Source organism: Bordetella tumulicola (assembly GCF_965138755.1).
GTDB lineage: Bacteria > Pseudomonadota > Gammaproteobacteria > Burkholderiales > Burkholderiaceae_B > Bordetella_A > Bordetella_A tumulicola.
Genome location: NZ_CBCSFP010000014.1, coordinates 78,633 through 133,449, shown reverse-complemented (window position 1 = coordinate 133,449; position 54,817 = coordinate 78,633). Strand labels below are relative to the sequence as shown.

Sequence of the window (54,817 nt, the reverse complement as noted above, 5' to 3'; positions counted from 1 at the left end):
AGCCGAAATCACGTAGATCACGAACAACGGCAACAACGGTAGCCAGTTCCAGGACAGGAACGTCAATCCCTTGTCGGCAAACCAGCCTCGCGTCTGCACCAGCACGATCTCGGACATATTCAGACTGCCCGAGACGAGCAGGACCGTGACCAGCACGAAACCGATCGCCAACTCGTACGACAGCATTTGGGCCGATGCACGCAAGGCACCCAGGAAGGCGTACTTGGAGTTTGAGGCCCAACCCGCCACGATCACGCCATAGACGCCGACGGAGGTGATCGCCATAACGTAGAGCAGGCCCGCGTTGACATTGGCAAGCACCACATCCGGGCCAAAAGGTATTACGGCCCAGGCAGCCAGTGCCGGCATCAGCGTGACGACGGGCGCCACCACGAACAGGATCTTGTTGGCCTGCGTGGGCACCACGACTTCTTTGGTGAGCAACTTGAAGACGTCGGCAAAAGGTTGCAGCAGCCCCCTGAAACCGACGCGGGTCGGTCCCAGACGCGCGTGCATCGCCCCAATCATCTTGCGTTCCCAGTACGTGAGGTAAGCCACGCACAAAATAATGGGGACTGCGATGATGACGATTTTGATGATGGTCCAGACAACCAACCAGACCGTCGGACCCAGCAAAGCCTGCCCGTGGCTTTCAAGAACATTGAGCCATTCCATGTCAGGCACGCTCCACACTGATTTCACCGAATGCGCCGCCCAGGGCAGCGGTTTGTTCGAAGGCCGCCGAAATGCGGACCGAGCGATCGGCCACCGCGTCATCCTGCACGGTTTCGAGTTCGACCGAACCGGTCGCGCCCGCCACCCGGACCTTGACGCCCGCGGCCAAATTCAGCCCGGCCAGCGTCGCACCATTCATCCGTGCCGTGGGTGCCTGTGACGCCGGCGTGTCTTGCAGGGGCCACGAGCGACGCACGATGGCATCAGTACGATAAATGGGCACGTCAGTGACGCGCTCCAGCGTCGTACCGGCTTGGCCCAAGCCACGTGAGGCCTTGATTTCGTTGGACAAACGGCTTTCGATCCCGCCGGCCAGCGCGGTATCGCGCACGGATTCGGAGGTCTCGTCGTCGAACCCTTGCAGTTGGAGGACATTGCCCAGCACGCGCAAGACTTTCCAGGCGGGACGGGTCTGACCCAACGGGGTAACCGTGCCCTTGAAGCTCTGCGGTAAACCTTGCGCATTGACAAAGGTGCCGGAGGTTTCAGTGAACGGCGACACCGGCAACATCACGTCGGCCCAATCTTGAGCCGCCGAGGCATACGGCGTCAGCGCAACGGCGAACTCGGCGCCACGCAGTGCCGCCACGGCCTGCGGACCGTTGTCGGCGTCCAGCGACGGCTCGGCGTGCAGCACGATGTAGGCCTTGAGCGGCTCGGCCAGCATGGCAGCAGCGGTTTTGCCACCCTGCCCCGGCACGGCGCCAGCCAGATAGCCGCCTACCGTATTGCCACCAGCCGTGAGGAAACCAAAACGCGCACCGGTCAGATCGGCCACACCGCGCGCATTCGCGGCCAGCAAGGAAGCTTGCGGCGAGGCGACGGCCATGTTGCCCATCAGCACGGCGGCGTTGCTGCCCGACGCCAGGCTGGCGGCGATAAGCTTGGCGTTTTCGTCCGGCGTCACATTCGCGAACTCGGCCGGAACGGCTTGCTCTTTGGCCTGGGCCAGCGCCACGGCGACTTGGGCCAGAGCCAACGGCAAGCCGGACGGCGCGACCGTCATGCGCGCGGTCACGGGCATCAACGGATCGTCGGCAGCGCTGTCGACCAGCAGAATCTGCGTGCCGCGCTTGGCCGCCTGACGCAGGCGTTGTGCCATCAGCGGGTGATCTTTACGCAGGAACGAACCCACCACCAGCACGCGATCCAGCGTGTCGAGGTCTGCCACCGGCATGCCCAACCACGGTGCGCCGGACAATGCGGCGTCAAAGCCCGCATCCGTTTGACGCAGACGGAAATCGATATTCTCGGAACCCAGGGCACGCGCCAGGCGGCCCAGCAGCGCAAATTCTTCGGTGGTGGCGTACTCGGCAGCCAAGGCGCCGATCTGGCCCGCGCCGTGGCTCTCGCGTACACGGGACAAGCCCTGCGCCACGGCCTGCAACGCGTCGGCCCAGGAGACCTCTTGCCATTGGCCGTCGGCACCCTTGACCATCGGTGCGGTCAAACGATCCTGGCTGTTGAGGCCCTCGTAGGAAAAGCGATCGCGATCGCTAATCCAGCATTCGTTGATCGCTTCGTCTTCGAAGGGCACGACGCGCATGGCGCGTTCGCCCTTGACCTGCACGACGAGATTGGCGCCCAGGCTGTCATGCGGGCTGACCGTGCGACGACGCGCCAATTCCCAAGTCCGGGCGGTATAGCGGAACGGCTTGGAGGTCAACGCCCCGACGGGACAGAGATCGATCATGTTGCCCGACAGTTCGGACTCGACCGAGCGACCCACAAAGGTCGTGATCTCGGAGTGCTCGCCACGACCGAGCATGCCGAGCTCCATGACGCCGGCGATTTCCTGGCCGAAACGCACGCAACGCGTGCAGTGAATGCACCGCGCCATTTCTTCGGCCGACACCAGCGGGCCGAGATCCTTGTGAAAGACCACACGCTTTTCTTCGCGATAGCGCGAGGCCGAGCCACCATAGCCCACGGCCAGATCTTGCAGCTGACATTCGCCGCCCTGATCGCAAATCGGGCAATCAAGCGGGTGATTGATCAGCAGGAATTCCATGACCGACTGCTGGGCGGCCTTGGCTTTTTCCGAGCAAGTATGCACCACCATGCCATTGGTCGCCGGAGTGGCGCAGGCGGGCAGCGCTTTGGGCGCTTTTTCCACTTCAACCAGGCACATGCGGCAATTAGCCGCGATGGACAGTTTCTTGTGGTAGCAGAAATGGGGCACATACAAGCCAATCTTTTGGGCAGCGTGCATCACCATGCTGCCCTCGGGGACTTCGACCTGATTGCCGTCGACGGTTAATTCAACCATTGCTGTTCCTGAAACCTACAGATAGTGCGGGACCACACACGACTTGTGCTCGATGTGGTGCGCGAATTCGTCGCGATAATGCTTAATAAAACCGCGGACCGGCATAGCAGCGGCATCACCCAGGGCACAAATCGTGCGACCCATGATGTTGCCGGCCACGTTGTCGAGCAGATCGAGGTCCTCCTGGCGACCCTGGCCGTGCTCGATACGGTGGACCATGCGATACAGCCAGCCCGTGCCTTCCCGGCACGGCGTGCACTGGCCGCAGCTTTCTTCGAAGTAGAAATACGACAACCGCAGCAGCGACTTGACCATGCAGCGAGTTTCGTCCATGACGATCACCGCCCCGGATCCCAACATCGATCCCGCCTTGGCGATCGAATCGTAATCCATGGTTGTGTCCATCATGATGTCGGCAGGCAGCACCGGAGCGCTGGAACCCCCCGGGATGACGGCCTTGAGTTTTTTGCCACCGCGCATGCCGCCCGCCAGCTCCAGGAGCTTGGAGAACGGCGTACCCATCGGAATCTCGTAGTTGCCCGGACGCTCAACGTCGCCCGAGATGGAGAACAGTTTGGTGCCGCCGTTATTGGGCTTGCCAACCTCGAGGTACGCCTGGCCGCCGTTGCGGATGATCCAGGGCACCGCCGCAAAAGTCTCGGTGTTGTTGATCGTGGTGGGCTTGCCGTACAAGCCAAAGCTGGCCGGGAACGGCGGTTTGAAGCGCGGCTGGCCCTTTTTGCCTTCGAGGGACTCGAGCAACGCGGTTTCTTCACCGCAGATGTAAGCGCCGTAGCCGTGGAAGGCGTGCAACTGGAAGCTGAAATCGGAGCCCAGGAGCTTGTCGCCCAGGAAACCGGCGGCACGTGCTTCTTCGAGGGCCTCTTCGAAGCGTTGGTACACCTCGAAAATTTCGCCGTGGATATAGTTGTACCCCACGCTGATACCCATGGCATAGGCCGCGATCGCCATGCCCTCGATCACGATATGCGGGTTAAAGCGCAGAATATCGCGATCTTTAAAGGTGCCCGGCTCGCCCTCGTCGGAGTTGCAGACCAGGTACTTTTGGCCTGGGAACGCGCGCGGCATGAAGCTCCACTTCAGGCCGGTCGGAAAGCCCGCACCGCCACGGCCACGCAGGCCCGAGGTCTTGACTTCGGCAATGACGTCTTCGGGCTTCATGCCCGTAGACAGGATCTTGCGCAGGGCCTCGTAGCCACCACGCTTGACATAGTCTTGCAGATGCCAGTTGTCGCCGTCGACGTCAGCCATGATTTGCGGCGCGATGTGCCGACCATGCAGACACATGGAGTTCGACAAATCATTCACAGGGTTGGGATCCAACCCCTGGGCCAGATGTTGGTATAGGTCGGGCGCGTTCATGCCGGTTCTCCTTGTGCCCCTTGCGCTTTCAGGCCCTGAAGCAGCGCGTCCAGCTTTTCTTCGGTCATGCGCACACACATATGCTTGTTGTTGACCAACAGCACGGGCGAGTCGCCGCAAGCCCCCATGCATTCGCCTTCGACCAGGGTGAACTGACCGTCGGGCGTGGTTTCGCGGTAATCGATCCGTAGCTTACGCTTGAGGAAATCGCCCGCTTTTTCACCGTCGCGCAAGGCACAGGGCAAGTTGGTGCACACCGAAATCTTGTGCTTGCCTACGGGGCGAGTGTCGAACATGTTGTAGAACGTGGCGACCTCTTGTACTGCGATGGGAGGCACGCCGATGTAATTGGCCACATCTTCGAGCACCTCGGGAGGCAGCCAGCCTTTTTCTTCTTGCGCAATAGCAAGTGAAGCCATGATGGCCGACTGGCGCTGGTCGGCCGGGAACTTGGCGAGTTCCCGATCGATTTTCTGATAGGCCTGTGCGGAAAGCAGCATAGTTTGAATCCGGGTTATGCGGGGCGTTCGGGCTGAGGGTTCAGCGGTCGATTTCGCCGAAAACGATATCCTGCGTGCCGATGATGGTGACGGCGTCGGCAATCATGTGGCCGCGCGCCATTTCATCGAGCGATTGCAAATGAGCAAATCCTGGCGCCCGAATCTTCAGGCGATAAGGCTTGTTGGCGCCATCGGACATAAGGTAAATGCCAAATTCGCCCTTGGGGTGTTCTATCGCGGCGTAGGCTTCGCCAGGCGGGACGTGAAAACCTTCGGTAAAGAGCTTGAAGTGATGGATCAGCTCTTCCATGTTGGTTTTCATGTTGGTACGGCTAGGCGGCGCAACCTTGTGGTTCTCGACCATGACGGGACCGGGATTGTTGCGCAGCCACTCGACGCACTGGCGAATGATGCGATTGCTCTCGCGCATCTCGGCCACGCGCACCAGATAGCGGTCGTAGCAGTCGCCGTTGACACCCACCGGCACATCGAACTCGACCAGGTCATAGACCTCGTAGGGCTGCATCTTGCGCAAATCCCACTCCACGCCCGAGCCTCGCAGCATCGGACCCGTAAAGCCCAGTGCCTTGGCGCGATCGGGATCCACGACGCCGATGCCCACCAGACGCTGCTTCCAGATGCGATTGTCGGTCAGCAGGGTTTCGTATTCGTCGACGCAGCCCGGGAAACGGTTGGTGAAGTCCTCGATGAAATCGAGCAGCGAGCCGGAACGCGCGTCGTTCATGACGCGCATGTCTTTTTCGCCACGGTATTTGCTGCTCTCGCCGTATTGCGGCATCACGTCCGGCAGGTCGCGATACACGCCACCGGGCCGGTAGTATGCCGCGTGCATGCGGGCACCCGAGACCGCCTCGTAGCAGTCCATCAGGTCTTCGCGCTCGCGAAAGGCATACAAAAACACGGCCATGGCACCCACGTCGAGCGCATGCGAGCCCAGCGACATCAGGTGATTGAGCAGGCGCGTGATCTCGTCGAACATGACGCGGATGTACTGCGCGCGCAGCGGCGGTTCGACCCCCAGGAGCTTTTCGATGGCCATGACGTAGGCGTGCTCGTTGCACATCATGGACACGTAGTCCAGGCGATCCATGTAGGGCAGCGCCTGGATATAGGTCTTGTGTTCGGCCAGTTTTTCGGTGGCGCGATGCAGCAGGCCGATGTGCGGGTCGGCACGCTGGATGACCTCGCCATCGAGCTCGAGCACCAGACGCAGCACACCGTGCGCAGCCGGGTGCTGAGGGCCGAAGTTCAGGGTGTAGTTTTTGATTTCTGCCATGATTTAACGCCCCACGCCGTAGGAGTCTTCGCGTACGACACGCGGGTTGATTTCACGCGGCACGATGGTCACCGGCTGGTAAACCACGCGTCGTTGCTCGGGGTCGTAACGCATTTCGACATTGCCCGACAAGGGGAAGTCTTTGCGGAAAGGATGGCCGATAAAACCATAGTCCGTGAGGATGCGGCGCAAGTCGGGATGGCCTTCGAAGACGATGCCATACAGGTCGAACGCCTCGCGTTCGAACCAATTGACGCCCGGCCAGCACTCGAGCAGCGAAGGCACGATGGGAAATTCGTTGTCGGACGCGAACATACGCACACGCAGACGCCAGTTGTGAGCGATCGAAAGCAGGTGCACCACCACGGCAAAGCGCAAAGGCTGCGCGCCGCTGGCGCTTGCTTCGGCCTGACGGCTGCCATTACCCCAGGTCAGGTAATCGACACCGCACAGGTCGATACAGGATTCGAAGCTCAGACCGGCATCGGTACGCAGCTTGTTGCAGACCGTGATCCATTGATCGGCCGGTACTTCAAGCGTGAGCTCGCCGTATGCTTCGGTGAGCGCGATATCTGCGCCCAACGCGGCCTGCAGGTTGTGTTTCAGGGTTTCGAGCCTGGTCATCGTCATGGTCACTTAGGTAAACCGATAGGCTGACGGGCACCGCCGACGCAACGCATCGCGCGGCGGCGTGCGTCAACGGGCAATAGTATTGGTAAGGCGGATCTTGTTCTGCATTTGCAGCAGCCCATAGACCAACGCCTCGGCCGTGGGCGGACAGCCCGGCACATAAACATCGACCGGCACAATACGATCGCAACCGCGCACCACCGAGTAGGAGTAGTGGTAGTACCCCCCTCCGTTCGCACACGACCCCATGGAAACCACCCAACGCGGTTCGGGCATCTGGTCGTAGACCTTGCGCAGTGCGGGCGCCATTTTATTACATAGCGTGCCGGCCACAATCATCAGGTCGGATTGACGGGGACTGGGGCGGAAGATGATGCCGAATTGGTCCAGATCGTAGCGCGCCGCGCCGGCGTGCATCATTTCCACCGCACAACAGGCCAGACCAAAGGTCATGGGCCACATCGAGCCCGTTTTTGCCCAGTTGAGGAACTTGTCGGCACTGGTGGTGATAAAGCCTTGCTTGAGGATGCCGTCTATAGCCATATTCGTCTCTGATAGCGTGCAAAAAGACTTGGGTTATTCCCAGTCTAGCGCGCCCTTTTTCCATTCGTAAATGAAGCCAACTGTCAGAACCGCCAGGAACACCATGACGGTCCAAAAGCCGACGAGGCCAACCGTGCCCTGAGCGATGGCCCACGGAAACAGGAAAGCGATTTCGAGGTCAAACAGGATGAAGAGAATGGCTACCAGGTAGTAACGCACGTCGAACTTCATACGTGAATCACCGAAGGCCTCGAAACCACACTCATATGCTGAAAGCTTCTCGGCATAAGGACGCCGAGGCCCCAAGAGCGAACCCGCCGTCAGCAGTGCAAACCCGATCAGGGTCGCAACCACGATAAACATCAGGACAGGGAAATACTGTTGCAAATTCATTTTGGCGTCCGTCAAATGCGCAAACCTTCAGATTGTAGCATTCGCAAAGTGACTATCTGCTGAACCCACTCCACCAAAAACAGGAAACCAGGGACAAATTTCAGAACCCGCACGCCCATGAAAAAAGCCACCCCGAAGGGTGGCTTTCTGTAAGCCGGCCGAAGCCGGCTTACACGCTGAAAATCGAAGCGAGGCTTGCACCCCGCAGCCGATTAGAAGCGGTGACGGATACCGACACCAACAGCGGTGCTCTTAACGCCGTCCAGGAACGCGTAGTCCTGAGCGTACGAACCGTAAGCGTACAGGTTGGTGCGCTTGGACAGGTCGTAGGTGTAACCCAGGCTCCAGACGTTCATCGTTTCGTCGCCGCCGGTCAACTTGTCGTTGCTGGGGTCAACCATTTGCCATGAACCGAAGAGCTTCGAGGCGCCACCGATGGGGGCGCTCAGGCCGACCATGTAGGAGTTAGCCTTGAAGCCGTCGCGGAAGTGGTTCGAGGTCAAGCCATTTTCGCCAATGTCGTAATCAACACCGTTGATACCCTGACCACCAAACCAGCCATCAGTGGTACGAGCGTAGGCCAAGGACAACTTCAGAACTTCGAAGTCGTACGCACCGGCGATGCCATATTGACGCGGGGTGGCGTCAACTTCTTCTTGGAATTGGTTGTTGCTGGCGTTCAATTGATCGAACGTCAGGGCAACATTCAGAGGACCATTGTTGTAACGCAGACCGGTGGTGATACCACGGACATTGTCAGCGGTGCGGAAGCCGACACGGTCAGCATCAGCATTGTCATCCACGCTGAACGAGTAGCCAACGCCGAATTGGAAGCCGCTGAAGGACGGGGTTTGGTACATGACCATGTTGTCCCAGCGAACGGTGTTAGCCGCGCTGATGCCCATACCGATGTTGGCTTGGCCGAAACCAGCGCCAAACGGATCGATCGAACCGAAGTACTTCGACGTGATGTTGGTTTGACGACCGAAGTCCAGACGGCCCCAGCTGTCGCTTTGCAGACCGATGGTGGCTTGACGACCAAACAGGCGATCACCTTGGCTGGAAGTGCCGTTGGCGGAGCTGAAGCCACTTTCCAGTTGGAACACAGCTTGCAGGCCATCACCCAGGTCTTCAGTACCACGCAGACCCCAACGCGAGCCGTTTTGCACGCCATTGATCATGCCGATGCGGCTTGCGCTGAAACCGTCGCCCTTCACCTTGTTGTAGCCGATACCGGTATCGATGATGCCGTACAGCGTCACCGAGGTTTCTGCCTGGGCTACGCCGGCGAAGCCAGCGAGCAGGGCGGCAGCGAGCAGAGTCTTTTTCATTTAAGAAATCTCCGTTGATTTGAGTGACAAGGGCAGATGGTTATACAAAACCTGTGCCCCCCTAACTCCGCGAAGGGAAGTTGACGCTATTGCATCAAAAATCCCACCTACTGGCTATGGTTACCCCCAGAAAAGTGAAGGATCGGCGTCGAGGCTGTTGGTATCTCACAACAGTTCATCGATCCAGACGGAATTGACTACGCGTTTACCCTATATCACTAAAAGGGGGCCAATATTCGCGCTACTGTCCGCCAATCTCCCCTGCTTTGTCACCACTGGCGTGAGTGTTTTTTGGTAACGTCGATAAATAATCGATACAGCTCTGCATAGACTCGATACATTGCCCACCCAGGGCACCACCGCCTTTCCAAGCGATATCGCCATGACCTCTCTGCCTGACGCAACGCCTGCCCCGCAACCCCGCATCAGCGTGGTCGACTTTCACCGCCTGCTGGCGGAGCAGCACCCCTTTGCGGAAATATTGGGAATAGAAATCACCGACATCGGTTACGGGACTGCGCGCGCGGTGTTGCCGCCACGCGATAGCCACCAGCGCCTCGGCGGTATCGTGGCGGGCCCCATGTTGATGGGACTGGCGGACCTGGTGCTCTATGCGGCCATCGTGGGTGCGACGGGCCAGGCCAATGCGGTCACGGCCAGCCTGACGATCAACTTTTTACGCAAGAGCCCGGCGGGCACCATCGTGGCCGACGCCCGTTTTCTGAAGATCGGCCGTCTCTCGGCAGGCGAAGTCATCCTGCACGGCGAGCATTCGCCCGAGCCCGTGGCACATATTGTCAGCACCTGGTCGGTGCCGGCCTCCTGACCCGCCATTCACGGCGACCCGCCGCCTAGGCGCGTCGCACGCCCATGCGCTGATGCTCCAGGATCGCGACACACAGCGACAACCAGACCAGACTCAACGCAAAACCGGCCACCACATCACTCAGGTAGTGCACCTGTAGCAGTACGCGGCTGACACCAATCGCGGCGATCAACGCCGCGGTGCCAGCCAGGCAGGCCCCTCGCCACGGGGCCCGCAACATCCGCAAGACCAGATAACAGGCGAAACCATACACGGCGAACGAGGCCGAGGCGTGCCCGCTGGCGAAACTCCAGCCCGTTTCACTCACGTAGCCATGCACATGCTCGGGCCGGACACGCTGAAACGCCTGTTTTACGATCTGGCTCAATATGCCGGCGCCCCCCGTCGCAATGGCACATGCCAGCGCAAGCCTCCACTCGCGCCGCCACAATAGCCAAACAGTCATCCCAACGGCAACGACTGTCAGCCAGTCACGGTCACCCAGGCGGGTAAACCATGACAGCACCCATAATAGAGAGGATGGCATTGACAAGCCGAGCGCCGCAGCCAGGCGCGTATCAATAACCACCACGCCACGATCCAGACTGACCGCCAGCGCCAACAACAGGAAAACCGCGCCCGCCGCAGCCGCCATGCCCAGGCAACGTCGAACCCGAGCCCGGGCGGGTTGTGCCTCGTAATAACGCCCCAGCCACACTGCACCCCCACCTGCCGCAGCGGACATCGCCAGCCATACGAATAGTGGATAAGTCGCCACCCAGTGCGCGAAAACTTCCATTGGGACGGTCGCTCAGCGCAACGGCGGGCGGCGATGCCAATCCAGCGTCTGCACGCTGGCACGGCGAAACGCCTGGACATCGGCCAGGTAATCCCAGCGCTGGACAGAACAGTGGTGCTGGGCATCACCGGCCGAGTGCTCAATCACATTGATCGAGTTTGATATCCCTCCTCGCACCCGGTGCGACACGGCCGTCCCGGCCTGGACGGCCCAGGCCTGGCGGGCGGCGGCCTGCGCCTCCCCCTGAACCGGCAACACATAGGGCAAATGGATGTGTCCGCCCAGGACAAGATCGACCCCGGCGTCGATCCACGCCGGCACGGCCTGTTCGCGCCCTATCAGTAAATTGCGCTGATCGCTGTCGACGAGCGCCCGTACCGGATGGTGCAGCAACACCAGCCGCAACGCGTCGGGGTCGGCCTTGCGCAGGCGCTGCGCCACCCGCGAGATCTGCGCGGCATCTACCTGACCGTTCTTGTGCCGGCCCGGTCGGGTTGAATTCACGCCGATCGCCAGCAGGCCGGGTATCTCGACCACGGGTTCGAGCACGGCGCCCATCGCCCGACGATAGGCGCCATAGGGGTTCACGAGCCGCGCCAACACGTTAAACAACGGAATGTCGTGGTTGCCCGGCACCGCCAGCACAGGCCGCTGCAGCGACTGGACAAATCGGCGGGCCGCTGCAAACTGACTACGCCGCGCGCGCTGAGTGATGTCGCCCCCCAGCAGAACCAGATCGGGCTGCAATTCACCCACCAAACTCAACACTGCTTGTACGACTGGCTCCCGCTCTGTACCAAAATGCGTATCGGAAAGATGGACAATTCTGGTCATACGCGTTCCGAGCGGTGAGATGCAGGCGGCACCAGCAACTGCAGCGGTTGCTCAGACACCCGAAACTCCAACGGCGTGTCGAGCCATTGAATCTCGCCGTCGAGAGCGACCTTGATACGTCGCCGGCTGCGCTTGACGTGCACGGTCAGATGCTCGAAATCAAAGCTGAAGACATGATCCGCATCGCCCAGGCGACTCAACCAGCCGCGCAACAGCAGCCCGTACATCGCCCAAGTCCCGATAGGTCTCGCCCCCATGGCAACCAGCCGCCCCTGCTCTAGTGCAGACGCCTGGACGATGCCGATTTGCTCCAATTGCAACGCGTTGTTGCCCACCACGATCGTCGGCGTACGTAAGATACGGGACTGCCCCTCATGCTCTAGCTGCACCGTCAACTGCCGATGCGCACGCCCCATCGTCACCAACGCGGACCACAGCGCCACATACCGGCTACGACCGTAACGCGACTTGTACGCCTCGCGGTCCTCAAGCAACTGCGGATACAGTCCAAGACTGGCATTAATCAGAAATAATCGGTCATTGACCAGCCCCACCTGCACGGGCTGCGGTTGCGCCGCCAGCAGGCACTGAGTGGACAGCTCGGTATCCTGGGCGATGCCGTAGGTACGGCCAAAATAGTTAAAGGTGCCCTGCGGCAAAATGCCAAACGGCAGGCCGCTGCCCAATACGACCTGCGCCACGGCACTCAGTGTGCCGTCGCCTCCCGCCGCTACCACAATGCCGCCCTGCTGGCGCGCTTGGTCGACGGCGGCCTGGGCCGTCGCGGGCAGTTTTTGCCCATCATCGACCGGCATCACTGTGTAGCGGCGCCCGGCCTGATCGAGCACGCGCTGAATCGTCGCCTGCACCTCGCCTGCATCACCACGCCCGGAACCGGTGTTCAGAACAATGAAAAATGGCTCTTGGTCAGTCAGTGATAGAGGCGTCATGCTGCAAATTGTAGGGGCGTCATGCTGCAAAGATAGCGTGTCACACTACCGGCAAGCAAGCGGCAAAAGACTAAACTAGCGCCTCACCCGACTTCTTTGCCTCATCGTGCAGACCCCCGACGCACCGTTCAGCTTCAAAAAAATCGCCGTTCCCGCATTTGGCCCCTCAGTGCTATACGGTGTCAGCAACGGTGCGATTCTTCCAGTGGTGGCCCTGAGCGCACGCAACCTGGATGCCTCGGTCGCCACATCCGGACTCATCGTGGCGTTGATCGGCATCGGCTCACTGGTCAGCAACATTCCTGCCGCGCTGATGACCTCGCGCTTTGGCGAACGACAAGCCATGGTCGCTGCGGCCATCCTGAGCATTTTGGCGCTATTGCTCTGCATTACAGCCAGTCACGCCTGGATGCTGGCGATCGGCGTCTTTTTCATCGGCATGGCGTCTTCGGTGTTCATGCTGGCCCGGCAGTCCTACATGATCGATGCCGTGCCCGTCTATATGCGAGCGCGCGCGTTATCCACCTTGGCAGGCACCATGCGGATCGGCGCGTTCGCCGGCCCTTTTTTAGGAGCAGGCCTGATTCATTTCATGGGACTACAGGGTGCGTATTGGGTAGCGGCCATTGCCATGCTTGGGGCGGGGCTGATTGCCTATCGGGCTCCCGATATGGCTCCCCCCGATCGACGTCCCGGGCAACCGACCCACGCCAAACCCCGCATCCTGGACATTGCACGCTCACACAGCCGGACACTGCTGACCCTGGGCCTGGGTATCTTGCTAGTCAGTGCGGTACGTGCCTCCCGACAAGTGGTCATCCCTCTCTGGGCAGACCATCTGGGGATCAATCCCAGCACCACGTCCCTGATCTACGGCCTGATCGCCGCCATCGACATGTCCGTGTTTTATCCCGCCGGCACGCTGATGGATCGGCGCGGACGCCTTTGGGTCGCAGTACCTTCGACGCTTTTGATGGGTATTGCCCTGATCGGCACGTCGCTCACGACCGGCATTCTCAGTTTTATCCTGGTATCCATGTTGTTGGGCCTGGGCAATGGCATTGGCTCGGGTATCGTCATGACACTGGGCGCAGATGCCGCCCCCACCAAAGGACGTACCGAGTTTCTCGGGATTTGGCGGCTAGTCGCGGATATGGGCTCCAGCGTGGGGCCCGTCGTGCTATCGGCGATAACGGCACTGGCGTCCCTGGCCGTCGGCGTCGGCGTCATGGGGATATTCGGGCTGAGTGCGGCGGCGGTCTTCTGGCGCTGGTTGCCTCGCGACAATCCGTCGGCAAAGGCCCAATAAGTCCGCTGTCCAAAAACCAACACGCCGGTGCTGGGCTTTCATGCCCAACACCGGCGTGCGTAGAACGTCCTGAAAATTCTATTTCTGAGTATGGTGGGCGTGATCCGCCTCATGCATGGCCAGGCGCAATAGCAAGAGCACACAAGCCAACATACCGATTCCGGCTATTACCCAGCCATGGGGCTCGCCAATAAGAGGCACCGCCAACAAAGGCGCGGCCAATCCCGCCAGAGGAGCCAGGATGAGGATCATCCAGAAAATCGCTCCGCCTTGACGGACGTGAGGGGGTGCTGCCCGCACGCTGCTCTGGGCAGTCGCGCGTTGATAGGCCTTTGCCCGCTGCGTTTTGGCGCGATGGGTCTGAACAGTGCGAACCGCCCTGCTTCGATCACGTGCAAAATCCGCATATACCACTGCCATAAGCCCCTCCTAGCTTTTACTTCCGTGAAGGCGAATCACCTGCACGGATACTGGCCCGATGCTTCAGCAGGCTGGACTATGCTGTCCCGGTCTCGCTGAAACATCAGTGTGTTGTGTCACGAACTGCTGTTACCCATAGAGATACTCCTATCTCGCACGAATCGCAATAGGAATTTGCATAGAAAATACTAAAAATTGCAATGCGACCGATTGACGCACATCTTTTGTCCCTTATTTGACCGTTCCTTTGCCTTTTTAGTAGGAGGTTCGCGGCAAAAACACGGCCTGTCAGCAGAAACTTTTAGAAAACAATATTGAGGCGCTCGCTCGTGCACAGGCACGTATCCGGGGACATACTTTCATCCGGAGCAGAAATACTTAGAGGAGTAGTTAAATGTCGACACAAGATAGCCCAGAACACACGCCATTGAAACGGGTGATGGGCCCCAAGCTGCTTTTATTGTTCATCATCGGAGACATTCTGGGTACAGGGGTTTACGCGCTGACCGGGCAAGTTGCCGCGGAAGTCGGTGGCGCGGCATGGGCGCCCTTTCTGGTGGCGTTCCTGGTGGCATTGCTGACGGCCTTCTCTTATCTGGAACTTGTGACGAAATACCCCCGGGCCGCTGGGGCCGCACTCTATGTCCATAAAGCCTTCGGCGTCCATTTTCTGACGTTTATCATTTGCTTTACGGTCATGTGCTCGGGGCTGACCTCCGCCGCGACGGCCTCACGCGCCTTTTCTGCCAACTTATTTGTGGCACTCGGCATTGAGGGCGATCCCATGATGATCACCCTCGGCGCACTCGGGTTCATGCTGCTGGTGATGGTGGTGAACTTCCGCGGGGCCTCGGAAAGCGTCAAGGCGAACGTGGTACTGACCCTGGTCGAGTTGAGTGGCCTGCTGCTAGTGATTATTTTGGGGTTTTATGGCATCAGCAACGGGCAAGCGGATTTTTCTCGCGTCGTAGCCTTTGAAACGCCAGAGAACAAAAGCGTATTCCTGGCCATTACATCGGCCACCGCTTTGGCGTTCTTTGCCATGGTGGGCTTTGAGGACTCGGTGAACATGGCCGAAGAAACCCATGCCCCCCATCGTATTTTTCCCAAGGTCATGCTGACGGGCCTGGGAATCACTGCCGTGATTTATGTGCTGGTCTCCATTTGCGCGGTCGCCCTGATTCCGGTCGGGGAGCTGGCAGCCAGCTCTACGCCTTTGGTATTGGTCGTTCAGCGTGCTGCGCCGAACTTGCCGATGGATACCATCATGCCAATCATCTCGATGTTTGCCGTCGCGAACTCGGCGCTGATCAACATGATGATGGCCAGCCGACTGCTCTACGGCATGTCGCGCCAGGGCGTATTGCCGAAGTTTCTCGCCAAGGTCCATCCGCGCACCCAAACGCCCTGGTCGGCCATTCTGTTCACTACCTTTCTCGCACTTGGACTGATCGTGCTGGTATCGACCAGCAACTCCAAGGCCATCAGCGCCCTCGGCGGCACCACCGCATTGCTGCTGCTGGCCGTCTTTGCCTTCGTCAACATCGCCGTCCTGGTGCTGCGCCGCGACCGTGTCGAACACGAGCATTTCCGGACGTACACACCAGTGGCGTGCCTGGGCGCGATCGCATGCATATTCCTCGTGACGCCGATGACCGGCCGTGATCCGATTCAATATCAGGTCGCCGGATGGCTACTGGTGTTGGGCGTGGTCATGTGGGGCATCACGGTGCTGGTGAATCGCAATGAACCGCATCGTCTGGATCCGGAACGCCTGGACGCGGAGCTCCTGAAAGAGGAGTAACAAAGGAGCCGGGTGGTATGAACAGCCCCTGAAAGTTGGAGATTGATCCAATTTTTGGGGGGATTTGTCGTGACGACGTACGCCGAGCCGTTAAAGCGGGAGACGGCCTGGCGGCATGAAACACGGAAGCCTAGGGACGCGCCGCTAAAACCCGCACATCGCGGCCAGCGTCTCCCAGTTCAGGCGGATTTCGGGCAAGGTATATCCCAGGAACCCTAGCGCCAGCACCGCCACCAGGGCGATACCCCCCAGGATGCGCCAGACGATACGGCGCGTCTCCATCTCAGGCCGCCGCTTGCGGCATCGGCCGCGGTTCCAGCGACTGTTCGCGCACAGGCAGGCACAGCAACGCCGCGATGATGGCCAGGGCGATCCCTATCCACCACATCATGTCGTAGTTGCCGGTGGTCGCGTACACGTAGCCACCCAGCCAGACGCCGATAAAGCTGCCCACTTGGTGCCCCAGAAAAGCAATACCCGACAACGTGGCGGCATAGCGCAACCCGTAAATCTGCCCAATCAATCCCTGAGTCAGCGGGACGGTGCCCAACCAGAACAATCCCATCCAGGCGGCAAAGGCATAGAGCACCCACGGCGATAGCGGCAGGATCAGCAACAACATCATGCCAAATGCGCGCAGTCCATATACCCCCGCGAGCAGCATTTTTTTGCTATGCCGCCCCCCGAGTTTGCCGGAATAGTACGACCCCACCACATTAAATAAGCCGATCAGCGCAATGGCGATGGCGCCGTGCCCGCCCGTCAGACCCGAATCGATGACATAGGCGGGTAAATGCAGCGTGATAAACGCCGTATGAAACCCGCACACAAAATAGCTGGCCGCCAGAAAATGAAACGACGGATGCCGCAACGCCTGTTGTATGGCGGACAACATCGACTGCCCACCGGCGTGCGTCGCGGGCTTGCCACGCAAGAAATAAGCCAGCGGCATACCGGCCGCCACAAATAGAGACATCGCCCACAGCGCACCCGTCCAGTCCAACCCGGTGATCAGGAGCTGCCCCGTAGGCACAACCAAAAACTGCCCCATGGAGCCGCCCGCACTGGCAATTCCCATCGCCGTACTGCGAAACTCAGGCGGCACCGAGCGCGCGACGATGGGCAAAATGACCGGGAAAGTCGTACCCGCCTGTCCTAGTCCGACCAACACACCGGCCGTCATATAGAGGCTGAACTCATCCGTCGCCAGGCGCGTACCGATCATGCCCGCGGCGTAGAGCAAGGCCCCCAGCGCCACCGTACGGCCAGAGCCGAACCGATCGGCCAGCATGCCCATGAAAATACAGGACACCCCCCATACCAGGTTTTGCAACGCAAAGGCCATCGAAAATACGTCGCGCCCCCAACCCTGGGCTAGCCCCATAGGCTGCATGAACAGGCCAAACGTCGCACGCACGCCCATGGCAAGCAAGACGACCAGCGTACCTATCCACAGCGTACGAGACAAAGGAGAGAGCGAATTGGACATCGAATCGGCCCGGGCCAGGAGTTAGGTTTCACGGGTGTCGCCCAGCCACGCAGGCGCCCCGTCAGACATGCATAAACGGTGATAGGCGCAATCATATACAACGCGCACCGCGAAGTGGCGTTAGCCCCTGATTCGGGCTCGGGTATCCCCATCGCGCGAGTTCATCACGGCGCATTGAACGGGGGAAGTCAAGACCTGCCAGCGCAAACGCTGAACGTATTTGTCAGGCGCACTGGGGACGCACCTGGGACGGACTAAGGCTGTACTTATTCGGGTGATAGAATTCCGCTCTTGCAAAGTGCTGGCCCTGCCGACGATACGCTTTGTTATCAGGGGCTTGCACGTTCCCCCTGCCTCGCCGTAGTTAAATGGATATAACAGACCCCTCCTAAGGGTCAGTTGGTGGTTCGATTCCACCCGGCGAGGCCATCACAAGAAATTCACGATTTCCGCCCCCGATTGGGCTCAAACTGTGTTTCTTGCGCGCTGTTGCAATCTTACGCTTGCCCCACAGTTAAAAAAACTGTTTAAATTCGGCACGTAAGCCTATAATTCGTCTGACTTTTCCCGACTCCGCTCCAGTCGATTTCCTGACCAATCCGGTCGCGTACCCTTTTTTGCTTGGCTAGTCTTATGGTGTCTTTTTGGAAACGCGCCGTTGCAATCACCTTGGTGCCCATGGCTGTGGCACTGATCGGCTTGCTGCCTGGCACTTCGTACGCGGCGAAAGCCGATCCGTGCAAGACCAACGCCAAATCCTCGGCGTGCAAGGCAGTCAAATCCAAGACCGCCGGCAAGACATCCACCGCAAAAGCGTCGACCAAAACCTCCAGCAGCGCCAAGTCGACCTCAAAAAAGACCAGCGCCACAAAGCAGACCGCCAGGACATCCACGAAGTCGGCTGCCAAGAAAAGCACCCAAAAGACCTCGAAATCGCGTAGCGCGTCGCGCAAAAAGAGCAAAATCATCTCTCGTCAGCGCACGGCGCCCGCCGCTGTGGCCAGCGCGGCGGCCCTGCCGGCCGCTGAAGCCTCGATCCGCGACGAGATCCGGGCACTGCGCTCCAGCACCGCCTACGCCCAGGACCTGGAAACGTCTACCGTCCTGTTTGCCAAGAACGAAGACGTGGTACGCCCGATCGCCTCGATATCCAAGCTGATGACCGCATTGGTCGTCGTAGACGCCAATCAGCCCATGGATCAAATGCTGGAAATCACCGAAGACGACGTGGACAAGCTCAAGCACACCACCTCTCGCCTGCGCGTGGGCACCCAGCTGACCCGCGGCGATATGCTGCACTTGGCGCTGATGTCATCCGAAAATCGGGCGGCCCACGCCCTCGGGCGCAACTACCCGGGCGGTATCCTGGCGTTTGTCCGTGCCATGAACGAAAAAGCCCGCGGCCTGGGTATGACCAGCACATACTTCATCGAGCCCACCGGACTGTCCAGCCAGAATGTATCGTCGCCACGCGATCTGGCTCGCCTTCTGCGGGCCGCCGCACAGCGCCCACTGATCCATCGCTATTCCACCGATGACGAATACGAAGTCGACGTGGCCAACCGCACGCAGGTTTTCCGCAACACCAACCTTCTCGTGCGCAAACCCGATTGGGATATCAAAGTCTCGAAAACCGGTTTCATCAACGAAGCCGGTGAATGCCTGGTCATGATGACCCGCATCAATGGTCGCGACGTGGCGATTGTGCTGCTGGACTCCCAGGGCAAATACTCCCGCATCGGCGATGCCGTACGGCTGCGACGCATCCTGCAAAATGACGTCGCCATGATTGAGCGAATGGCCCAGCTGTAATCACGCAACAGCGCGCTGCAACGGCGCGCCATCGTTCAGCGCCCCCGGCAAGCCCGCCAATACGGCCCGTGCATCCAATGACCGAATCGGCACGTCGAGATCCGCCGGAATACGGCCGTCGACTTGCAACAACTCATAGCGCAGGCAGCACACACGTAAAAACGACGTGAAATTCGCCGCCTCGCCGCGATATTCGATCAGTTCATCGTACAGTCGCTCGATTAGTTGCGTCACACGCATGTCGTCACGTGCGGCGATTTCCTCTAGCACCGACCAAAACAGGCGTTCGAGCCGAACGCTCGTGGCGACGCCATGCAGCCGCAACGAGCGGCTTTCGGGCGCATAGGAATCAGGATGGGCACGGATAAATATTTCGCACATGACGGGGCTCCGGATAAGCTAGCCTCACTGTACGATTGCAGTGAGCACACGGCAAGCGCGCCCGGTCGCGCGGACAACGCGACGCAGGCGCATCAATGCGTAATTTTGGTGCCCAACACCGCCAAAAACTGTGCCAGCCACGCTGGATGGGCCGGCCAGGCGGGGGCCGTCACCAGATTGCCATCCGTATGCGCCTGATCGATAGCGATTTCCGCGTACGTCCCGCCAGCCAGACGGACCTCCGGTGCGCAGGCCGGATACGCCGAGCAAGTACGCCCTTTTAAAATGCCCGCCGCCGCCAACAACTGTGCACCATGGCAAACTGCGGCAATGGGTTTGCCCGCATGATCGAACTGCTGAATGATCTCAAGGACACGCTCGTTCAAACGTAAATACTCCGGAGCGCGTCCACCGGGAATCACCAGTCCATCATAAGACGCCACATCGACCTGCTCGAAGTCGTGATTCAGCGCAAAATTATGGCCCCGTTTTTCGCTATAGGTTTGCGCACCCTCAAAATCGTGAATCGCCGTCGCAACGCTGTCGCCAGATTTTTTGCCCGGGCACACGGCGTGCACCGTATGCCCTACCGCCAGCAGCGTTTGAAACGGCACCATGGTTTCATAGTCTTCCGCGTAATCACCCACCAGCATCAGCAGTTTTTTGCCCATTGTCGTCTCCGGATATCCTTGGTTGTCATTCCACATCCCAGCCCCGACGCGCGCTACGAATCGACACTTTCCAGGCTGATACAGAACATTGTGCGACAGGAGACTTCGTCGCAGGTAGTAATGGAATACCGCCAGACGAGGGAATGCTGCCACATGGCAAAACACGCAGACCAGCGAGCCTTAATCCAGATCACGGGCCACAACCGCACAGACTTCGGGCAATAGGCGACGCAGACCACAGCAACGGCCGACGCAGCCGAACAGCGAGCAGACCTATTCCAACGCCACCGACACAGGCTTGGCGCCCAACAAAGTCACCAGCACATTGGGATCAATCCCAATCAAGTACCCGCGCCGCCCACCGTTGATATACACGACCGGATACGTCAAAACCTGCTCCTCGACCCAGACGGGCATGCGCTTACGTGTACCAAACGGCGATGTCCCACCCACCTGATACCCGGAATGGCGCTGTGCGACCTCGGGATGGCAGGGCGCGACCTTTTTCAGCCCCGCCTGGCGAGCGAGGTTCTTCGTCGACACCTCGCGATCGCCATGCATCACCACCACCAATGGCCGCGCCGCCTCATCCTCCATGATCAACGTCTTGACCACCGCATGAGGATCCAGCGCCAACTGACGCGCAGCCTCGCCCGCGCCACCATGGTCGACATAATCGTAAGTATGCTCGGTGTAGGCCACCTTATGCTGTTTCAGCCATTGCGTGGCAGGCGTTTCGGAAACATGACGAGTTTTAGCCATAGCACCAGACCAACCGCGACGCGGTAATCAGACAAATTCGTAGTGTAGAACGGCCCTGCTGTAAAACGCCCCCAATAAGGCGCCCGCACGCCCGCCCTATTCCCTCAAGCGCGAGGATGATGCGTCGCATGCAACGCCTTGAGTCGCTCACGCGCGACATGCGTATAAATTTGCGTCGTCGAAATATCGGCGTGCCCCAGCAGCATCTGCACCACCCGCAAATCCGCGCCGTGATTCAGCAGATGCGTTGCAAACGCATGCCGCAACACATGCGGCGACAACGGCGCCCGCACCCCCGCAATCAGCGCATATTTCTTGATCAACTGCCAGAATGCCTGCCGGGACATAGGCTGTGCCCGCGCTGTCAAAAACAACGCATCACTCACCCGAGCCCCCGTCAATTCCGGGCGTGCAGATTGCATATATCGCTCAATCCAGTGAGCCGCCTCCGCCCCCAAAGGCACCAGGCGATCCTTGCCCCCCTTGCCCATCACCACCCGCACCACGCCCTCATTCAAACTCACTTCCAGTACCTTGACGCCCACCAACTCAGACACCCGCAATCCCGTCGCATACAGGGTCTCCAGCATCGCCCGATCACGCACCCCACGCGTCGTATTCAAATCCGGCGCCGCCAGCAACGCCTCCACTTGCGCCTCGGACAACGTCTTCGGCAATCGCGGCGGTTGCTTCGCCGCGCGGAGCGTCAAACAAGGATCCCGCTGCGCCCGATGCTCACGCAGCGCCCAGGCATAAAACCGCCGCAAAGTCGCCAACCGCCGATTCGCCGTCGTCGCCCGGCTCTCCTCATGCCGCGCCGCAAACCAGGCCTCAATGTCCCCCGCCGCCACCTCTCGCAACTGCCCCGCCATCGCCGCCCCACCATGCTCCGCGGGATTCTCCAGCCACTGCGCAAACGCCGTCAGATCACGTCGATACGCAGCCAACGTATTCTTCGCCAGCCCATCTTCCAGCCATACGGCGTCGATGAATGCGTCGATATCTGCTTGGGACGTTAAGGGTAGTTTGCTCATTGACGTTGATCTCTATTGAGACGTCCCTGTCGTCTGCTGAGTGGCGGTGCCGGCCAAATCGCTTCGGCTCGGGCGCGCCAGGAGGCGCCCTCGGCCTCGCTGCGCGAGGCTGCCCGTGGCTCAAACTGGCCAGCGGGGGCTATGAACGGGAAGCACGGGCTGCATCGTACTTGACCTCGGTGCGTTGCTCGTTTTCTCGCTTCGCGCTGCTTGCTGTGTATAGGCGGTTGTTGAGTCACTGTTCTTTACCGGATCATCGCTTTCGGCGGTAGAGGAGGGAGATTTTGGCGAAGGCGATTTGTAGTTCGCGGGTGCCGCCCTGGAAGACGACGGGGCGGCCGCGTTGGGTGAAAACGACGAGGCGTTTGGAAAAGAGCAGAGGGATGAACTTGGCGAAGTGGATGTCTTGCCAGGCGACTTCGCGTCGTGTGATCCAGGTTTGACGCAGGCCGGTTTCGTCGATGGTGGTGACGGATTTTTGCATGTGCCAGGAGACGAGCAGCAATCCGAGAAAGCACAGGATGACGATGAAGGCGAGGACGTTGCTGACGTGGTCGGGTGGCAGGCGGATGGCGGAGAGGAGGATTTGTACGCCAATGATGGCGAGGATGATCCAGGCGAGGATGCGTACCCAATCGGGCCAGGCTTGGCCTGAGAGCGGGAGAGGGCCGATTTCGCGCAGGAGGGCTTCGCGTTCGTCGAGGGAGGGGGGATCGAGCAGGGCCATGAGGGGTCAGGCGGCGCGTTTGGCGGCGACGGCGTTGCCGGCCCGACTGCCGCTTTTGCGACTGAGGTTGGCGGACATCCATTGGCCGATGTCGACGACGGCGTCGAAGTCTGTGCCGGTGTCGATGTCGAGGCCGCGCAGCATGTAGAGAACGTCTTCGGTGGCGACGTTGCCAGTGGCGCCTTTGGCGTAGGGGCAGCCACCGAGGCCCGCGACGGAGGTGTGGAAGATACTGATGCCGGCCTCTAGGGAGGCAAGGATGTTGGCCAGGGCTTGTCCGTAGGTATCATGGAAGTGGCCGGCGATGCGGGCGGGGTCGACGACCTGGGTGACGGCGTTCATGACGGCGCGCACGCGTTGCGGGGTGCCGACGCCGATGGTGTCGGCGACATCGATTTCGTCGCAGCCGAGTGCGAGGTAGCGACGGGCGACGTCGACGACGGCGTCGACGGGGACTTCGCCTTGGTAGGGGCAGCCGAGAGCGCAACTGATGCTGCCGCGGATGCGGATGCCTGCGGCGCGGGCGGCTTGGGCGACAGGTTCAAAGCGGGCGATGGATTCGGCGATGGAGCAGTTGATGTTTTTTTGGGAAAAGGCTTCGCTGGCGGCGCCAAAGATGACGATCTCGTCGGCTTTGGCGGCGATGGCGCCCTCGAGGCCTTTCATGTTGGGGGTCAGTACGGAGTAGATGACGCCGGGTTTGCGTTGGATGCGTGACATGACGTCGGCGGCGTCGGCCATTTGTGGCACCCATTTGGGTGAGACGAATGAGGTGGCTTCGATATTGGGAAAGCCGGCGGCAGTCAGGCGATCGATGAGTTCGACTTTGATGTCGGTGCTGATCTGCTCTTTTTCGTTTTGCAGGCCATCGCGAGGAGAAACTTCGACGATTTTGGCGCGAGAGGGCAGTGTCATGATGGTTCCTGTGAGAGGCGGGCGCACGGGGGTGACGCCATGCCTGCGATCAATGCTTGTAGTTAATCATAATCGTACTTGGTTACGCATTGCGGCGACGTGTTTGATTCCTGAGGGATACGAGTCGTGGCCCGTCAGGATTTCAGGCGCTGAAAACGTCCGCCATCGAGTCGGGTGATGTGGCCGGCCAGTTCGAGATCAAGCAGTTGGGCGGTCAAGGTGGGGATGTCCAGCCCGGTGCGTGCCTGGAGGAGGTCCGGGTGCACGGGGTCGTAGCCGAGAGCTTGCAATAGCGGGGTATCGGGCGGGCTCAGGCGCGTTTCGCCTGGCGCGGTGCTGGATTTTGCGGCGTTTGCGGTGGCTGGCTTGGACGCCGCCCGCGAGGTGACTGGGTGTATTTCGCCGAGTTCGTCGGTGATGTCCTGGGCGGTTTCGACGAGCTTGGCGCCCTGGCGGATGAGGGCGTGGCAACCGCGCGAGAGGGGGGAGTGAATGGAGCCCGGGATGGCGAAGACTTCGCGGCCGTTTTCGCCGGCGAGCCGGGCGGTGATGAGTGAGCCGCTTTGGCGGGCGGCTTCGACGACGAGTACGCCACGCGCTAAACCGGCAACGAGGCGGTTGCGGCGGGGGAAATGAAAGGGCTTGGCACCTGTGCCCAGCGGCAGTTCGGAGACAAGGGCGCCGTGTTCGGCGATGCGGTGAGCCAGCTCACGATGGCTGGCGGGGTAGACGCGGTCGATGCCCGTGCCCATGATGGCGACGGTGCCGGCGCCGTCGGGACCGGCGAGCAGGGCGCCTTCGTGGGCTGCGGCGTCGATGCCATGGGCGAGGCCGCTGATGACGCACCAGCCGTGGCTGGCCAGATATTGAGAAAAGGCCTTGGCGTTTTCACACCCGCCGGGCGTGGCGCTCCGTGAGCCGACCATAGCCAGTGCGGGATGTCCTAACCGCGCAGCGTCACCGTTGATATAGAGCAGCAAAGGCGGATCGGCGATAGTAAGCAAGCTTTGAGGATAGTCAGCGTCGGCCAGAGTCACGATGTGCCTGCCCGGTTCTGAGACCCATTCCAGGGTGCGGTCGATTTGGGTCTGAATCTCTGCAGAGGCGCCGGTTGCCAGCTGGATAGCCAACTGTTGCGGTACATAGCGTGCCAGGGCCGCAGCGCTCAAGGCATAGATTTGTTCGGGTAGCCCAACCGCCGACAGCAGCGGGTAGTGTGTAGAGGGAGTGAGGCCGGGCTCTAGCGACAAGCGCAGCCAGGCGGAGAGTTCAGCGGCGGAATGGGTGAGCGGCATGGCTAGTAAATAAGGCCGCCAACGGGCGGTAGTGCGTTAGTGTCGCATGGCCCAGACCGGACATTGCTGCACGGAGAGACGAAAATGGCTCGCTATACCCATTTCGTCCCCCGTTACGCGTTACGCATCCGTTACGGCACAGCGTGGGGATCAGCAAGACGGGCGACCTGCTTCAGGTATGCCGTCCAGGCAAAGCCATTGAGGCCGGCGCTCAGGCCAGTGAAGCATCTGCGGTGGCGGGAAGCCCGGGTCTTCAAGGCAGCCTACGGACAGGGAAATCGCATCCTTGAGCGCCTCGGCAGTCATGAAGACGACTGACCCGCAATCAGCGCAAAAATGCTGTTCCAGCCATCCTCCGGATGGCCCGATTCTGCGCCAGGATTTCGTCTCTCCCGTTTGGCTGGAGACCGCTGCCTGCGGGTAAATCGCGCGGTACGAGAAAGCTGTTCCGGTGCAACGCTGGCATTCGATGCAAGAGCAAGCATAGACTCGCCGGGGCTCACCGGTACAGACGAGTTTTACTTTTCGGCAGGAGCACGTAGCCGTGCGTATTGAACTATGCATTCGTCTTCTCCACGATGCGTCCTGCGCCGAGGACGTAAACTTTTTGTTTCATTAAGTCCCTCCACGGCCGGTAGCCGCTTGAAATTTTCTATTTGGGCGCGCGGTACGAAGATATAAGATCACCCGGAGTTACGGAAGTACATACCTCGGGGTAAGCGTCCAAAACTGTCAGGGGGCCGATATATGAGAAGCAAGGAGCCAGATGATTGCGGGTTTGCTACGGCACTGCAGGCGATCGGCGGAAAATGGAAAACATCGCTGCTGTGGACCCTGCATCTGCGTGAGCATCGCTTTGCCGAATTACGCCGTTTGTTGCCTGGCATCAGCGAGAAAGTTCTCGCTCAGCAGTTGCGGCAGATGGAGGCCGACGGCTTGGTCCATCGACATGATTATGACGAAGTGCCCCCACGGGTCGAATACTCGATCACACCCCTCGGGCTAAGCCTGAACGATGCCGTAACGGCAATGTCGGCATGGGGAAAACAGCACGAAAGCCGGAAAGCGAGCCAGGAGGCTCCGGTTTAACCAGTTTGCCGAGACTCAGCGTGCTGCCTCAATATGCGGTGTATGTCCGCTGTGGCGCGTTATAGCACTATTAGTCGAAAACTATTAGAAATCAAATGTCTAATGAATTATTATTAATGAGTTGCTGACTAATCAGCCCAATTATCCTTGTTTGCCATGGCTTTACTTCCTATTCTTCATTACCCCGATCCGCGCTTGCACAAAAAGGCCAAGCCGGTTGCGGTGGTGGACGACCGCATCCGGAAGTTAGTGCGGGATATGGCCGATACCATGTATGACGCGCCAGGCGTCGGGTTGGCGGCAACGCAGGTCGATGTGCACGAGCGTGTCGTCGTTATAGACGTCTCAGAGGAAGGCAACGCGCTGCGCGTGCTGATCAACCCCGAAATTACCTGGAAAAGCGACGAGCGCCAGACCTACGAAGAAGGCTGTTTGTCGGTGCCCGGCATTTACGACGAAGTCGAGCGTGCCGCGCGCATTCGCTATCGGGCGCTGGATATCGACGGCAATTCCTACGAGGCCGAAGCCGAAGGGCTCTTGGCGGTGTGCGTGCAGCACGAGCTGGATCACTTGGACGGCAAGGTGTTCGTAGAATATTTGTCCAATCTGAAGCAAACTCGTATCAAGACCAAGCTGAAAAAAGCCGAGCGCGAAGCGCTGCGTGCTTGATCTTCCTCTCTGATTCTTGCCTGGTGCGTGCTCGCGTGCCTCACTGACCCTATGCGCCTGGTTTTTGCTGGTACTCCGGAATTTGCTCGCGTCGCACTGGACGCTTTGTTGGCCGCCGGGCACGAGATCCCGTTGGTGATGACGCAACCTGACCGGCCGGCTGGCCGCGGGTTGAAGTTGACGCCCAGCCCAGTCAAACAGGCGGCCCTGTCCGCCGGCATTCCCGTGGCCCAGCCGCGCAGTCTGCGCCTGGATGGTCGATATCCCGATGAGGCCGCGCAGGCGCGCGCGCAACTGGAGCAGGCGGCTCCCGAGGTCATGGTGGTCGCTGCCTACGGCCTGATTTTGCCGGCTTGGACGCTGGCGTTGCCCACGCGCGGGTGTCTGAATATCCACGCCAGCCTTTTGCCGCGCTGGCGCGGTGCGGCGCCGATTCAGCGGGCCATCGAGGCCGGTGATACGGAGACGGGTGTCACCATCATGCAGATGGATGAGGGATTGGACACGGGCGATATGTTGCTTGAGCGCCGTGTGCCGATCGGCGATGCCGATAGTGCCGCGCAGTTGCATGATGCGTTGGCCATTGCGGGCAGCGAGGCCATTGTGCAGTCGCTGCAAGCATTACAGGCGGGTGGTCTGACCGCGCAGCCGCAGCCCGCCGAGGGCGTGACATACGCCGCCAAGCTGGACAAGGCCGAGGCCGCCCTGGATTGCACCCAGCCGGCCGTCTTGTTGGCCCGACGCGTGCGCGCATTTAATCCCGTGCCGGGGGCGACATTGCGTTTGCCGGGGTTGGACGGGCCGGTGAAAGTGTGGCGCGCGCAGGCGTTGGAGATGTCTACAGAACAGGCGCCAGGCACGCTTTTGGGTGTCACCGCCGAGGGGATCGATATCGCGACCGGTGCGGGTGTGCTGCGCTTGCTGGAGCTACAAAAAGCCGGCGGCAAACGTCAGCCCGTGGATGTGTTTGTGCGTGGCTGGCAGCCTGCGGCGTGAGCGAACTGCCGTTCAATACAGCGTCTTGTGTATCCGTTGCGGCAACTCTCGATCATAAGTCGTCCCGTCAAAGGTCCCCGCACTAAGATCGGCCAGGATGCGGCCCGCCGTCGGCAGATCCGCGCGATCAACCTGGCTGGCGGGATCCCAGAGCGCGGATCGTAAAATGGCCCGAGAGCATTGAAAGAATACGGTCTCGACGTGTACGACCAGCACCGACCGGGGGGGCTTGTCGTTCATCGGGAAACGCGCCAACAGGTTCGGGTCCGTACTGAGACTGGCACGGCCATTGACCCTGAGGGTCTCGCCCACACCCGGCACCAGAAACAACAAGCCCACGCGAGGGTCGGCGAGTATGTTGCGCAGACTGTCGATGCGGTTGTTGCCTCGTCGATCGGGGATCAGCAGGGTTTTGTCGTCGGCCACCGTGACAAAACCGCCAGGATCACCGCGCGGTGACGCATCCAGTCCATCGGGGCCAACGGTGGCCAGGATGACAAAGGACGACGCTTCGATAAAGGCGCGGTAGTGCGGATGTACGTAATCCACTTCTTTGATGATCGACGCATCGCTGGGTTGGCCATACAAGGCCTGCAGAGCGTCCGGATCGGTAATGCGGTAGGCGTCGTTAAGGTCCATGGTCAGTCTTGAGTCAGTGTGGTGGGCAGGTCAGCGACGGTCAGGATGAGATGGTCGGGTTTGTGCTCGCGCAGGGCATCGGCATGGTTATATCCCCAGGCGACGGTGGCGACATGTACGCCGGCCTTGCGGGCCGCATCAATGTCGCGCATTTCGTCGCCGATCAATATACAGCGCTGCGGCGCGACCGAGTGTCGTGCCAACAGGCGCTTGAGCTTGGCGGATTTGCCAAACATGTCGGTGCCGCATTCAAAATCATCAAACCATTGTTCGGCCTGCGGTCCCAGCACCCGTTGTACGTTGGCTTTCGAATTGGAGCTCAGGACGGTCATGCGCAGGTTTTTGCCCCGCAACTGTGTCAGGGCCCGGGCGATGCCGTCGAATAGCTGCACATTGGGGGCACCGTCGTGCATCATCCGGCGCACGTGTGTCATGATGGCGGGAAGCTTCCAGAGAGGTACGCCCAGAAATTTCAGGATCTCGGGGGCGTTGCGGTAACGCAGTTCGGCCCGCTCGGCGGCACTGGTTTTACGAAATCCGTACTTATCGGCGACTTCGTTCAGAACGGATTCAAACCAGGGATAGGTATTGGCCAGGGTACCGTCGAAATCAAAAGCCAGGAGATCGTATTTCAAGCCGTGCCACCCGTTGGATGCACCGGATCGGCACGGCGGATCCAGTGGATCACCGGTGCCAGGGCCTCGATGGGGGGCGCAGCCTGAACCACATGTTGCGGATCCGTCCAGGGGTAGGGCAGTGCCGTCAGCCAGGCAAAGACTGAGGGGGCCGCATCGGCCGGCAGGGTCAACATGGTTTCAATGGTGATGGTCAGGCGGTTGGCCAAATGAGGCTCGGCCTGGAACGCCCAATCGTACCGACCGCAGCCCACGCGCACGTGTCCCGTGGCTTTCTCCGTCATGCCTACAAACCAATCGCAGGCGTATTCATCCAGGGCGACGTCGTCGCCAGGATGCGCCAGGTAAAACGTAAATACGTTCTCGTAAGTCTGCCCAAACGTACGCACCAGGGCCTCGGTAATCGCTTCTACGCCATGCGCTTCGGGTGGGAACGCGATCGCCTGGGTGCGCAGCGTCATCTTCAGCGTCGCGTCGGTGGTGAACGCCCGTGCCATATACAGGGGGCGGTTCTCGTCCTTGGCGTGGAGGTAGTTTCGCATCAAGGATGCGGTGCTGACGGGATGAGCGGATGAGGTCGGCATGGCGAGTACGCAGTGAGCAGATGAGTTCGATATCAATGCTCGCCCGGGCTTATCCATTTGGACACGGTGGGCGGCGTGTAGGCAGCATAGCGATCCAGCAAAGCGGCCGGCTCGTTTTCGACGATGAGCATGGCGCGGTGTTCGGCGCGGATGAATGATGCTTGCGTCGCGTGGTCTAGAAAACCCGCCAGTTGGTCGTAGTAACCGGCAATGTTGAGCAAGCCGCAGGGCTTTTGATGCATGCCCAGTTGCGCCCACGTCCAGGTTTCGAAGATTTCTTCGAGGGTGCCGGCACCGCCTGGCAGGGCGATGAAGCCGTCTGAACGTTCGGCCATGAGCGTCTTGCGCTCGTGCATGGATGACACCACGTGCAGTTCGGTCAATGCGTGGTGGCCGATTTCTTTGAGCATCAGGTGTTCGGGGATGATACCGACGACGCGCCCGCCCGCCGAAAGTACGGCATCGGCGATGGCACCCATGATGCCCACGCTGGCGCCACCGTAGACCAGCCCGATATCGCGGTTGACCAGCTCACGCGCTAATTCGCGCGCCCCCTCAATGTAATCGGGGCTGTTGCCGGTGTTGGAGCCGCAGTAAACGCAAAGATTTTTGATAGTCATAATCACCAAAAAGCGGGCACCCCTGATGAGGGGCATCAGGGGAATAGTTTACGCAAGTTGGCGATTTACGCTTGGCGGGCCCTCGGTGGGTGTCGGACCTTAGATAAGATCGCCGTGCAAGTCGTATTCGTCGGCATCCGTCACGCGCACGCGCACCATGTCGCCGACGCGGATTTTTCGGTCGGCGCTGACATAGACGTTGCCGTCGATTTCGGGGGCATCGGCGCTGGATCGCCCAATCGCGCCGTCCTCGGCGAGTTCGTCGATCAGCACGTCAATCTCGCGCCCGATACGGGTTTGCAGTCGCGCGGCCGAGATGGCCTGCTGATGTGCCATGAAGCGATCCCAGCGGTCTTGTTTTATCTCGTCAGCAACGGGATTGGGCAATGCGTTGGCAGGCGCGCCGTCAACAGGGGAATATTGGAAACAGCCGACGCGATCGAGCTGGGCTTCGCTCATCCAGTCGAGCAAATATTGGAAGTCTTCTTCGGTTTCGCCCGGGAAACCCACGATGAACGTGGAGCGCAGCGTCAGGTCGGGACATTCCTCGCGCCAGCGCTTGATCCGAGCCAGCGTCTTGTCTTCGAACGCAGGGCGCTTCATGGCCTTGAGTACACGCGGACTGGCGTGCTGGAACGGGATATCCAGGTACGGCAGAACCTTGCCTTGCGTCATGAGCGGGATGATTTCGTCGACGTGTGGATAAGGATAGACATAGTGCAAGCGCGTCCAGATACCCAGGTCGGACAACGCCGTACAGAGCTCGGTCATGCGGGTTTTGACGGGGCGGCCGTTCCAGAATCCACTGCGGTATTTGATATCCACGCCGTAGGCACTGGTGTCTTGAGAGATGACCAGCAGTTCTTTTACGCCGGCTTTGACCAGGCGCTCGGCCTCGTTCAGCACATCGCCCACGGGGCGGCTGACCAGATCGCCGCGCATAGAGGGGATGATGCAGAAGCTGCAGCGGTGATTACAGCCCTCGGAAATCTTGAGGTAGGCGTAGTGGCGCGGCGTGAGCTTGATCCCTTGGGGCGGGACCAGATCGAGGTAAGGGTTGTGGTTGGTGTTGGGAGGCGCGGCCTGATGGACGGCGCGCACGACCTCTTCGTATTGCTGCGGGCCGGTCACGGCCAGGACGCTGGGATGCACGTCACGGATGACGGATTCCTCGACGCCCATACAGCCCGTGACAATCACTTTGCCGTTTTCGGCGATGGCTTCGCCGATGGCCTCCAATGACTCGGCCTTGGCACTGTCGATGAACCCACAGGTGTTGACGACGACGACATCTGCATCCTGGTATTCGGGCGTGACTTGGTAGCCCTCGGTACGTAGTTGAGTCAGGATGCGTTCCGAATCGACCAGGGCTTTCGGACAGCCCAGGCTGACAAAACCCACACGCGGGACGTGGTCTTTAGTGTCGGGTGAATTCAAAGGGGTATTCATGCGGGATTCCGTGTGGGGCGCGGGCCGGGGAAGAGGTGGGAGCGCCCAAAGGGGTAAAGCCAATCGCTAATTTTACCGTGTCGCCCGTTTTTTGCGCCCTGTAACGCTGCCGGGTGGTGTAACGCCGTCGTAGCGGGGCGCTGCTTATGTTGCCGTGCGGGGCCGTATAGGCAAGGATTTGCCGCGGAGCACCTCTTCTTTTCGTCCGAAAAACATCTCAATGTTGTCATCATTGGGGGTTTGTCGTTGCGTCAAGCATTCAATCGGCTTGTGCTGCAGGAGTCAGTCTGTGCAGCGCATTTCTTATGGATAGGAGAGCGGCAAAATGCAAGGAATGAATTTGAGTCAGTTGGTCATGGAGAAGGTTTCCCAGATCAAGGGGCAAGTCAGCAACGACGGTATCCAGTTTCCGGGCAGTACTTCCATAGGGCGCGGGTTTCCCGATGGGTCGTGGTGCCCCGGTCATCGCAACCGGCCACTTCGCATGGTCGCTTACGACGACATGGTGCCTGCCGACTGACTGCTGGCTGGCCTACACGGCGCGCATCCTTGGGTGCGCTGTTTTTCGGTCTGGCCGGGGAGCACTACGGAAATGATTTCTCAGGCACCGCTCGATATTCAGATAGAGAATGTGCTGGCCTTGATTCACAAGGCAGGCCTTGAGATAGGAGCAATACAGAATGCTCAGGCGCTATCGAATTACTACCGCAAGGCATTAGAGGGATTACAAGGCAGAAAAAGCAAAGGCGCGTTTCAGAGGGCAAACATGGTGTTTGGCCATGACGATGCGATGGCGTTCAGTCGCCTGCTGTCCGATGATGCCTTGACGTCACTGGATGATAAAGGTCAGGCCGATGTCATCTGTCGGGAACAAGATCCTCTCGCGCAACAGAAGGCCGCTCTCCTGAGAGCGGCGGTGGCGTGCTTGGGCGCTCTGTCGCCAGAGCACAAGAGCCTCTTCGATTTTCTGATCACCGATATATTTCTGATGCCATCCAGGCAGGCCAGTGGTGGCAGTACGTCCTGCGCCATTGGTGTGATCTGGGCGAATCCCAAGCTTACCTATCGGATACCGGATGTGGTGGAGTTTCTGGTGCACGAGCTCACGCATCACGCGATGTTCATTGATGAGCACCGACACGGTCACTATGACTACAGCGTCATATTGCGCCCCGAGACTTGGGCCCAATCCGCTCTCTTGAGAGCGCCCCGTCCCCTGGATAAAGTGATTCACAGCATCGTCGTCGCTGTCGAGATCGTGATGTTTCGTGAAAAGTACCTGGGGCATCCGGCGACGCCCCTCGTCCATCCTCCGACATCGCGCATTCTGCCGCAGATTGCGGCCTCGCTCGCCGCTGCCAGCCAGGTCATTGATGCGCTGGAGAGAAACGGTGAAACCCCGATCTCGCCGCGAGTGAACGCGTTGCTGCGCGGCGCTCGTGACGTCGTGGAGTCAGACAGCTTCGCCGAGTATCGAGCCGCTCCAAAGGATTGTCGATGAGAGGCCTATCCGTTCGTTTCTTACCGTGGGTGTTTGCGAGTCCCGCGGCCGTTGTTACGTTGGCGTTGGTGATCGTGCATCAATCCATCATCGCGTCATCGGCGTATTTTCTGACACAAACGATCAGCAGCTACCAGGCGGGACGAGAGATCGCGGGCTATCTTGTTTTGTATTTTCTGTCGATGACGATCCCGTTTATTCCGGGGTGTTTGTCGTTTGTGACGACGCGCCAATGGATCAATGCCGTGCATCGAAAGTTCGCGTTGGCCATGACGTCGACGGTTTACGGCAATATCGACGAATACCGGTCGGCAGAGCGCAAATCGGCCTTTGAGTCCGCGATCTCAAGAAATTCATTCGACGTGATTGCGTCTTACGTCATGTTGTCTCATGACTTTGTCAGTCTGGCGCTCAATAGCGTACTGAGTCTGGTTGTGATCGGCTTTATCTTGCCAACCGAGATCGTATGGGGTTATGGGGTCAGCCTGATGCTCAGCGCGGCAATGGTGTGGGCGTTGTCCAAAGCGGTGAAAAAGCTGTCTGTCGAGACGGAAACACAATATTCCCATTACGGAAATACCCTGGGAAAGGCCTGGGACAATGCGGTGCTCGGAAACGCCTATAACTATCGTTTGTGGCTGGAGGAGTTCGGTGGCAATGGGGGCGCCTATTATTCGTCGTCCCTGAGGCTGACGGCATACAAGCAGTTTGGCAACATTGCGATAGCCATGGCGTCGCTGATTCCGACGGCATATTTGGTGTATCGCCTGCTCGTTCAGGCACAGATCGAGGCCGCGATCATTGCGGCGATCATCGTCAATCTGACGCGGATATTTCATATTCTGAATTCGATGAGTGCGTTGGTGTACGAGCTCGTTGAATGGGCCTCGGCCTCTGCCCGGCTGCAGTATCTTTCCGCCTTTGTAAAGCCTGCGGTGGCAGGCGCGTTGCCGCAAACACCATCGGGCAAAGTGACCGTCAACGGAGACCCGGTCACTGACTATCAAGCGTTGCAGGATGTGCTGCAGCATCGCCGTGCCGGCAGGATGACGATACGGGGTGAGAACGGCTCGGGCAAATCCACGCTTTTGTTGTCGATCAAGCAGGCTTTTCCCGATCAGGCGCATCTACTGCCGGCTGGCAACCCTCAACTTTGTTGGCGTAGCGGGCAGGGCAATGTGTCAACGGGGCAGCGCGCTTGTGCAATCATTGACGAAATCCTGCAACAAGGCACGAATATTCGGTATCTGTTGCTGGATGAGTGGGACGCGAACCTGGATCGGGACAATCGGACACGGATTGATGGGGTGCTGGATGGGCTGAGCAAAGAAAAGGTCGTGATTGAGGTCAGACATTAAGGCGTGGGGGGCCCGTCAGCGGCTACCATAGCGCAATTGCATTGTTGTTGATGATTCCATGGTTTCCCGTCCTGCCCCTATAGATAGTCCCGAGTCGCAGCCAGCCCGGCCGGCTTTGTCGGCCGTGATGTTGGCCGCCGCCGGCGCGGTACGCGCCGTGATGGAGGGGCGTTCGCTGACTGACGCCCTGGCCGCCGTGCCCCCTGCGCTGCGGCCGGCCACGCAGGCGGTATCGTTTCACGCCATGCGTCAGTTGGGGTGGGCCAGCGCAATAGGAAGCGGGCTGGTACAGCGGTCGCCCGGCACTGAATTCGATGCGTTGTTGAACGTGGCGCTGTCGCTCCTGAAGGCGCCATTGCCGGACAGCGCGTCCGAGGCAGCGCCCGTGGCGTTGCCCGGCATGCCGGTATATGCCCCGCATACGGTGGTTAATCAGGCGGTCACGGCGGCGGCGGGCCAGCGTAGTTTGATGACATACAAGGGGCTGTTGAACGCGTGTTTGCGTCGCTTTTTACGTGAACGCGATGCGATCGAGGCCGCGGTCGCCGACTTGGCCGAGGCACGCTGGAATCACCCCCGTTGGTGGGTGAGTCAGTTGCGCGAGGCGTATCCGAACGATTGGCAGGATATTTTGCGATCGGCGAATATTCCGGCGCCGCTGACGTTGCGCGTGAATGCGCGGCGCGCGAGCCGGGATCAGGTGCGCGACGCTTTGCAAGCAGTGGGCATCGCCGCCGAGCCGGTCGGTGAGGTGGGTCTGGTCCTGGCAGAGGCCCGGCCTGTCACACAGTTACCCGGGTTTGCCGAGGGTTGGTGGTCGGTACAAGACGCCGCCGCGCAACAAGCGGCGGCCCTGCTCGCGGTGCGCGACGGTGAGCGGGTGCTCGATGCGTGTGCGGCACCGGGCGGTAAAACGGCGCATCTGCTGGAAATGGCAGACGTTGAGTTGCTGGCACTGGACTCGGATAACAAGCGCCTGGCGCGCGTCGGCCAGAATCTGGATCGCTTGGGGTTGAATTCGGCGCGCGTGGCGCTCAAAGCAGCGGATGCGACGGATCTCGACGCCTGGTGGGATGGCAGGCCCTTTGATGCGGTGTTGGCCGATGTGCCGTGTACGGCCTCGGGCATTGTCCGCCGCCATCCGGACATCCGCTGGCTGCGTCGGGCGCCAGACGTGGCGCGTACGGCCGCGCTGCAGGCCCGTATCGCCGATGCACTGTGGCGTACCGTCGCACCCGGCGGGCGCTTACTGTACGTTACATGTTCGGTGTTTCCTGCCGAGGGCGCGCAGCAGGCGCAGTCTTTTGCCCAGCGTCACGCCGATGCCCAGCGCCTGGAGGCACCGGGTCAAATGCTGCCTGTTGCGGTCAATGCAACACTGCAGGCCCAGCACGACGGCTTTTTCTATGCGTTGTTTGCCAAGAGGTTCTGAATCGCCAAGAATAGTCAAGGATGCGATCAGGTTACGAATGTCGATGATTTCTCGCTTATTTTGTGCGTTCTTGCTGTTATTCCTGTTGGTGCCTCTGGGCATCGGGCAGGCATACGCCGGTGATCCCCACGTCACGCGTATTGATCCCGTCATTCGCGACGGGAAACTCGAAATCGATGCGGAAATTGATGTCCAGCTGAATGATCAGTTGCGTGATGCCGCCGAGCGTGGATTGCCGCTGTATTTCACGGCTGACCTGGTGATCAGTCGTGCTCGCTGGTGGTGGTTTGACGAAACGGTGGTCGACACCAGCCGCACTTGGCGTGTGATCTATAACGCTTTGACGCGTCAATGGCGGGTCGGAACAGATGCGTTGAATCTGCCGGTGTCGTCGCTGGACGAGGCCATGGATATGGTCCGTCATATCCGGAATTGGCCCTTGATCGCCGTTTCCGAGCTGGATGCAGAGGTGCCGTACCGCGGTCAACTGCGTTTGCGGTTGGATACCTCCCAGTTGGCAAGACCATTTCAGGTCAACGCGCTCAATAGCAGTTCGTGGTCATTGGGTACACCTTGGACTGACTTCTCGTTCTCGGTGGCTGAACCGCAGGATCCTTCATGAGAATGCTGTTGCGCGTGGCGTTGATCATCGGCGCTATCAGCGGACTGGCGCTACTGGGTTTATTGGCCTGGTCCACGGGCAATGCTTCACGGCTTGCCCGCTATTACGACACGTTGCTGTTGCTCAACGGCATTTTTGCGTTGGCCCTGTTTGTCTGGGTGGTGGCGCTGACCACGCGTCTGGTGCGCCAGATTCGCCGGCGTCAGTTCGGCGCACGGCTGACGGCCCGGTTCGCGCTGGCGTTTGCGTTGATTGGCGTGGTGCCGGGCGCATTGATCTATATCGTCTCCGTGCAGTTCATGTCGCGGTCCATCGAATCGTGGTTCAACGTGCGGGTCGACAGTGCCTTGGAGTCGGGCCTGAATCTTGGCCGCGCCGCGCTGGATTCTCAACTGACGGATCTGGATGCCAAGGCGCGATCGATGGCGTCCGAACTCAACAATACGCAAGACCGCGATATCCCGCTGGCATTGACACGCTTGCGCGAGTCCAGCGGGGTCAAGGATGTGATGGTCTTTACGGGTGGCGGCCGTCTGGTGGCTTTTTCGACAGAGCAGTACGGCCAATTGTTGCCGGAAATGCCGCCGGTCTCGGTACTGAATCAGTTGCGGCTGGGGCGCGGTTACTCCGCGGCCGAGGCCGACGATACCGGGGTGGCGGCCGGCAAGGACCGTTTGGTCTTGCGAGTGGTAATTCCGCTGGCGGCCCCGCAGCGCTTTGATTCCTTGATGTCTCCGCCTTCGGAGCCCCGTTGGCTACAACTGTTGCAGCCCGTACCGGAGCAAATCGCGGATAACGCGAATCGGGTACAGGAGGGGTTCCGCGATTACCAGGAGCTCGCCCTGTCTCGATTGGGGCTGCGCAAGCTCTACGGCATTACCTTGACGCTGGCGTTGCTGCTGGCGGTGTTTGCCGCGATTGCCGTGGCCTTGTCGCTGTCCAAACGTCTTGTGCGGCCGCTGTTGCGGCTGGCGGCCGGTACTCAGGCGGTCGGGGTAGGCGATTATCGTCCGTTGCCAGAACCCCCCGAGCGCGACGAGGTGGGACAGTTGACGCGCTCTTTCAATGCGATGACGCGCCAGTTGGACGAGGCGCGCCGTATGGTGGAGAGCAATCGTCGCCAACTGGAGCGCTCCAACGTTTATCTGGAAAGTGTGCTGTCCAATTTGTCGTCAGGTGTGCTGGTCTTTGACGAAAACTTTCGTGTGACGACAGTAAACCAGGGTGCGCAGTCGATTTTGCAGGCGGATTTGCGTTCAGTGATCGGGCGGCCCCTGGAGACCGTCGATGGCATGCTGGCGTTCATCCAGATCGTGCGCCAGGCCTTTTCGCAGCACGCCGCGGTGGGCTCGGAGCGCCTGCACTGGCAGCAACAGTTCGAGATTTCGCCGGCGTCGGTGGCGGATTCCGTCGAGTCGTCGCAAACCCTGACCTTGTTGGCGCGGGGCACCCATTTGCGGGTGGATGGGCGCGGCAATGGCTATTTGGTGGTGTTCGATGACATCTCCGAGGTGATTTCAGCGAACCGTACCGTGGCCTGGGGCGAGGTCGCGCGTCGTCTGGCGCACGAAATCAAGAACCCGTTGACGCCGATTCAGCTGTCGGCCGAACGCTTGGCCATGAAGCTCGCCGATCGCCTGGAGCCTGCCGATCGGCAGATGCTCGAGCGGTCTACCAATACCATCGTGAATCAGGTGGGGTCGCTCAAGCAGATGGTGGATGATTTCCGCGAATATGCTCGCACGCCACCCGCCGTGATGCAAACCATCGATTTCAATGCGCTGGTGGCCGATGTGCTGGCGTTGTACGGGTGGGAGCCGGGCGAAAAGCACGCCATGCCGGGGCTGATGTCGACGCAGGCTTTAAACCTGGACGTCGAGCTTGAGGCGGGCTTGCCACCTATCGAGGGTGATCCGACGCAACTGCGGCAAGTCCTTCATAATCTACTGTCAAATGCGCGTGACGCGGTGGCAGAACAAGGCGCGCAAGGGCGTGTCCGGGTCACGACGCAGTTAATGAGCGGCCCGGACGGCGCGGCACAACCCGCAGTTCGTTTGACGGTCTCCGATACAGGCCAGGGTTTTTCGCCTAAAGTAATGCAGCGGGCCTTTGAGCCTTATGTCACGACTAAGTCACACGGGACTGGGTTAGGATTGGCAATTGTGCACAAGATCGTGCAGGAGCATGGTGGGAAGATCGATCTTGGCAACCGCAAGGAAGGGGGGGCTCGGGTTTCAATATTGCTGACCCGGGTAGCGGCAAGGGCTGCGACTATGGACGCGGCCTCGCAAGAACAGGATAATGCGGCTACGCAATAGGTGGATGGTTTATGGCCAGAATTCTGGTGGTGGACGACGAAGTTGGCATTCGTGAACTTTTGTCCGAGATTCTTTACGACGAAGGTCACACGGTCGAATTAGCCGAAAATGCAGCGCAAGCGCGGGCGGCGCGCTTGCGTATGCGTCCGGATCTCGTGCTGCTGGATATCTGGATGCCAGACACCGATGGGGTGAGCCTGCTCAAAGAGTGGGCATCCCAAGGGCTGTTGGACATGCCTGTCATCATGATGAGTGGCCACGCCACCGTCGATACAGCCGTCGAGGCGACGCGTATTGGCGCGATGGATTTCCTCGAAAAACCCATCACGTTGCAGCGTTTGCTCAAGACCATCGCGGCTGGGTTGGCACGGGGTCGTACTCAGCATGCGGCGTCGACGGTAACGCCTTTGGCCGCGGCGTCGCCGATGGTGCGCCTCGAAGACGAACTCGATCCGCCTCCCGCACAAGGCGCCGTGGCCAGTGTGCCGGCGCCTGTCGAGACGACGCCGGCTGCCAGCGGCAAGCTCGGTAGCATCCCGCTGGACCAGCCCTTGCGCGAGGCCCGGGACGAGTTCGAGCGTATTTACTTTGAATACCACCTGGCGCGAGAAAATAACAGCATGACGCGTGTCTCGGAGCGCACCGGGCTGGAGCGCACCCATCTGTATCGCAAGCTCAAGCAATTGGGCATCGAGTCCGCACGTAAACGCGCCACATGAAAATCCTCATTATGGGGGCGGGCCGCGTGGGCACCAGCGTGGCCGAGAACCTGGTGTCGGAGCAGAACGACATCACGGTGATGGACACCAATGCAGAGCAGTTGCGCTACCTGCAAGACCGTTTTGATCTGCGCGTCGTGCACGGCGATGGCACCCAGGTGTCGGTACTGGAGGGGGCAGGCGCCGCGGACGCCGACCTGTTTATCGCCTGTTCCGCCTCTGACGCGGCCAATATGGTCGGCTGCAAGATCACGCGCCAGTTGTTCAACGTACCACGCCGCATTGCCCGTATCCGCATGCCGGATTTTGCCGAGCATCCCGAGTTGATGGGCGAAGAAGGCTTTTGCATCGATGCCTTGATCAGCCCCGAGCGCAGCGTCGCCACCTATTTGCATAGTTTGATCGAGTTTCCTGAGGCCCTTCAGGTGGTCGAGTTTGCCGATGGCCGTATCAGCGTGGTGACGGTGAGGGTGGGGCATGGCAGCCCCATGGCGCATCACCCGGTGGCACAACTGCGCGAGGTATGGCCCGATGTGGCCGCCCGCGTCGTCGATGTGGTGCGCGACGGCCGGCCATTGCAAGCCGATCGAGGCACGGTGATTGCGCCAGGCGATGAGGTCGTGCTGGTGGTGGACACCCGTCATGCTCGCCGTGCCATACGACAACTGCGCGATGCGGAAAAATCTGTGCGTCGCGTGATGATCGCCGGTGGCGGCAATATCGGTCTGCGTTTGGCGCGACAGTTGGCTGAGGAGAACTACAGCGTGCGCATCATCGAGCGCAACGAACAACGCTGTGAGTATCTGGTGGCCGAGTTACCTAGTAACGTCTTAGTGCTGCACGGCAGCGGGACGGACGAAGAACTCCTTGAACGCGAAAACATCGAGGATATGGACACCTGGCTGGCACTGACCAGTGACGACGAGGACAATATCATGTCGTCGCTCTTGGCCAAGCGACTGGGGGCGCGCAAGGTGATCGCGCTGATTAACCGCCAGGCCTATGGCGAGTTGATGCAGGGCAGTCACATCGACATCGCGGTGTCGCCCGCACAGGCCACAATGAGTGAGTTATTACGCCATGTGCGCCGCGGCGATATTGCGGCGGTGCACCGGCTGCGCCAGGGCGTAGCAGAGGCGATCGAGGCCGTGGCGCATGGCGATCGCAGCACCTCCAAAGTCGTCGGGCGCCCGGTAGGCGCGATTCGTTTACCCAAGGGGGCCAGTATTGGCGCCTTGGCGCGCGGCGACGAGATCTTGATGCCGGATGACGAGACTGTCATCGAGACGGACGATCATGTCATTGTGTTTGTGCCGTCGCGTCAGATGATGCCGCGTGTGGAAAAACTCTTTCAGGTTTCGGCGTCTTTCTTCTGAGCTTTGATACGGGTCTATTCATGCGCCTTACGGCCATTCACGCTAGCACCGCTTTCACCGCATGAAACGTTTACTCGCCACGTTCTATGTTGCGGGCCTGACCATGGTCGTGTTTTCGCTGACCATGCTCTTGCCGTTGCTGGTTGCTTACCTGGGTGACGATGAGGGTTTGACAGCGTTTCTGGAAGGCTTTCTGCTGGCCTTCGGAGGGGGGGGCGCCGTCTGGTTGGCCACGCGACGGGGTCGCAGCGAATTGCATGCGCGCGATGGATTTTTGCTGGTGTCGGTGGTGTGGCTCAGCCTGCCGCTGTTGGCTGCAATTCCGTTGCTGATCTACTTTGATGGTGTCGGCGTGCCGTTGTCATTTACCGATGCCTATTTTGAGGCGATGTCGGGGTTGACGACCACCGGTGCCACGGTGTTGACCGGACTGGATTATCTGCCCGCGTCGATCAATTTGTGGCGCAGCACGCTGGTCTGGATTGGTGGATTGGGCATCCTGGTGCTGGCCGTAGCCATTTTGCCGTTGCTTGGCGTGGGGGGGCATCAGGTGGTGCGGGCCGAAACGCCCGGTCCCATGAAGGACGAGCGCTTGACGCCACGCATTGCCAGTACGGCCAAGGCCTTGTATGCGGTGTATTTTGGGCTCTCGGTGCTTTGCCTGGTGGCCTATCGCGGCGTCGGGTTGTCCTGGTTTGATGCNTGGTGTCATACGGCGACGACGATGGGGTTGGGGGGATTTTCCACGCGGGACGCGGGCTTCGCCTACTTTGACTCAGTGCCGGTCGAGATCGTGTCCATGATCTTCATGACCCTGGCGGGCATCAGCTTTGCGACGCATTTCAACGCCTTGCGGCAGGGTAGTCTGCGCGCGTACCGGATCTGTCCGCAAACCATCCCGTATCTGACCATCATGCTGGGAGCGGGATTGGCGATTTCCGCTTTTTTGTACGTTCGCGGTGTCTATGATGATCCTGTCCAGGCGCTGCGCTATGGCATGTTCAACACGATTTCAGTGGCTACCACCACAGGCTTTGCCAACGTGGATTACGCCGCGTGGCCCTTGGTGGCACCTCTGACCATGTTGCTGCTGTCGGGTTTTGTGACCTCGGCGGGTTCGACAGGTGGCGGAATCAAGATGGTGCGTGCCCTATTGTTGGTCAAACAGGTCCGTAACGAGTTGGTCGTCATGCTGCATCCCAGTGCGGTCAGCCCGATCCGTATGGCTGGTCGCCTGGTTTCTCAGCGGGTGATGGCGTCGGTGCTGGCTTTCATGGTGGTGTATGTCCTGTCGATCGGTTTGCTGGCCAGCCTGATGCTGGTGTCGGGGCTTGAGCCCATCGCGGCGTTTTCGGCAGTGCTGGCCAGTATCAATAACACCGGGCCGGGTTTGGGGTCGGTGGGCCCCATGGGCAATTTCGGAGTGCTGACCGACTTTCAGACCTGGGTGTGTACGTTTGCCATGCTGATCGGCCGGCTGGAATTGCTGACTGTCATGGTGCTGTTCACGCCCATGTTCTGGCGCAAGTAACCGGCACGTCGGGCTCACGCTACGCAAGGGCGACACGATACCGCGCCAGCGCGGCCAGATTCGGCTCGACACTCATACCGGGTGTGTCCGGCAGGTGAAACCAGCCGTCTTTCAAGTTGTTCAGCGGGTATACCTGCTCGCGCAGTGGATTCGGGTTCGCATCGACTTCGACCATTCCCGCCGGGCCCAACGCGGCGCGCAGATGCATTGAGGCCGCCAATCCGATGCCGCCGCCCAGCCAGTGCGGGCAGAACGTCAGCCCCGCGTGCTCGGCGCGGCGGGCGACTGCCAGACAACCCGAAATACCGCCCCATTTGGCCACGTCGGGTTGCACGAAACGTAGGTGTCCATTCCGGATGGCGGCTTCGAAGTCGGCGTGGCCGCGGATGTTCTCCCCGGCGGCCAGCGGGACTGGCGTGCTGTCGGCTAGCCGGCGCCATACGTCCAGCGGTTCGTCGGCCGCGAGCGGCTCTTCGATCCAGAACGGCTCGTAGCGTGCCAGCGCGGCGATCCGCCGTGCCGCCGTGTCTGGTTCCCAGGCCTGGTTGGCGTCGATCATGATCTGCGCCTCTGGGCCCAATGCGGCGCGCATGGCCTCGAAATCCGCGATGTCCTTGTCGGGTTCGAAACCCACCTTGAATTTGAACGCGGTATAGCCCTGGGCCTGTTTGGCCAGTGCGAATTCGGCGGGCTGTTCGGGGCCCAGGCCGCTGGCGTACAGGCGCACGCGGTTGCTGGCCTGTGGCGTATCGGCCAGCAGGCGCCACAGGGGCAGGCCAGCGCGGCGGGCCTGCATATCCCATAGGGCCTGATCGATGGCGGCGATGGCTTGTGCCAGCGGGCCGGGCTCGCCGGCTTGCAGCGCCATGCGGCGCAGGCGCTGTGTCAAATGCCGCCAGGTGTCGGCGGGTTGGTCGCTGGATGTGCCCAGGAGCAGCGGGGCGACGATCTCGCGCACGATGCGGGCGCGGTGCTCGGCGCCTACGGTCGGAAAGTTGCAGAACACCTCGCCCCAGCCCCAGGCGCCATCGGCCGCACTGATACGCACGAACACGGCGGGGCGATTGGTCATGCTGCCCACGGCTGCGGTCACGGGGCGTTCAATCGGGGCGCGAAATACCCAGCATTCGATGTTGGCAATGGTCATCGGGTGTGTCGCTCATTGCACCGAGATGCCGATGTCGGTGGCGACTTTACGCCATTTGGTCAGCTCATCGCCGATGTACTGGCGAAACGCCTGAGGTGTGCCCGCATCGGTGGAGAGCCCGGCTGCGGCCAGGCGCGCCTTGATGGCTGGGTCAGCCTGGATCTGGTTGATGGCCTGGTTCAACTGGTCGACGATGGAGGCGGGCAGCCTCGCGGGGCCGGCCAGGCCCTGCCACGCCACGGCCTCGAAGCCGGGCAGATCGGCGGCCTCGGCTATCGTCGGAATATCCGGGTATTCGGGCCTGCGCGTCAGCCCGCATACCCCTAGCACCCTCAGTTTGCCGGCATTGACCTGCTGCATCATCGATCCCTCATCGGCGAAAATCATGTCCACGTGCCCTGCGACCAGGTCTCCCACCAGCGCGCCGGTGCCCTTGTATGGTACGTGCAGCAACTTGGTGCCGGTGCGTGACTGGAACAGCTCGGCAGCCATTTGTTGCATGCTGCCGGTACCGGACGATCCGTAGGTCAGTTTTCCCGGGTTGGTTTTGGCGTAGGCGATGAGTTCGGCCGCGGTGCGCGCCGGCACCTGGGGGTTCAGCACCAGCACATAGTTGACATTCACGGTCTTGGCGATGGGTGTCAGGTCGGCCAGCGGGGCGATGGGGTTGTTTTTGTAAACGACCGGGTTGATGCCCAGGATGGCGATGTTGCCCACCAACAGCGTATGGCCGTCGGCCGGCGCGCGCTTGACCATCTCGGCGCCGATGTTGCCGCTGGCGCCAGGACGGTTTTCCACGATCACGGTCTGGCCCAAGATGCGGGATAGTTCAGGCGAGATGATGCGCGAATAGATATCCACCGCGCCGCCGGGCGAGAAAGGCGCGATCAGCCGGACAGGCTGGCTGGGGTAGGCGGGCTGGGCGGCGGCCCGGCTGCTTGTGGCATAAGCCACGGTGGCCAGCATGGCGCCGCGCAGGAATTGCCGCCGTGCGAGGGGAAATGGGGGGCGCATGTCGTCTCCTTGATGTGGGCCGCCTGTGGGGGCGTGTGTCGAGCGGCGGCTCTTGCAAGGATTATCGACAGTGTGGTGTTAAGCATCAATTATTAATATCTCATTAACCCATATACTTTTCATATGAGCACGCTACCGCTATCTCAGTCAGATGGACAGCCGTTGTCGCGCGCCGCGGCGTATCGGCTCGATCGTTTGCGTCTGCGCCACCTGCGGTTATTGGAAGTCATCGACCGCGAAGGCTCGCTGGGCGCGGCCGCGCGCGAGTTGGGTATCAGCCAGCCGGCGGTCACACTGTTGTTGCGCGAGGTCGAAGGCGTTTTCGGCATGCAGTTGGTCGAACGCGATGCGCGCGGTGGCCGCTTGACCGTCGCGGGCCGTCATGCACGTGAACGGCTGGTCATTGCGATGGCTTCGGTGAATTTCGCCATCGGCGCGGCACGGCAAAGCGGGCGCGATCCGACGCTTCGGGTAGGCTGTGTGCAACTGGTGGGCTTTAGCATGCTGCCCGAGGCGTTGACGCGTCTGTTGGAACAAGACACGCTGCCGCATATGCACATCGAAGAAGCCGAGGCCGTGACACTGGTTGCCGCGCTGGCCGCCGGCGAGCTCGATTGCGTCATCGGCTGGCTGGACGAGACTATCGCTTCGACGGTGAATCTGGATCTGCTGCATGTCGAGCCGCTGTGGGCGGGTCGTATGCAGGTGTTTGCCGCGACCGGGCATCGATTGGCCCGGCGCAAGCAGGTGCGCATGGCTGAACTGGCCGAGTTTCCCTGGGTGGTGCCGCACCGTGGGTCGCGCACCTATGCGGCGTTCCAGCGTTTGTTCCTGAATAGCGGTCTGGCCGCACCGCGTCCGCGGGTAGTGTGCACGTCCATTCATTCCGGCATGCATATGGTGGCAGGGGGACGGTTCGTCAGCGTCGGCCCGGACCGCCTGATCGCGCAATACCGCGACAGACTGGGTATCCAGCCGCTGCGCGGTCGCGAGCTCGATACCGGGCGCACCCAGTTGTCGTTCTTTACCCTGAAGGAAGCGGCTGATTTCGAGCCGGCGCAACGATTCAGGCACGCCTTGCTGGCCACCCAGTTCGAGGGCGCCGATTGACGGCACCCGTCGCTACCGCAAGCCTGTTACCAGGGGCGCTCGCAGCGGAATCGAGAACGCAGACTTCTGTCACAGTCTGGTCAGGGAAACCCTGCAAAATACTAGGAATAACCCGATATAGGGTTAACCCGCCCATCTCTGGCAGCCGCATTTTTAGCGAGAAAACACAGCCGATACCGCTGTCACCCGCGCCATTCCTAGTCTGTGAGTAGTCACTTACATTGTTGTCACAGACAAATACGCCTGGATTCTTGAAGTTGCGCGTAATTGTCACGATTTTGAATCTTCTTGGCACAAAGTTGCGGCTATCATGCAGGCATAAGACACCGTCAAGTGCCCCCCGGGAGGTCGCCGGGCTTCAAGGCCGAATGGTGCGCCCCCACCAACGTACATTAAGGAGTCAGAGATGGAACAGATCCCGTTCGTCTCGTCCGCCCCCAACACGCTCGGCATAGAGCTTGAGCTGCAACTGATTAATCCACGTAGTTTTGACTTGACTGCGGCGGCGGACGAGTTGCTGGTTCAGATGGCCAATCATCCGATTGCGGATCGGGTCAAGCCCGAAATCACCCGCTCTATGATTGAGCTGAATTCCTCGGTACACGAACACCCCATGGGCCTCTTGGCCGAAATGCGCGAAATGCGTGATGCCTTGTGCGAAGCCGCAGACGCGGTGGGGGTGTCAGTCGCTGGCGGAGGGGCCCACCCCTTCATGCGTTGGCAAGAGCGCGCCATTTCCGATTCTCCCCGGTTTCAGTATCTGGCTGAAATGTACGGTTATCTGGCGCGTCAATTTACCGTGTTCGGTCAGCATATTCATTTGGGCGTGCCCTCGGGTGATGCGGCGGTGCGTATGGTGCGCGGGCTGTCCCCGTATGTGCCGCATTTCATTGCGTTGTCGGCGTCGTCGCCCTATTACGAAGGGGTGGATACGTTGTTTTCGTGCTGCCGCCTCAATGCTGTCAACAGTTTCCCCTTGTCGGGGCATCTGCCGGCGGATGTGACCGACTGGTATCAGTTCGAGGCCCATATGGCCCAGTTGCGTCGCAGTGGCTTGGCCGAGAGCATCAAGGACCTGTATTGGGATATTCGTCCCAAACCCGAGTTCGGTACGGTAGAGATACGCGTATGCGATACCCCGTTGACCGTTGAGCGGGCGTGCCAGCTGGCCGCCTTTGCCCAGGCACTGGCCGTGCTAGTGACGCGCGAGCCCCAGCCCGCGCCTACGGCATGGCTAGCCTATCGCAGCAATCATTTTCAGGCGTGCCGCTTTGGCCTCCAGGGCAGTTATGTGACCCCGGATGGGCAGCGTTTGCGCTTGATCGATCATCTGCGTTCGCTATTCCTGCGTCTGATGCCGATCGCGGAAGAGCTCGGCACCCGGGATATGCTGGCCACATTGCAGGACGAGGCGATCCGTAATGGTAATGATGCCCGCTGGCTGCGCGGTCAGTTCCATCGCGTGCGCGACTTGCCCTCTGTCGTCGAGTCTATGACCCGGGTCTGGCGAGGCGAGCGCGAAACGAGCGCGATTGCCGTCGAGGTGCAGCGTCGCCGCATTCGTGCGACCTCCGAGCCCGTGCACGGCAGTGTGCAAGCCTTGGCGACGCCCGACCCGGGGCTTGCCTCGGGATGGGGATCCGATCGATTGCATTAACTGCCGGCGCGACGCCCGCCGATGGCGCTGATCGAGAGATGAGTTTCGCCCGCTGCGCTGCGGCGGGCTGCTGCGCGCCAAGCGTGGCCATAGGACACTTCGATCGTCAGCGCAATGACGCCGTCTGTATTGCGCTGGGCCTCTAGGGCGGCATGCAGTCGATTGAGCCAACTTCGGCCGNCCAGGCCTCGACGGCGGTCGCTGGCGGGGTTGCCGCCCAGCGCCCGTACGTCTTCGAGCAGGCGTTCCGGGCTGCGGTAGGTGAGCGTCAGGGTTTCTTGATCCATGACCGGGTCAGAAAATCCGTTTTCCACCAACAGGTCGCCGAAGTCGTGCATATCGACAAAAGCAGGCGTGGCGGTGCGCAGGCCGGCGTCGTCCAGTGCCTGGCGTAGTTCGCGCAGCGTGGCCGGCCCCAGACAGGAAAACATTGCCAGTCCGCCGACTTTCAGCACACGTCGCCATTCGGCCAGCACGGCATGCGGGGCGGGGTGCCAGTGCATGGCCAGATTGGACCAGACCAGATCGAGCGATTCGGGAGGCAGGCCGGTATCGGCGAGATCGGCACGGATAAAGCGCGGGGTGTTATGGCCGAGTCCGACCAGTTTGCCCAGCCACTGGGTGACGCCGCCGGAGGCATGGCGCTGACGGGCGTGCGCTAGCACGGCCTCGTTGATATCCAGGCCGTGGTAGGCCGCATCGGGATAGCGTTCCCGTAGCAGGGGCAGGTTGTCTGCGGCGCCACAGCCCGCATCCAGCAGGGCTGTGGGTTGCAAGCGTATGTACTGCAGCCGCCCCAACATGCGTCGGGCGACTTCGCCGTACAGAAATTGGGCGTCGGAGAGATCGCCGCGGCGCGAAAATTGTTGTACGACATGCGCGGGGTTGAGCGGCAATGTCGGAGGAGTAGCGGGCGAGGGTTGTGACATGAATGTCGCGCTACCCGACGGCAGCGCAGGAAAAGCGTGGTGTGATAACGGCCCGAGCAAAATGCATGAGCCTGAATGTCGTCCATTATTGCCTATTCGCGTTTTCTCTTCCCGTTACGCACCGCCACGCAGCGGGTCTTTGCCCTGATCGCGACGGATTGTCCGTTGTGCGCGGGCGCGGCAACCGGCGGGCGCCTCTGCGTCGGATGTATCCAGGATGTTGCGGCCACCATGCGCGACGGCTGCCAGCGCTGTGCACGTTGTGCCCAGCGTATGCGTGCCACGGGACGCGAGTGCCCCTCTTGTGCGGACATGAATCCCGTCTTTACGCGCACCATCGCCGCGTTTGACTATGAACCGCCTTTCGATAGCCTGATCGGTCGTTACAAGGCCGAACGTCGCTATGGGTTGAGTACAGCGTTGGCGCAACTGCTGGCCGATGCCGTCGTTCGCGCCGGCGGCGTGACGTCCTCGGCATTGTCGCCGTCACCTCCTCAGACCGCACTGGTTGCGCAAAACGGAACCTATGCTCTGCGGGTGGGGACGATCCTGGTCCCGATTCCGTCGAGTCGCCAATCGCTGCGGCAGCGTGGCTTTAATCCTGCGGCTGAGTTGGCGGCCAGTTTGGGCGTATGCTTGCACCTGCCCGTCCGACGCGGTGTGTTGCGGCGCTTGCGTGAAGGTCCCCGGCAGGCCTTCAGTTCTCGTCAGGCGCGTCGTGCTGGCGCGGAGGGCCTCTTTGAGTGTGTCCGGCCGTTGCCCGGCTGTCCGGTAGGGCTGGTCGATGATGTCATGACCACCGGCAGCACCGTGAATGCCGCGGCCCAGGCGTTGTTGAGCGCTGGCGCGTCAGAGGTGACGGTGTTGGTGGCGGCCCGTACCCCGGTGGGTGGCGAATTTAATTAGATTAGATAGAGTGATGCGCAGCGTGAGCGTTGGCCAGGATTGAATGTATGTTTCATGTCGTACTTGTTTGCCCCGAAATCCCGCCCAATACCGGCAATGTGATCCGCTTGTGCGCCAATGCCGGGGCGCAGCTGCATTTGGTGCGGCCATTGGGTTTTGATCTGGATGACACGCGCTTGCGTCGCGCCGGCCTGGATTATCACGAGTGGCAACCCGTGCAAGTGCATGACACGTTGGCACAGGCGTTGGCGGCGACGGGCGCGCGGCCCGATCACTGCTATGCCATGACCACCCGTGCGTCGCACAACGTGTCAGAGGTTGCCTTTGTGCCCGGTGATGTGTTTGTGTTCGGTCGCGAGACGGCTGGCTTGTCCGCCGAGCACATGGCCATGTTTGCGCCCGCTCAGCAGATACGCTTGCCCATGTGCGAGGGCCAACGCAGCCTGAATTTGTCCAATGCGGTGGCGATTACCGTGTTTGAGGCGTGGCGTCAGAATGGTTATGCAGGTGGAGCGTAGTAGGCCTGCTTTCTTAAGGCGTCCCCGCCGCTGGCTGGCGTAGGCTCCACCGGCGTAATCGCTGCGGCTCGGCCCAACCAGGGGCCTCGGTCCCGCTGCGCGGGACTGCCCGACAGCTCAAAACGCCGGTGGAGCCTACGCCAGCCAGCGGCGGGGACNCGCGTTAGGGAATGCGGGGGGGCTACTTAGGGTAACGGCGTACGTATGGGGTATGTCAGTTTTCTGGGTGCCGACTCTGATTAATCTAGCGATAGGTTCAATTGGTTGATGACGGTGTTCCAGCGGGCCTGGTCTTTTTTGATGCGGTCGGTAAGGCCTTGCGGGGTGGAGGGGGCGGCGGTGAAGTATTGCTGTGCCAATTGCTTGCGGACGGTGTCGCTGTTGATGATTTGGGAGAGTTCTTTGTTCAGTCTCTCTACGATCGGGGCGGGGGTGCCGGCGGGGGCCAGGATGGCGTTCCAGGAGATGGCTTCGAAACCGGGATAGCCCTGGGTGGCCATGGTGGGGATGCCCGCCAGGGATTCACTGGGTTCCAGGCTGGTGATGGCCAGTGCTTTAGCTTTGCCGCTTTTGACTTGCGGCATGGCAATGGCGGGGACCATAAAGCCGGCTTGTACGTCGCCGGCGATGATGGCGCTGATGACTTGTGGGAAACCCGAGTAGGGAATCTGTACCAAGTCGATACCGGCCTCGTTTTTGAACATTTCCATTGCCAAGTGAGCGGAACTGCCGGGGCCGACGGAACCGTAGTTCAGTTCGCCCTTGCGTTCGCGCGCCAGTTTGATGAAGTCGGCGACGTTATTGACGGAGAGGGTCGCGGGGACGGTCAGCACGTTCGGGCTGGTGGCCACCAGCGTGATGGGCTGGAGGTCTTTGAGCGGGTCGTAGCCCAGTGTCTTTTTGTAGAGTTCGGGTGCGGTGACGAGCGGGCCGTTGATGGTGTAGACCAGGGTGTAGCCGTCGGGTTTGCCTTTGGCGACCATGCGGGTCCCGATGTTGCCGCCGGCGCCTGGTTTGTTGTCGATCACGACGGGCTGGCCCAGTGCTTGGGACAGTGGCTCGGAAATCGTTCGCGCCAAGAGATCAGGGGACGAGCCTGGTGGGAATGGCACCACCATGTGGATGGGGCGTTCGGGCCAGTCGGCCGAGGCGGTGGTCGGCAGTGCGGCGGCGATCAGGATCAAGGGCAGGCAGCGCAAGAGCGCAATCGCGCGAAAAGGGCGGGTCAGGGACATGGTGCGTTCTTTTGTTTGTCTCGAGGTTGGTCTTGTCCGTGGATTTTATGGTACGGATCGGGCTGTGCGGCGATAGGGGAAAGTACGGCATGGCGGGCGGGATCGCTGATGCGGATATCGCATGGACCGCTTGCGGCTCAGGTTTCCAGGCGTGCTTCCCGGGCGAGCAGGGCGGAGACGGCGGTCACCGGGGCGACGCCCTCAAATAGCACGTCGCAGACGGCTTCGGTAATGGGCAACTCTACGCCCAGCGTGCGGGCGCGTTGTAGCGCGGCTCGCGCGCAACGTACGCCTTCGGCCGTAATACCGCTGGCCAGGATATCGGCCAACGGCCGTCCGGCACCGATTTCGAGGCCGACGCGGCGGTTGCGAGACAGCTCGCCAGTGGCGGTCAGGACGAGATCGCCCAGGCCCGTCAGGCCGGCAAAGGTTTCGGCCTGGGCGCCCAGCGCCACGCCGAAGCGGCTCATTTCGGCCAGGCCCCGGGTGATCAGTGCCGCGCGGGCATTGGTGCCCAGGGCGAGGCCATCGGAAATACCGCAGGCTACGGCGATGACATTTTTCAGGGCGCCGCCGACCTCGACGCCCGTGACATCGGTGCTGGCGTAGACGCGCACCGCGCCGCCATGCAAGGCGGCGGTTGTGTGCTGGCGCACGGTGTCGTGGTCGCTGGCGATGGTGAGCGCGACGGGCAAGCCCCGTGCGACTTCGCGGGCGAAGGACGGGCCAGACAGTACGCCACCGGGAAAATCGGCGATGCCGTGGAGGGCTTCTGCGACGATTTCATGGGGCAGGCGGGCGGTGTCGGCCTCGAATCCCTTGCAAGTCCAGACCACGGGGGTGTGCGACAAGCCAAGGACGGGCAAGCGTGNCGCGAGCTCGCGACAGATGGGATCCAGGCCGGCGACGGGCACGCCCAGGATAATCAGTGCGCGTGACGGCGCTGCCGCTAATGGCGCCAGGGCCGCCGTCAGATCGCTGGTGATGGCCAGCGTTGTGGGCAGCGCGATGTCAGGCAGGTAACGCGTGTTTTGGTGCGATTGAGCCATCGCATCGGCCTGTGTGGCATCACGTGCCCACAGAATGGTGCGGTGACGGCGGCTGGCCGCGGCGGCCAGCGCCGTGCCCCAGCTACCCGCGCCTAAAACGGCAATGCTCAGTGGGGCGGGTGACGGGGTCATCGGCGTGCGGCAGCAAAAGGCTTATTGGCGGGTAGCGCCCGGCGGCAAGATGATGCCGGAGTCTGCCCCGTTAGGGTTACCTTCTTGCTGTTGTTGCTGGGCCAACTCGGCGATGCGCTGTTCGTACAGTGCCTGGAAGTTGACTTCGGCCAAGTGCAGGGCCGGCATCGAGGTGCGCGTGATCGCGTCGGCCACGTTGGCGCGCAAGTAGGGATACAGCATGGTGGGGCATACGATGCCCAGCAGCGGATCCATTTGTTCGGCAGGAATGTTGGCTAGCTCGAAAATGCCAGCCTGGGTGCCTTCGATCAGGTACAGTACCTTGTCGTTGACACGGGTGGTCACGGTCGCCGTCACGGTCGATTCGAAGATCGACTCGGCCAGGCGCTGGCCACCCACGTTGATGCTGACTTCGACTTGCGGCTGCTCTTGTTCCAGGAACACGTGAGGCGCATTGGGCATTTCCAGCGACAGGTCTTTCAGGTAGACGCGCTGCATGTTGAATGCAGGGGCAACGCCTTCCTGCTGCTGGGTGTTTTGATCCTGTTCAGCCATGAGAATTTCCGGGTTGTAGGTGAGCAAAAATAAAAAGCGGGCGGTAGTTAGCCGTCAGCCGTTAAGCAGGGGCAGCAAGCCGGCTGAGCGATCCAGCGCAACCAGATCGTCGCACCCGCCGACGTGTTTGTCACCGATGAAGATTTGCGGGACGGTACGGCGGCCGGTGCGTTCGATCATGACATCGCGCTGGGCCGGGTCTTGATCGATACGGATGATTTCCAGATCGGTCACGCCACGCTCGGTCAGCAGCGTCTTGGCGCGCGAGCAATAAGGACAATAATCCTTGGAGTACATGACAACTTTACTCATGCCGGGCTCCTGGTCAGGGTTTCTGGGTTAAGGGCAGGCCCGCCGATGACCAGGCACGGATCCCGCCTTCAAGCACGGAGACTTCGGTAAAGCCTTGGGTACGCAGGCGGGCAGCGATACGACCGGAGTCACGGCCCGTTTCGCAAACCACCAGTAGAGGCTTGTTTTTGGGCAGCGAACTGGCTTTTTGCTCGATCTCGCTGGCCGGTACGCTACGCGCCTGGGCAATGTGGCCGGCACGGAATTGTTCACTTGGGCGCACGTCTACCCATATTCCCTGGTTTTTGTTGACCAGTTGGATGGCTTCGGCCGTGCTGAGGCCCGAGCCGCTACGGCCCTTGCGCAGTGAGGGGATTGCCAGCATGACGCCAGCTACCACTGCCACGATGACGATGAATATGTTGTTTTTATCAACCAAGAATTGCAGAAGATCCACAGAGGTTCCTGAAAGGGGGACGAGCTTGCAACAATGCGGCTTGCAATAATACGTCGCGCTCGTCTGAAAAATGGCGGCCTGATTCGGACCCGCATCATACCGGGTTGGCGCGGGTAGCCGGGCGTAAACGCCTGCGGCTTACCGTAACAAACCCCGCGTTACCGGGAAAAACCAGGAACAAAACCAGTCAATTATAAAATGAGCGCATTCGTCAACTCTACGCCGGCCTTTCGGCGGCCAAAAACCATGTACAAACTCGTTCTGATGCGTCACGGCGAAAGCCAATGGAATCTGGAAAACCGCTTTACGGGTTGGACCGATGTCGACCTGACTGATACCGGTCGGGAGCAGGCGCGCAAGGCCGGCGAGCTGCTCAAGAAAGAAGGCTTCGAATTTGATCTGGCCTACACCTCTGTGCTCAAGCGCGCCATCCGCACGCTATGGATTGCGCTGGATGCCATGGATGCAATGTACACGCCCGTGGGCATCAACTGGCGCCTGAACGAACGCCACTATGGCAACCTGCAAGGCTTGAACAAGGCCGAGACGGCCGCGAAGTATGGCGACGAGCAAGTCCTGATCTGGCGCCGTGCCTACGCGATTGCGCCCGATCCCCTGGCGCTGGACGATGAACGCCATCCCCGTTTTGATGATCGTTACGCCAAGATCCCGGCCGACCAACTGCCCGCGACCGAGTGCCTGCAGGACACCGTGGCCCGCGTCTTGCCGTTCTGGAACGAGTCTATCGCGCCCGCCATCCGTGCGGGTCGTCGCGTGCTGGTCGCCGCACATGGTAATAGCCTGCGCGCCCTGATCAAGCATTTGGACAATATCTCGGACGACGATATCGTTGGCGTGAATATTCCGACGGGCCAGCCGCTGGTCTACGAGCTGGATGAAGCACTGCGCCCGATCCGCCATTACTATTTGGGCGATGCAGCGGAAATCGAGGCTGCCATGGCAGCGGTTGCCGCCCAAGGCAAGGCGAAAAAGGACTGATTCATGCGGTTTATGGCGGGTTTGCTGTTGACGATGGCTGCGGCGATGACGCCGTGGCCCGGCGTTGCGGCGTCGTCGGATCTGGCGGGTCGCCAGACCGATGCCGAACAACAGCAAGCCGCGCTGCGTGAACGTATCGATGCGTTACAGCAGTCTCTCGAAGACCGGGAGGCCGAGCGTAGCGAGGCCGGG

The 54,817-nt window shown here is 60.6% G+C and carries 56 protein-coding genes, 1 tRNA gene and 5 pseudogenes (1 of these 62 running past the window's edge); 24 read left to right on the top strand and 38 right to left on the bottom strand.

All coding sequences use genetic code 11. The features are described from left to right. The 9 genes from nuoH to ACNAZS_RS24315 form a co-directional block, all read right to left on the bottom strand. A protein-coding gene (gene nuoH, locus ACNAZS_RS24355) for an NADH-quinone oxidoreductase subunit NuoH (RefSeq protein ID WP_415793127.1) crosses the window boundary here: on the bottom strand, nt 1-675 show its 5' portion. 399 nt of this gene lie to the left of the window's left edge; only the first 675 of its 1,074 coding nucleotides appear in the window; it begins with the start codon at nt 673-675; its stop codon lies beyond the left edge, outside the window. Nucleotide 676: 1 nt separating this feature from the next. Beyond that, nucleotides 677-3,004 (bottom strand): NADH-quinone oxidoreductase subunit NuoG, encoded by a 2,328-nt coding sequence (gene nuoG / locus ACNAZS_RS24350; protein WP_415793126.1) that lies wholly within the window; start codon nt 3,002-3,004, stop codon nt 677-679. Nucleotides 3,005-3,019: 15 nt separating this feature from the next. Further along, nucleotides 3,020-4,387, bottom strand: coding sequence for an NADH-quinone oxidoreductase subunit NuoF (gene nuoF, locus ACNAZS_RS24345; RefSeq protein ID WP_415793125.1), 1,368 nt, complete (start codon nt 4,385-4,387; stop codon nt 3,020-3,022). After that, complete coding sequence (nuoE, locus tag ACNAZS_RS24340; protein WP_415793124.1) at nt 4,384-4,887, bottom strand: NADH-quinone oxidoreductase subunit NuoE; 504 nt, start codon at nt 4,885-4,887, stop codon at nt 4,384-4,386. Before nuoE ends, nuoF begins: the two co-directional genes overlap by 4 nt. Nucleotides 4,888-4,927: 40 nt before the next feature. Further along, the gene (locus tag ACNAZS_RS24335) at nt 4,928-6,184 is read right to left on the bottom strand and encodes an NADH-quinone oxidoreductase subunit D (protein ID WP_415793123.1); all 1,257 of its coding nucleotides are present in this window, start codon (nt 6,182-6,184) and stop codon (nt 4,928-4,930) included. 3 nt (nt 6,185-6,187) lie between these two features. After that, nucleotides 6,188-6,814, bottom strand: coding sequence for an NADH-quinone oxidoreductase subunit C (locus ACNAZS_RS24330; RefSeq protein ID WP_415793122.1), 627 nt, complete (start codon nt 6,812-6,814; stop codon nt 6,188-6,190). 66 nt (nt 6,815-6,880) lie between these two features. Next, nucleotides 6,881-7,357, bottom strand: a complete 477-nt coding sequence (locus ACNAZS_RS24325; RefSeq protein WP_006217960.1) for a NuoB/complex I 20 kDa subunit family protein — start codon at nt 7,355-7,357, stop codon at nt 6,881-6,883. Between the two features lie 33 nt (nt 7,358-7,390). Next, the gene (locus ACNAZS_RS24320) at nt 7,391-7,750 is read right to left on the bottom strand and encodes an NADH-quinone oxidoreductase subunit A (RefSeq protein ID WP_415793121.1); all 360 of its coding nucleotides are present in this window, start codon (nt 7,748-7,750) and stop codon (nt 7,391-7,393) included. A 212-nt stretch (nt 7,751-7,962) separates the two neighbouring features. After that, nucleotides 7,963-9,081 (bottom strand): porin, encoded by a 1,119-nt coding sequence (locus tag ACNAZS_RS24315; RefSeq protein WP_415793120.1) that lies wholly within the window; start codon nt 9,079-9,081, stop codon nt 7,963-7,965. A 382-nt stretch (nt 9,082-9,463) separates the two neighbouring features. On the opposite strand from ACNAZS_RS24315, the gene ACNAZS_RS24310 reads away from it, so the two are divergent. Then, a complete protein-coding gene (locus ACNAZS_RS24310; RefSeq protein ID WP_415793119.1) occupies nt 9,464-9,907 on the top strand; it encodes a PaaI family thioesterase in 444 nt (147 codons plus the stop codon). A 25-nt stretch (nt 9,908-9,932) separates the two neighbouring features. Here ACNAZS_RS24310 and ACNAZS_RS24305 read toward each other — a convergent pair whose 3' ends face one another. Genes ACNAZS_RS24305 through ACNAZS_RS24295 form a run of 3 tightly spaced genes read right to left on the bottom strand, consistent with a single transcriptional unit; the run spans nt 9,933 to nt 12,469 of the window. Further along, nucleotides 9,933-10,685, bottom strand: a complete 753-nt coding sequence (locus tag ACNAZS_RS24305; RefSeq protein ID WP_415793118.1) for a phosphatase PAP2 family protein — start codon at nt 10,683-10,685, stop codon at nt 9,933-9,935. Nucleotides 10,686-10,697: 12 nt separating this feature from the next. Then, nucleotides 10,698-11,519, bottom strand: a complete 822-nt coding sequence (locus ACNAZS_RS24300; RefSeq protein ID WP_415793117.1) for a metallophosphoesterase family protein — start codon at nt 11,517-11,519, stop codon at nt 10,698-10,700. Next, entirely contained in the window at nt 11,516-12,469 is a 954-nt protein-coding gene (locus ACNAZS_RS24295; RefSeq protein WP_415793116.1) for a diacylglycerol/lipid kinase family protein, read from the bottom strand. Before ACNAZS_RS24295 ends, ACNAZS_RS24300 begins: the two co-directional genes overlap by 4 nt. A 106-nt stretch (nt 12,470-12,575) precedes the next feature. Between ACNAZS_RS24295 and ACNAZS_RS24290 the strand changes: the two genes are divergently transcribed. After that, the gene (locus ACNAZS_RS24290) at nt 12,576-13,778 is read left to right on the top strand and encodes an MFS transporter (RefSeq protein ID WP_415793115.1); all 1,203 of its coding nucleotides are present in this window, start codon (nt 12,576-12,578) and stop codon (nt 13,776-13,778) included. Between the two features lie 78 nt (nt 13,779-13,856). On the opposite strand, the gene ACNAZS_RS24285 is transcribed toward ACNAZS_RS24290, so the two are convergent. Further along, nucleotides 13,857-14,198, bottom strand: coding sequence for a hypothetical protein (locus tag ACNAZS_RS24285; protein ID WP_415793114.1), 342 nt, complete (start codon nt 14,196-14,198; stop codon nt 13,857-13,859). 394 nt (nt 14,199-14,592) lie between these two features. Here ACNAZS_RS24285 and ACNAZS_RS24280 point away from each other — a divergent pair, with 394 nt between their 5' ends. Further along, complete coding sequence (locus tag ACNAZS_RS24280) at nt 14,593-16,002, top strand: APC family permease (RefSeq protein WP_415793113.1); 1,410 nt, start codon at nt 14,593-14,595, stop codon at nt 16,000-16,002. 144 nt (nt 16,003-16,146) lie between these two features. Here the strand turns inward: ACNAZS_RS24280 and ACNAZS_RS24275 are convergent, their stop codons facing one another. After that, on the bottom strand, nt 16,147-16,284 hold the full coding sequence (locus ACNAZS_RS24275) for a hypothetical protein (protein WP_415793112.1): 138 nt from the start codon (nt 16,282-16,284) through the stop codon (nt 16,147-16,149). Nucleotide 16,285: 1 nt separating this feature from the next. After that, a complete protein-coding gene (locus ACNAZS_RS24270) occupies nt 16,286-17,491 on the bottom strand; it encodes an MFS transporter (protein WP_415793111.1) in 1,206 nt (401 codons plus the stop codon). Nucleotides 17,492-17,845: 354 nt separating this feature from the next. Between ACNAZS_RS24270 and ACNAZS_RS24265 the strand changes: the two genes are divergently transcribed. Together ACNAZS_RS24265 and pbpG are read left to right on the top strand one after the other, a co-directional pair. Continuing rightward, nucleotides 17,846-17,920, top strand: a tRNA-Arg gene (locus ACNAZS_RS24265). Nucleotides 17,921-18,124: 204 nt separating this feature from the next. Next, the gene (pbpG, locus tag ACNAZS_RS24260; RefSeq protein ID WP_415793110.1) at nt 18,125-19,303 is read left to right on the top strand and encodes a D-alanyl-D-alanine endopeptidase; all 1,179 of its coding nucleotides are present in this window, start codon (nt 18,125-18,127) and stop codon (nt 19,301-19,303) included. Here pbpG and ACNAZS_RS24255 read toward each other — a convergent pair whose 3' ends face one another. The 8 genes from ACNAZS_RS24255 to ACNAZS_RS24220 all read right to left on the bottom strand — a co-directional run bounded on the left by ACNAZS_RS24255 (nt 19,304) and on the right by ACNAZS_RS24220 (nt 25,652). Further along, complete coding sequence (locus tag ACNAZS_RS24255) at nt 19,304-19,684, bottom strand: ribbon-helix-helix domain-containing protein (protein WP_415793109.1); 381 nt, start codon at nt 19,682-19,684, stop codon at nt 19,304-19,306. A gap of 92 nt (nt 19,685-19,776) precedes the next feature. Beyond that, entirely contained in the window at nt 19,777-20,355 is a 579-nt protein-coding gene (locus tag ACNAZS_RS24250) for a DJ-1/PfpI family protein (RefSeq protein ID WP_415793108.1), read from the bottom strand. A 273-nt stretch (nt 20,356-20,628) separates the two neighbouring features. Then, on the bottom strand, nt 20,629-21,117 hold the full coding sequence (gene ybaK, locus ACNAZS_RS24245) for a Cys-tRNA(Pro) deacylase (protein WP_415793107.1): 489 nt from the start codon (nt 21,115-21,117) through the stop codon (nt 20,629-20,631). Nucleotides 21,118-21,221: 104 nt separating this feature from the next. Beyond that, entirely contained in the window at nt 21,222-22,151 is a 930-nt protein-coding gene (gene xerD / locus ACNAZS_RS24240) for a site-specific tyrosine recombinase XerD (protein WP_415793106.1), read from the bottom strand. Between the two features lie 253 nt (nt 22,152-22,404). Then, nucleotides 22,405-22,878, bottom strand: coding sequence for a hypothetical protein (locus ACNAZS_RS24235; RefSeq protein WP_415793105.1), 474 nt, complete (start codon nt 22,876-22,878; stop codon nt 22,405-22,407). Between the two features lie 6 nt (nt 22,879-22,884). Next, on the bottom strand, nt 22,885-23,793 hold the full coding sequence (locus ACNAZS_RS24230) for a hydroxymethylglutaryl-CoA lyase (protein ID WP_415793104.1): 909 nt from the start codon (nt 23,791-23,793) through the stop codon (nt 22,885-22,887). Nucleotides 23,794-23,927: 134 nt separating this feature from the next. Beyond that, the gene (dprA, locus tag ACNAZS_RS24225; RefSeq protein ID WP_415793103.1) at nt 23,928-25,088 is read right to left on the bottom strand and encodes a DNA-processing protein DprA; all 1,161 of its coding nucleotides are present in this window, start codon (nt 25,086-25,088) and stop codon (nt 23,928-23,930) included. 150 nt (nt 25,089-25,238) lie between these two features. Continuing rightward, entirely contained in the window at nt 25,239-25,652 is a 414-nt protein-coding gene (locus tag ACNAZS_RS24220) for a GFA family protein (RefSeq protein WP_415793102.1), read from the bottom strand. A gap of 183 nt (nt 25,653-25,835) precedes the next feature. Here ACNAZS_RS24220 and ACNAZS_RS24215 point away from each other — a divergent pair, with 183 nt between their 5' ends. The 3 genes from ACNAZS_RS24215 to fmt all read left to right on the top strand — a co-directional run bounded on the left by ACNAZS_RS24215 (nt 25,836) and on the right by fmt (nt 27,842). Next, on the top strand, nt 25,836-26,177 hold the full coding sequence (locus ACNAZS_RS24215; RefSeq protein ID WP_415793101.1) for a winged helix-turn-helix transcriptional regulator: 342 nt from the start codon (nt 25,836-25,838) through the stop codon (nt 26,175-26,177). 156 nt (nt 26,178-26,333) lie between these two features. Beyond that, nucleotides 26,334-26,846 (top strand): peptide deformylase, encoded by a 513-nt coding sequence (def, locus tag ACNAZS_RS24210; protein ID WP_415793100.1) that lies wholly within the window; start codon nt 26,334-26,336, stop codon nt 26,844-26,846. A gap of 51 nt (nt 26,847-26,897) precedes the next feature. Next, entirely contained in the window at nt 26,898-27,842 is a 945-nt protein-coding gene (fmt, locus tag ACNAZS_RS24205; protein ID WP_415793099.1) for a methionyl-tRNA formyltransferase, read from the top strand. A 12-nt stretch (nt 27,843-27,854) separates the two neighbouring features. Here the strand turns inward: fmt and ACNAZS_RS24200 are convergent, their stop codons facing one another. The 5 genes from ACNAZS_RS24200 to rimO form a co-directional block, all read right to left on the bottom strand. Next, a complete protein-coding gene (locus ACNAZS_RS24200; RefSeq protein ID WP_415793098.1) occupies nt 27,855-28,481 on the bottom strand; it encodes a pyridoxamine 5'-phosphate oxidase family protein in 627 nt (208 codons plus the stop codon). A 2-nt stretch (nt 28,482-28,483) separates the two neighbouring features. Then, entirely contained in the window at nt 28,484-29,116 is a 633-nt protein-coding gene (locus tag ACNAZS_RS24195) for an HAD-IA family hydrolase (protein ID WP_415793097.1), read from the bottom strand. Then, complete coding sequence (locus ACNAZS_RS24190) at nt 29,113-29,700, bottom strand: hypothetical protein (protein WP_415793096.1); 588 nt, start codon at nt 29,698-29,700, stop codon at nt 29,113-29,115. The genes ACNAZS_RS24195 and ACNAZS_RS24190 overlap by 4 nt, the downstream gene beginning before the upstream one ends. A 32-nt stretch (nt 29,701-29,732) precedes the next feature. Continuing rightward, nucleotides 29,733-30,320 (bottom strand): LOG family protein, encoded by a 588-nt coding sequence (locus tag ACNAZS_RS24185; protein ID WP_415793095.1) that lies wholly within the window; start codon nt 30,318-30,320, stop codon nt 29,733-29,735. 99 nt (nt 30,321-30,419) lie between these two features. Next, nucleotides 30,420-31,769 (bottom strand): 30S ribosomal protein S12 methylthiotransferase RimO, encoded by a 1,350-nt coding sequence (gene rimO, locus ACNAZS_RS24180; RefSeq protein WP_415793094.1) that lies wholly within the window; start codon nt 31,767-31,769, stop codon nt 30,420-30,422. Nucleotides 31,770-32,094: 325 nt separating this feature from the next. Between rimO and ACNAZS_RS24175 the strand changes: the two genes are divergently transcribed. The 10 genes and pseudogenes from ACNAZS_RS24175 to ACNAZS_RS24130 form a co-directional block, all read left to right on the top strand. Continuing rightward, the gene (locus ACNAZS_RS24175; RefSeq protein ID WP_415793093.1) at nt 32,095-32,289 is read left to right on the top strand and encodes a hypothetical protein; all 195 of its coding nucleotides are present in this window, start codon (nt 32,095-32,097) and stop codon (nt 32,287-32,289) included. A 72-nt stretch (nt 32,290-32,361) separates the two neighbouring features. After that, complete coding sequence (locus ACNAZS_RS24170; RefSeq protein WP_415793092.1) at nt 32,362-33,270, top strand: aKG-HExxH-type peptide beta-hydroxylase; 909 nt, start codon at nt 32,362-32,364, stop codon at nt 33,268-33,270. Beyond that, nucleotides 33,267-34,628: an ATP-binding cassette domain-containing protein gene (locus ACNAZS_RS24165; RefSeq protein ID WP_415793091.1), complete on the top strand. Its 1,362-nt coding sequence runs from the start codon at nt 33,267-33,269 to the stop codon at nt 34,626-34,628. The genes ACNAZS_RS24170 and ACNAZS_RS24165 overlap by 4 nt, the downstream gene beginning before the upstream one ends. A gap of 58 nt (nt 34,629-34,686) precedes the next feature. After that, nucleotides 34,687-36,060, top strand: coding sequence for a 16S rRNA (cytosine(967)-C(5))-methyltransferase RsmB (gene rsmB, locus ACNAZS_RS24160; protein ID WP_415793090.1), 1,374 nt, complete (start codon nt 34,687-34,689; stop codon nt 36,058-36,060). 43 nt (nt 36,061-36,103) lie between these two features. Next, a complete protein-coding gene (locus tag ACNAZS_RS24155) occupies nt 36,104-36,682 on the top strand; it encodes a DUF4390 domain-containing protein (protein ID WP_415793089.1) in 579 nt (192 codons plus the stop codon). Next, entirely contained in the window at nt 36,679-39,000 is a 2,322-nt protein-coding gene (locus ACNAZS_RS24150) for a sensor histidine kinase (RefSeq protein ID WP_415793088.1), read from the top strand. Before ACNAZS_RS24155 ends, ACNAZS_RS24150 begins: the two co-directional genes overlap by 4 nt. Nucleotides 39,001-39,011: 11 nt before the next feature. Then, complete coding sequence (locus ACNAZS_RS24145) at nt 39,012-39,719, top strand: response regulator (protein ID WP_415793086.1); 708 nt, start codon at nt 39,012-39,014, stop codon at nt 39,717-39,719. Further along, nucleotides 39,716-41,095 carry a Trk system potassium transporter TrkA gene (gene trkA, locus ACNAZS_RS24140; RefSeq protein ID WP_415793084.1) on the top strand — a complete coding sequence of 460 codons (1,380 nt, stop codon included), beginning with the start codon at nt 39,716-39,718 and terminating at the stop codon, nt 41,093-41,095. The genes ACNAZS_RS24145 and trkA overlap by 4 nt, the downstream gene beginning before the upstream one ends. A gap of 61 nt (nt 41,096-41,156) precedes the next feature. Continuing rightward, nucleotides 41,157-41,797: pseudogene (locus ACNAZS_RS24135) on the top strand (potassium transporter TrkG); the annotation flags it as partial. A gap of 1 nt (nt 41,798) precedes the next feature. Next, the coding region (locus ACNAZS_RS24130) for a TrkH family potassium uptake protein (RefSeq protein ID WP_415793083.1) at nt 41,799-42,626 on the top strand (828 nt) is incomplete at its 5' end. A 19-nt stretch (nt 42,627-42,645) separates the two neighbouring features. On the opposite strand, the gene ACNAZS_RS24125 is transcribed toward ACNAZS_RS24130, so the two are convergent. Together ACNAZS_RS24125 and ACNAZS_RS24120 are read right to left on the bottom strand one after the other, a co-directional pair. Continuing rightward, the gene (locus ACNAZS_RS24125; protein ID WP_415793082.1) at nt 42,646-43,773 is read right to left on the bottom strand and encodes a mandelate racemase/muconate lactonizing enzyme family protein; all 1,128 of its coding nucleotides are present in this window, start codon (nt 43,771-43,773) and stop codon (nt 42,646-42,648) included. 12 nt (nt 43,774-43,785) lie between these two features. Then, nucleotides 43,786-44,787 carry a Bug family tripartite tricarboxylate transporter substrate binding protein gene (locus ACNAZS_RS24120; RefSeq protein ID WP_415793081.1) on the bottom strand — a complete coding sequence of 334 codons (1,002 nt, stop codon included), beginning with the start codon at nt 44,785-44,787 and terminating at the stop codon, nt 43,786-43,788. 123 nt (nt 44,788-44,910) lie between these two features. Between ACNAZS_RS24120 and ACNAZS_RS24115 the strand changes: the two genes are divergently transcribed. Next, entirely contained in the window at nt 44,911-45,897 is a 987-nt protein-coding gene (locus tag ACNAZS_RS24115; RefSeq protein WP_415793080.1) for a LysR substrate-binding domain-containing protein, read from the top strand. Nucleotides 45,898-46,303: 406 nt separating this feature from the next. Next, nucleotides 46,304-47,554 (top strand): YbdK family carboxylate-amine ligase, encoded by a 1,251-nt coding sequence (locus tag ACNAZS_RS24110; RefSeq protein ID WP_415793079.1) that lies wholly within the window; start codon nt 46,304-46,306, stop codon nt 47,552-47,554. Here the strand turns inward: ACNAZS_RS24110 and ACNAZS_RS24105 are convergent. Together ACNAZS_RS24105 and ACNAZS_RS24100 are read right to left on the bottom strand one after the other, a co-directional pair. Beyond that, a pseudogene (locus ACNAZS_RS24105) lies at nt 47,551-47,734 on the bottom strand (methyltransferase domain-containing protein); the annotation flags it as partial. The gene ACNAZS_RS24110 and the pseudogene ACNAZS_RS24105 overlap by 4 nt on opposite strands. A gap of 1 nt (nt 47,735) precedes the next feature. Next, nucleotides 47,736-48,483 (bottom strand): methyltransferase domain-containing protein (locus tag ACNAZS_RS24100; protein WP_415793078.1); only part of this gene is annotated, 748 nt, incomplete at its 3' end. A gap of 75 nt (nt 48,484-48,558) precedes the next feature. Between ACNAZS_RS24100 and ACNAZS_RS24095 the strand changes: the two genes are divergently transcribed. After that, a complete protein-coding gene (locus ACNAZS_RS24095) occupies nt 48,559-49,389 on the top strand; it encodes a ComF family protein (protein WP_415793077.1) in 831 nt (276 codons plus the stop codon). Between the two features lie 47 nt (nt 49,390-49,436). Further along, complete coding sequence (locus tag ACNAZS_RS24090; RefSeq protein ID WP_415793076.1) at nt 49,437-49,907, top strand: tRNA (cytidine(34)-2'-O)-methyltransferase; 471 nt, start codon at nt 49,437-49,439, stop codon at nt 49,905-49,907. Between the two features lie 239 nt (nt 49,908-50,146). On the opposite strand, the gene ACNAZS_RS24085 is transcribed toward ACNAZS_RS24090, so the two are convergent. The 6 genes and pseudogenes from ACNAZS_RS24085 to ACNAZS_RS24060 all read right to left on the bottom strand — a co-directional run bounded on the left by ACNAZS_RS24085 (nt 50,147) and on the right by ACNAZS_RS24060 (nt 53,626). Next, the gene (locus ACNAZS_RS24085; protein ID WP_415793075.1) at nt 50,147-51,142 is read right to left on the bottom strand and encodes a Bug family tripartite tricarboxylate transporter substrate binding protein; all 996 of its coding nucleotides are present in this window, start codon (nt 51,140-51,142) and stop codon (nt 50,147-50,149) included. A 137-nt stretch (nt 51,143-51,279) separates the two neighbouring features. After that, a pseudogene (locus ACNAZS_RS24080) lies at nt 51,280-52,013 on the bottom strand (NAD(P)H-dependent glycerol-3-phosphate dehydrogenase); the annotation flags it as partial. Between the two features lies 1 nt (nt 52,014). After that, a pseudogene (locus tag ACNAZS_RS24075) lies at nt 52,015-52,323 on the bottom strand (NAD(P)H-dependent glycerol-3-phosphate dehydrogenase); the annotation flags it as partial. A gap of 21 nt (nt 52,324-52,344) precedes the next feature. Beyond that, nucleotides 52,345-52,878, bottom strand: coding sequence for a protein-export chaperone SecB (secB, locus tag ACNAZS_RS24070; RefSeq protein ID WP_415793074.1), 534 nt, complete (start codon nt 52,876-52,878; stop codon nt 52,345-52,347). A 54-nt stretch (nt 52,879-52,932) separates the two neighbouring features. After that, complete coding sequence (gene grxC, locus ACNAZS_RS24065; RefSeq protein WP_415793073.1) at nt 52,933-53,190, bottom strand: glutaredoxin 3; 258 nt, start codon at nt 53,188-53,190, stop codon at nt 52,933-52,935. 13 nt (nt 53,191-53,203) lie between these two features. Continuing rightward, nucleotides 53,204-53,626, bottom strand: coding sequence for a rhodanese-like domain-containing protein (locus ACNAZS_RS24060; RefSeq protein WP_415793072.1), 423 nt, complete (start codon nt 53,624-53,626; stop codon nt 53,204-53,206). A gap of 246 nt (nt 53,627-53,872) precedes the next feature. Here ACNAZS_RS24060 and gpmA point away from each other — a divergent pair, with 246 nt between their 5' ends. Beyond that, nucleotides 53,873-54,625, top strand: a complete 753-nt coding sequence (gene gpmA / locus ACNAZS_RS24055) for a 2,3-diphosphoglycerate-dependent phosphoglycerate mutase (protein ID WP_415793071.1) — start codon at nt 53,873-53,875, stop codon at nt 54,623-54,625. Nucleotides 54,626-54,628: 3 nt separating this feature from the next. After that, nucleotides 54,629-54,817 (top strand): annotated as a pseudogene (locus ACNAZS_RS24050) (murein hydrolase activator EnvC family protein); the annotation flags it as partial.

What these genes read in the sequence shown, in the direction of transcription:
- ACNAZS_RS24115 (WP_415793080.1), top strand. Translation starts at nt 44,911, where the DNA reads ATGAGCACGCTACCGCTATCTCAGTCAGATGGACAGCCGTTGTCGCGC.
- ACNAZS_RS24335 (WP_415793123.1), bottom strand. Translation starts at nt 6,184, where the DNA reads ATGGCAGAAATCAAAAACTACACCCTGAACTTCGGCCCTCAGCACCCG.
- ACNAZS_RS24325 (WP_006217960.1), bottom strand. Translation starts at nt 7,357, where the DNA reads ATGGCTATAGACGGCATCCTCAAGCAAGGCTTTATCACCACCAGTGCC.
- trkA (WP_415793084.1), top strand. Translation starts at nt 39,716, where the DNA reads ATGAAAATCCTCATTATGGGGGCGGGCCGCGTGGGCACCAGCGTGGCC.
- ACNAZS_RS24235 (WP_415793105.1), bottom strand. Translation starts at nt 22,878, where the DNA reads ATGGCCCTGCTCGATCCCCCCTCCCTCGACGAACGCGAAGCCCTCCTG.
- ACNAZS_RS24305 (WP_415793118.1), bottom strand. Translation starts at nt 10,685, where the DNA reads ATGGAAGTTTTCGCGCACTGGGTGGCGACTTATCCACTATTCGTATGG.
- pbpG (WP_415793110.1), top strand. Translation starts at nt 18,125, where the DNA reads ATGGTGTCTTTTTGGAAACGCGCCGTTGCAATCACCTTGGTGCCCATG.
- ACNAZS_RS24330 (WP_415793122.1), bottom strand. Translation starts at nt 6,814, where the DNA reads ATGACGATGACCAGGCTCGAAACCCTGAAACACAACCTGCAGGCCGCG.
- ACNAZS_RS24190 (WP_415793096.1), bottom strand. Translation starts at nt 29,700, where the DNA reads ATGCCGACCTCATCCGCTCATCCCGTCAGCACCGCATCCTTGATGCGA.
- ACNAZS_RS24125 (WP_415793082.1), bottom strand. Translation starts at nt 43,773, where the DNA reads ATGACCATTGCCAACATCGAATGCTGGGTATTTCGCGCCCCGATTGAA.
- ACNAZS_RS24090 (WP_415793076.1), top strand. Translation starts at nt 49,437, where the DNA reads ATGTTTCATGTCGTACTTGTTTGCCCCGAAATCCCGCCCAATACCGGC.
- ACNAZS_RS24145 (WP_415793086.1), top strand. Translation starts at nt 39,012, where the DNA reads ATGGCCAGAATTCTGGTGGTGGACGACGAAGTTGGCATTCGTGAACTT.
- ACNAZS_RS24185 (WP_415793095.1), bottom strand. Translation starts at nt 30,320, where the DNA reads ATGACTATCAAAAATCTTTGCGTTTACTGCGGCTCCAACACCGGCAAC.
- ACNAZS_RS24120 (WP_415793081.1), bottom strand. Translation starts at nt 44,787, where the DNA reads ATGCGCCCCCCATTTCCCCTCGCACGGCGGCAATTCCTGCGCGGCGCC.
- rimO (WP_415793094.1), bottom strand. Translation starts at nt 31,769, where the DNA reads ATGAATACCCCTTTGAATTCACCCGACACTAAAGACCACGTCCCGCGT.
- ACNAZS_RS24110 (WP_415793079.1), top strand. Translation starts at nt 46,304, where the DNA reads ATGGAACAGATCCCGTTCGTCTCGTCCGCCCCCAACACGCTCGGCATA.
- ACNAZS_RS24215 (WP_415793101.1), top strand. Translation starts at nt 25,836, where the DNA reads ATGAGAAGCAAGGAGCCAGATGATTGCGGGTTTGCTACGGCACTGCAG.
- rsmB (WP_415793090.1), top strand. Translation starts at nt 34,687, where the DNA reads ATGGTTTCCCGTCCTGCCCCTATAGATAGTCCCGAGTCGCAGCCAGCC.
- ACNAZS_RS24275 (WP_415793112.1), bottom strand. Translation starts at nt 16,284, where the DNA reads ATGGAGACGCGCCGTATCGTCTGGCGCATCCTGGGGGGTATCGCCCTG.
- ACNAZS_RS24295 (WP_415793116.1), bottom strand. Translation starts at nt 12,469, where the DNA reads ATGACGCCTCTATCACTGACTGACCAAGAGCCATTTTTCATTGTTCTG.
- ybaK (WP_415793107.1), bottom strand. Translation starts at nt 21,117, where the DNA reads ATGGCTAAAACTCGTCATGTTTCCGAAACGCCTGCCACGCAATGGCTG.
- ACNAZS_RS24280 (WP_415793113.1), top strand. Translation starts at nt 14,593, where the DNA reads ATGTCGACACAAGATAGCCCAGAACACACGCCATTGAAACGGGTGATG.
- ACNAZS_RS24200 (WP_415793098.1), bottom strand. Translation starts at nt 28,481, where the DNA reads ATGGACCTTAACGACGCCTACCGCATTACCGATCCGGACGCTCTGCAG.
- nuoE (WP_415793124.1), bottom strand. Translation starts at nt 4,887, where the DNA reads ATGCTGCTTTCCGCACAGGCCTATCAGAAAATCGATCGGGAACTCGCC.
- ACNAZS_RS24300 (WP_415793117.1), bottom strand. Translation starts at nt 11,519, where the DNA reads ATGACCAGAATTGTCCATCTTTCCGATACGCATTTTGGTACAGAGCGG.
- nuoG (WP_415793126.1), bottom strand. Translation starts at nt 3,004, where the DNA reads ATGGTTGAATTAACCGTCGACGGCAATCAGGTCGAAGTCCCCGAGGGC.
- fmt (WP_415793099.1), top strand. Translation starts at nt 26,898, where the DNA reads ATGCGCCTGGTTTTTGCTGGTACTCCGGAATTTGCTCGCGTCGCACTG.
- ACNAZS_RS24320 (WP_415793121.1), bottom strand. Translation starts at nt 7,750, where the DNA reads ATGAATTTGCAACAGTATTTCCCTGTCCTGATGTTTATCGTGGTTGCG.
- ACNAZS_RS24170 (WP_415793092.1), top strand. Translation starts at nt 32,362, where the DNA reads ATGATTTCTCAGGCACCGCTCGATATTCAGATAGAGAATGTGCTGGCC.
- ACNAZS_RS24150 (WP_415793088.1), top strand. Translation starts at nt 36,679, where the DNA reads ATGAGAATGCTGTTGCGCGTGGCGTTGATCATCGGCGCTATCAGCGGA.
- def (WP_415793100.1), top strand. Translation starts at nt 26,334, where the DNA reads ATGGCTTTACTTCCTATTCTTCATTACCCCGATCCGCGCTTGCACAAA.
- xerD (WP_415793106.1), bottom strand. Translation starts at nt 22,151, where the DNA reads ATGAGCAAACTACCCTTAACGTCCCAAGCAGATATCGACGCATTCATC.
- ACNAZS_RS24270 (WP_415793111.1), bottom strand. Translation starts at nt 17,491, where the DNA reads ATGTCCAATTCGCTCTCTCCTTTGTCTCGTACGCTGTGGATAGGTACG.
- ACNAZS_RS24230 (WP_415793104.1), bottom strand. Translation starts at nt 23,793, where the DNA reads ATGACACTGCCCTCTCGCGCCAAAATCGTCGAAGTTTCTCCTCGCGAT.
- ACNAZS_RS24285 (WP_415793114.1), bottom strand. Translation starts at nt 14,198, where the DNA reads ATGGCAGTGGTATATGCGGATTTTGCACGTGATCGAAGCAGGGCGGTT.
- ACNAZS_RS24165 (WP_415793091.1), top strand. Translation starts at nt 33,267, where the DNA reads ATGAGAGGCCTATCCGTTCGTTTCTTACCGTGGGTGTTTGCGAGTCCC.
- grxC (WP_415793073.1), bottom strand. Translation starts at nt 53,190, where the DNA reads ATGAGTAAAGTTGTCATGTACTCCAAGGATTATTGTCCTTATTGCTCG.
- ACNAZS_RS24220 (WP_415793102.1), bottom strand. Translation starts at nt 25,652, where the DNA reads ATGCATAGTTCAATACGCACGGCTACGTGCTCCTGCCGAAAAGTAAAA.
- secB (WP_415793074.1), bottom strand. Translation starts at nt 52,878, where the DNA reads ATGGCTGAACAGGATCAAAACACCCAGCAGCAGGAAGGCGTTGCCCCT.
- dprA (WP_415793103.1), bottom strand. Translation starts at nt 25,088, where the DNA reads ATGCCGCTCACCCATTCCGCCGCTGAACTCTCCGCCTGGCTGCGCTTG.
- ACNAZS_RS24175 (WP_415793093.1), top strand. Translation starts at nt 32,095, where the DNA reads ATGCAAGGAATGAATTTGAGTCAGTTGGTCATGGAGAAGGTTTCCCAG.
- ACNAZS_RS24315 (WP_415793120.1), bottom strand. Translation starts at nt 9,081, where the DNA reads ATGAAAAAGACTCTGCTCGCTGCCGCCCTGCTCGCTGGCTTCGCCGGC.
- ACNAZS_RS24095 (WP_415793077.1), top strand. Translation starts at nt 48,559, where the DNA reads ATGTCGTCCATTATTGCCTATTCGCGTTTTCTCTTCCCGTTACGCACC.
- ACNAZS_RS24085 (WP_415793075.1), bottom strand. Translation starts at nt 51,142, where the DNA reads ATGTCCCTGACCCGCCCTTTTCGCGCGATTGCGCTCTTGCGCTGCCTG.
- ACNAZS_RS24250 (WP_415793108.1), bottom strand. Translation starts at nt 20,355, where the DNA reads ATGGGCAAAAAACTGCTGATGCTGGTGGGTGATTACGCGGAAGACTAT.
- nuoF (WP_415793125.1), bottom strand. Translation starts at nt 4,387, where the DNA reads ATGAACGCGCCCGACCTATACCAACATCTGGCCCAGGGGTTGGATCCC.
- ACNAZS_RS24155 (WP_415793089.1), top strand. Translation starts at nt 36,104, where the DNA reads ATGATTTCTCGCTTATTTTGTGCGTTCTTGCTGTTATTCCTGTTGGTG.
- ACNAZS_RS24255 (WP_415793109.1), bottom strand. Translation starts at nt 19,684, where the DNA reads ATGTGCGAAATATTTATCCGTGCCCATCCTGATTCCTATGCGCCCGAA.
- ACNAZS_RS24310 (WP_415793119.1), top strand. Translation starts at nt 9,464, where the DNA reads ATGACCTCTCTGCCTGACGCAACGCCTGCCCCGCAACCCCGCATCAGC.
- gpmA (WP_415793071.1), top strand. Translation starts at nt 53,873, where the DNA reads ATGTACAAACTCGTTCTGATGCGTCACGGCGAAAGCCAATGGAATCTG.